The 54608-nt window shown below is 65.7% G+C and carries 58 protein-coding genes and 1 other RNA gene (2 of these 59 running past the window's edge); 29 read left to right on the forward strand and 30 right to left on the reverse strand.

Translation table 11 applies throughout. The features are described from left to right. On the reverse strand, positions 1 to 28 hold the 5' portion of the coding sequence (locus tag HTY61_RS19035) for a DUF1244 domain-containing protein (RefSeq protein ID WP_175278287.1). Its footprint begins 281 nt before the window's first position; only the first 28 of its 309 coding nucleotides appear in the window; its start codon is at positions 26 to 28; its stop codon lies off the left edge, out of view. A gap of 217 nt (positions 29 to 245) precedes the next feature. On the opposite strand from HTY61_RS19035, the gene HTY61_RS19040 reads away from it, so the two are divergent. Together HTY61_RS19040 and pyk are read left to right on the forward strand one after the other, a co-directional pair. Then, the gene (locus tag HTY61_RS19040; protein WP_175278288.1) at positions 246 to 725 is read left to right on the forward strand and encodes a DUF1036 domain-containing protein; all 480 of its coding nucleotides are present in this window, start codon (positions 246 to 248) and stop codon (positions 723 to 725) included. Continuing rightward, positions 722 to 2158 carry a pyruvate kinase gene (gene pyk / locus HTY61_RS19045; RefSeq protein WP_175278289.1) on the forward strand — a complete coding sequence of 479 codons (1437 nt, stop codon included), beginning with the start codon at positions 722 to 724 and terminating at the stop codon, positions 2156 to 2158. The genes HTY61_RS19040 and pyk overlap by 4 nt, the downstream gene beginning before the upstream one ends. Here the strand turns inward: pyk and HTY61_RS19050 are convergent. The 6 genes from HTY61_RS19050 to HTY61_RS19075 form a co-directional block, all read right to left on the reverse strand. After that, on the reverse strand, positions 2147 to 3208 hold the full coding sequence (locus tag HTY61_RS19050; RefSeq protein WP_175278290.1) for an alpha/beta fold hydrolase: 1062 nt from the start codon (positions 3206 to 3208) through the stop codon (positions 2147 to 2149). The two genes, pyk and HTY61_RS19050, sit on opposite strands and share 12 nt — an antisense overlap. A gap of 26 nt (positions 3209 to 3234) precedes the next feature. After that, positions 3235 to 3867, reverse strand: a complete 633-nt coding sequence (locus tag HTY61_RS19055) for a tetratricopeptide repeat protein (RefSeq protein WP_246273079.1) — start codon at positions 3865 to 3867, stop codon at positions 3235 to 3237. 101 nt (positions 3868 to 3968) lie between these two features. After that, positions 3969 to 4094, reverse strand: coding sequence for a type B 50S ribosomal protein L36 (gene ykgO, locus HTY61_RS19060; protein ID WP_175278292.1), 126 nt, complete (start codon positions 4092 to 4094; stop codon positions 3969 to 3971). Between the two features lie 98 nt (positions 4095 to 4192). Beyond that, on the reverse strand, positions 4193 to 5272 hold the full coding sequence (locus HTY61_RS19065; RefSeq protein ID WP_175278293.1) for a 5-(carboxyamino)imidazole ribonucleotide synthase: 1080 nt from the start codon (positions 5270 to 5272) through the stop codon (positions 4193 to 4195). Between the two features lie 2 nt (positions 5273 to 5274). After that, positions 5275 to 5763: a 5-(carboxyamino)imidazole ribonucleotide mutase gene (purE, locus tag HTY61_RS19070; RefSeq protein ID WP_175278294.1), complete on the reverse strand. Its 489-nt coding sequence runs from the start codon at positions 5761 to 5763 to the stop codon at positions 5275 to 5277. A gap of 25 nt (positions 5764 to 5788) precedes the next feature. Further along, positions 5789 to 5992: a YdcH family protein gene (locus HTY61_RS19075; protein ID WP_175278295.1), complete on the reverse strand. Its 204-nt coding sequence runs from the start codon at positions 5990 to 5992 to the stop codon at positions 5789 to 5791. Between the two features lie 177 nt (positions 5993 to 6169). Between HTY61_RS19075 and HTY61_RS19080 the strand changes: the two genes are divergently transcribed. Continuing rightward, positions 6170 to 6346: a YdcH family protein gene (locus HTY61_RS19080; RefSeq protein ID WP_175278296.1), complete on the forward strand. Its 177-nt coding sequence runs from the start codon at positions 6170 to 6172 to the stop codon at positions 6344 to 6346. 31 nt (positions 6347 to 6377) lie between these two features. Here the strand turns inward: HTY61_RS19080 and HTY61_RS19085 are convergent, their stop codons facing one another. Then, entirely contained in the window at positions 6378 to 6644 is a 267-nt protein-coding gene (locus HTY61_RS19085; RefSeq protein ID WP_175278297.1) for an ArsR/SmtB family transcription factor, read from the reverse strand. Between the two features lie 31 nt (positions 6645 to 6675). Next, positions 6676 to 7446, reverse strand: a complete 771-nt coding sequence (locus tag HTY61_RS19090) for a sulfite exporter TauE/SafE family protein (protein ID WP_175278298.1) — start codon at positions 7444 to 7446, stop codon at positions 6676 to 6678. Positions 7447 to 7582: 136 nt separating this feature from the next. Here HTY61_RS19090 and HTY61_RS19095 point away from each other — a divergent pair, with 136 nt between their 5' ends. The 6 genes from HTY61_RS19095 (at position 7583) to HTY61_RS19120 (ending at position 12908) form a co-directional block, all read left to right on the forward strand. Then, a complete protein-coding gene (locus tag HTY61_RS19095; protein WP_175278299.1) occupies positions 7583 to 8239 on the forward strand; it encodes a thiamine phosphate synthase in 657 nt (218 codons plus the stop codon). Continuing rightward, a complete protein-coding gene (locus tag HTY61_RS19100) occupies positions 8236 to 9219 on the forward strand; it encodes a tetratricopeptide repeat protein (RefSeq protein WP_197945334.1) in 984 nt (327 codons plus the stop codon). Before HTY61_RS19095 ends, HTY61_RS19100 begins: the two co-directional genes overlap by 4 nt. A gap of 113 nt (positions 9220 to 9332) precedes the next feature. Next, positions 9333 to 9896: an elongation factor P gene (efp, locus tag HTY61_RS19105; RefSeq protein ID WP_175278300.1), complete on the forward strand. Its 564-nt coding sequence runs from the start codon at positions 9333 to 9335 to the stop codon at positions 9894 to 9896. A 45-nt stretch (positions 9897 to 9941) separates the two neighbouring features. After that, on the forward strand, positions 9942 to 10742 hold the full coding sequence (locus HTY61_RS19110; protein ID WP_175278301.1) for an inositol monophosphatase family protein: 801 nt from the start codon (positions 9942 to 9944) through the stop codon (positions 10740 to 10742). Between the two features lie 109 nt (positions 10743 to 10851). Then, positions 10852 to 11877, forward strand: coding sequence for a MotA/TolQ/ExbB proton channel family protein (locus HTY61_RS19115; protein WP_175278641.1), 1026 nt, complete (start codon positions 10852 to 10854; stop codon positions 11875 to 11877). A 2-nt stretch (positions 11878 to 11879) separates the two neighbouring features. Then, positions 11880 to 12908 carry a peptidoglycan -binding protein gene (locus tag HTY61_RS19120; RefSeq protein WP_175278302.1) on the forward strand — a complete coding sequence of 343 codons (1029 nt, stop codon included), beginning with the start codon at positions 11880 to 11882 and terminating at the stop codon, positions 12906 to 12908. A gap of 9 nt (positions 12909 to 12917) precedes the next feature. Here the strand turns inward: HTY61_RS19120 and HTY61_RS19125 are convergent, their stop codons facing one another. Continuing rightward, complete coding sequence (locus HTY61_RS19125; RefSeq protein WP_175278303.1) at positions 12918 to 14729, reverse strand: ABC transporter transmembrane domain-containing protein; 1812 nt, start codon at positions 14727 to 14729, stop codon at positions 12918 to 12920. A gap of 199 nt (positions 14730 to 14928) precedes the next feature. Here HTY61_RS19125 and rpmE point away from each other — a divergent pair, with 199 nt between their 5' ends. Next, positions 14929 to 15150 (forward strand): 50S ribosomal protein L31, encoded by a 222-nt coding sequence (rpmE, locus tag HTY61_RS19130; RefSeq protein ID WP_175278304.1) that lies wholly within the window; start codon positions 14929 to 14931, stop codon positions 15148 to 15150. Between the two features lie 92 nt (positions 15151 to 15242). Here rpmE and rcdA read toward each other — a convergent pair whose 3' ends face one another. Both rcdA and HTY61_RS19140 read right to left on the reverse strand, forming a co-directional pair. Then, complete coding sequence (gene rcdA, locus HTY61_RS19135; RefSeq protein ID WP_175278305.1) at positions 15243 to 15773, reverse strand: protease adaptor protein RcdA; 531 nt, start codon at positions 15771 to 15773, stop codon at positions 15243 to 15245. A 380-nt stretch (positions 15774 to 16153) separates the two neighbouring features. Then, the gene (locus HTY61_RS19140) at positions 16154 to 16336 is read right to left on the reverse strand and encodes a DUF1192 domain-containing protein (protein WP_175278306.1); all 183 of its coding nucleotides are present in this window, start codon (positions 16334 to 16336) and stop codon (positions 16154 to 16156) included. Between the two features lie 89 nt (positions 16337 to 16425). On the opposite strand from HTY61_RS19140, the gene HTY61_RS19145 reads away from it, so the two are divergent. Next, positions 16426 to 17415 (forward strand): NAD(P)H-quinone oxidoreductase, encoded by a 990-nt coding sequence (locus HTY61_RS19145; RefSeq protein WP_246272857.1) that lies wholly within the window; start codon positions 16426 to 16428, stop codon positions 17413 to 17415. A 13-nt stretch (positions 17416 to 17428) separates the two neighbouring features. Here the strand turns inward: HTY61_RS19145 and HTY61_RS19150 are convergent, their stop codons facing one another. Together HTY61_RS19150 and HTY61_RS19155 are read right to left on the reverse strand one after the other, a co-directional pair. Beyond that, entirely contained in the window at positions 17429 to 17932 is a 504-nt protein-coding gene (locus tag HTY61_RS19150) for a MarR family transcriptional regulator (protein ID WP_175278307.1), read from the reverse strand. A 148-nt stretch (positions 17933 to 18080) separates the two neighbouring features. Beyond that, a complete protein-coding gene (locus HTY61_RS19155; protein WP_175278308.1) occupies positions 18081 to 19262 on the reverse strand; it encodes a hypothetical protein in 1182 nt (393 codons plus the stop codon). Between the two features lie 206 nt (positions 19263 to 19468). Between HTY61_RS19155 and HTY61_RS19160 the strand changes: the two genes are divergently transcribed. Then, a complete protein-coding gene (locus HTY61_RS19160) occupies positions 19469 to 20812 on the forward strand; it encodes a hypothetical protein (protein ID WP_197945335.1) in 1344 nt (447 codons plus the stop codon). Positions 20813 to 20899: 87 nt separating this feature from the next. Here HTY61_RS19160 and HTY61_RS19165 read toward each other — a convergent pair whose 3' ends face one another. Further along, the gene (locus tag HTY61_RS19165; protein WP_175278310.1) at positions 20900 to 21463 is read right to left on the reverse strand and encodes a carboxymuconolactone decarboxylase family protein; all 564 of its coding nucleotides are present in this window, start codon (positions 21461 to 21463) and stop codon (positions 20900 to 20902) included. 158 nt (positions 21464 to 21621) lie between these two features. Between HTY61_RS19165 and HTY61_RS19170 the strand changes: the two genes are divergently transcribed. The 3 genes from HTY61_RS19170 (at position 21622) to HTY61_RS19180 (ending at position 24599) form a co-directional block, all read left to right on the forward strand. Then, positions 21622 to 22239: a TetR/AcrR family transcriptional regulator gene (locus tag HTY61_RS19170; protein ID WP_175278311.1), complete on the forward strand. Its 618-nt coding sequence runs from the start codon at positions 21622 to 21624 to the stop codon at positions 22237 to 22239. A 353-nt stretch (positions 22240 to 22592) separates the two neighbouring features. Next, positions 22593 to 23753 carry a DUF2778 domain-containing protein gene (locus tag HTY61_RS19175; RefSeq protein ID WP_246272858.1) on the forward strand — a complete coding sequence of 387 codons (1161 nt, stop codon included), beginning with the start codon at positions 22593 to 22595 and terminating at the stop codon, positions 23751 to 23753. Positions 23754 to 23822: 69 nt separating this feature from the next. After that, the gene (locus tag HTY61_RS19180; RefSeq protein ID WP_175278313.1) at positions 23823 to 24599 is read left to right on the forward strand and encodes a CPBP family intramembrane glutamic endopeptidase; all 777 of its coding nucleotides are present in this window, start codon (positions 23823 to 23825) and stop codon (positions 24597 to 24599) included. An 88-nt stretch (positions 24600 to 24687) separates the two neighbouring features. On the opposite strand, the gene HTY61_RS19185 is transcribed toward HTY61_RS19180, so the two are convergent. After that, complete coding sequence (locus tag HTY61_RS19185) at positions 24688 to 26880, reverse strand: esterase-like activity of phytase family protein (RefSeq protein WP_246272859.1); 2193 nt, start codon at positions 26878 to 26880, stop codon at positions 24688 to 24690. Positions 26881 to 27206: 326 nt separating this feature from the next. Here HTY61_RS19185 and HTY61_RS19190 point away from each other — a divergent pair, with 326 nt between their 5' ends. Both HTY61_RS19190 and HTY61_RS19195 read left to right on the forward strand, forming a co-directional pair. Next, a complete protein-coding gene (locus HTY61_RS19190; RefSeq protein WP_175278314.1) occupies positions 27207 to 29156 on the forward strand; it encodes a putative bifunctional diguanylate cyclase/phosphodiesterase in 1950 nt (649 codons plus the stop codon). A gap of 126 nt (positions 29157 to 29282) precedes the next feature. Next, on the forward strand, positions 29283 to 30017 hold the full coding sequence (locus HTY61_RS19195) for a DUF1013 domain-containing protein (protein WP_175278315.1): 735 nt from the start codon (positions 29283 to 29285) through the stop codon (positions 30015 to 30017). Positions 30018 to 30110: 93 nt separating this feature from the next. Here the strand turns inward: HTY61_RS19195 and HTY61_RS19200 are convergent, their stop codons facing one another. Then, positions 30111 to 30704, reverse strand: a complete 594-nt coding sequence (locus HTY61_RS19200) for a cysteine hydrolase family protein (protein ID WP_175278316.1) — start codon at positions 30702 to 30704, stop codon at positions 30111 to 30113. A 100-nt stretch (positions 30705 to 30804) separates the two neighbouring features. Between HTY61_RS19200 and HTY61_RS19205 the strand changes: the two genes are divergently transcribed. Further along, positions 30805 to 31653, forward strand: coding sequence for a LysR family transcriptional regulator (locus HTY61_RS19205; protein ID WP_175278317.1), 849 nt, complete (start codon positions 30805 to 30807; stop codon positions 31651 to 31653). Between the two features lie 48 nt (positions 31654 to 31701). Here the strand turns inward: HTY61_RS19205 and HTY61_RS19210 are convergent, their stop codons facing one another. The 4 genes from HTY61_RS19210 to HTY61_RS19225 all read right to left on the reverse strand — a co-directional run bounded on the left by HTY61_RS19210 (position 31702) and on the right by HTY61_RS19225 (position 35694). Further along, positions 31702 to 32406: a helix-turn-helix transcriptional regulator gene (locus HTY61_RS19210; protein ID WP_175278318.1), complete on the reverse strand. Its 705-nt coding sequence runs from the start codon at positions 32404 to 32406 to the stop codon at positions 31702 to 31704. Positions 32407 to 32410: 4 nt separating this feature from the next. Beyond that, complete coding sequence (locus HTY61_RS19215) at positions 32411 to 32788, reverse strand: VOC family protein (protein WP_175278319.1); 378 nt, start codon at positions 32786 to 32788, stop codon at positions 32411 to 32413. 94 nt (positions 32789 to 32882) lie between these two features. Next, the gene (locus HTY61_RS19220; protein WP_175278320.1) at positions 32883 to 33674 is read right to left on the reverse strand and encodes an SDR family NAD(P)-dependent oxidoreductase; all 792 of its coding nucleotides are present in this window, start codon (positions 33672 to 33674) and stop codon (positions 32883 to 32885) included. A 91-nt stretch (positions 33675 to 33765) separates the two neighbouring features. Then, the gene (locus HTY61_RS19225) at positions 33766 to 35694 is read right to left on the reverse strand and encodes a propionyl-CoA synthetase (protein ID WP_197945336.1); all 1929 of its coding nucleotides are present in this window, start codon (positions 35692 to 35694) and stop codon (positions 33766 to 33768) included. A gap of 199 nt (positions 35695 to 35893) precedes the next feature. Here HTY61_RS19225 and HTY61_RS19230 point away from each other — a divergent pair, with 199 nt between their 5' ends. Continuing rightward, complete coding sequence (locus HTY61_RS19230) at positions 35894 to 36049, forward strand: hypothetical protein (protein WP_175278321.1); 156 nt, start codon at positions 35894 to 35896, stop codon at positions 36047 to 36049. Here HTY61_RS19230 and HTY61_RS19235 read toward each other — a convergent pair. The 4 genes from HTY61_RS19235 to HTY61_RS19250 form a co-directional block, all read right to left on the reverse strand. Continuing rightward, the gene (locus tag HTY61_RS19235) at positions 36002 to 36775 is read right to left on the reverse strand and encodes an SGNH/GDSL hydrolase family protein (protein ID WP_175278322.1); all 774 of its coding nucleotides are present in this window, start codon (positions 36773 to 36775) and stop codon (positions 36002 to 36004) included. The genes HTY61_RS19230 and HTY61_RS19235 overlap by 48 nt on opposite strands. Before the next feature lie 126 nt (positions 36776 to 36901). Beyond that, on the reverse strand, positions 36902 to 37795 hold the full coding sequence (locus HTY61_RS19240) for a fructose bisphosphate aldolase (protein ID WP_175278323.1): 894 nt from the start codon (positions 37793 to 37795) through the stop codon (positions 36902 to 36904). Positions 37796 to 38000: 205 nt separating this feature from the next. Next, on the reverse strand, positions 38001 to 39200 hold the full coding sequence (locus tag HTY61_RS19245; protein ID WP_175278324.1) for a phosphoglycerate kinase: 1200 nt from the start codon (positions 39198 to 39200) through the stop codon (positions 38001 to 38003). 53 nt (positions 39201 to 39253) lie between these two features. Further along, positions 39254 to 41107, reverse strand: coding sequence for a potassium/proton antiporter (locus HTY61_RS19250; protein WP_246272860.1), 1854 nt, complete (start codon positions 41105 to 41107; stop codon positions 39254 to 39256). Between the two features lie 489 nt (positions 41108 to 41596). Between HTY61_RS19250 and HTY61_RS19255 the strand changes: the two genes are divergently transcribed. After that, entirely contained in the window at positions 41597 to 43567 is a 1971-nt protein-coding gene (locus HTY61_RS19255) for a putative bifunctional diguanylate cyclase/phosphodiesterase (RefSeq protein ID WP_175278325.1), read from the forward strand. Positions 43568 to 43633: 66 nt separating this feature from the next. On the opposite strand, the gene gap is transcribed toward HTY61_RS19255, so the two are convergent. Together gap and tkt are read right to left on the reverse strand one after the other, a co-directional pair. After that, positions 43634 to 44644, reverse strand: a complete 1011-nt coding sequence (gene gap / locus HTY61_RS19260; RefSeq protein ID WP_175278326.1) for a type I glyceraldehyde-3-phosphate dehydrogenase — start codon at positions 44642 to 44644, stop codon at positions 43634 to 43636. A gap of 29 nt (positions 44645 to 44673) precedes the next feature. After that, positions 44674 to 46677 (reverse strand): transketolase, encoded by a 2004-nt coding sequence (tkt, locus tag HTY61_RS19265; RefSeq protein WP_175278327.1) that lies wholly within the window; start codon positions 46675 to 46677, stop codon positions 44674 to 44676. A 289-nt stretch (positions 46678 to 46966) separates the two neighbouring features. On the opposite strand from tkt, the gene HTY61_RS19270 reads away from it, so the two are divergent. The 5 genes from HTY61_RS19270 to HTY61_RS19290 all read left to right on the forward strand — a co-directional run bounded on the left by HTY61_RS19270 (position 46967) and on the right by HTY61_RS19290 (position 49270). Beyond that, positions 46967 to 47239: a DUF4164 domain-containing protein gene (locus HTY61_RS19270; RefSeq protein ID WP_175278328.1), complete on the forward strand. Its 273-nt coding sequence runs from the start codon at positions 46967 to 46969 to the stop codon at positions 47237 to 47239. A gap of 24 nt (positions 47240 to 47263) precedes the next feature. Continuing rightward, positions 47264 to 47617 (forward strand): cell division protein ZapA, encoded by a 354-nt coding sequence (locus HTY61_RS19275; protein ID WP_175278329.1) that lies wholly within the window; start codon positions 47264 to 47266, stop codon positions 47615 to 47617. A 53-nt stretch (positions 47618 to 47670) separates the two neighbouring features. Continuing rightward, a non-coding RNA gene (gene ssrS, locus HTY61_RS19280) (6S RNA) lies at positions 47671 to 47826 on the forward strand. 25 nt (positions 47827 to 47851) lie between these two features. Beyond that, positions 47852 to 48439: a 5-formyltetrahydrofolate cyclo-ligase gene (locus tag HTY61_RS19285; protein WP_175278330.1), complete on the forward strand. Its 588-nt coding sequence runs from the start codon at positions 47852 to 47854 to the stop codon at positions 48437 to 48439. 9 nt (positions 48440 to 48448) lie between these two features. Continuing rightward, on the forward strand, positions 48449 to 49270 hold the full coding sequence (locus HTY61_RS19290) for a TIGR00282 family metallophosphoesterase (RefSeq protein ID WP_175278331.1): 822 nt from the start codon (positions 48449 to 48451) through the stop codon (positions 49268 to 49270). A gap of 54 nt (positions 49271 to 49324) precedes the next feature. Here HTY61_RS19290 and HTY61_RS19295 read toward each other — a convergent pair whose 3' ends face one another. Beyond that, on the reverse strand, positions 49325 to 49714 hold the full coding sequence (locus HTY61_RS19295; protein ID WP_175278332.1) for a hypothetical protein: 390 nt from the start codon (positions 49712 to 49714) through the stop codon (positions 49325 to 49327). Positions 49715 to 49995: 281 nt separating this feature from the next. Here HTY61_RS19295 and HTY61_RS19300 point away from each other — a divergent pair, with 281 nt between their 5' ends. Continuing rightward, on the forward strand, positions 49996 to 50721 hold the full coding sequence (locus tag HTY61_RS19300) for an SDR family NAD(P)-dependent oxidoreductase (protein WP_175278333.1): 726 nt from the start codon (positions 49996 to 49998) through the stop codon (positions 50719 to 50721). A gap of 113 nt (positions 50722 to 50834) precedes the next feature. After that, positions 50835 to 51773, forward strand: a complete 939-nt coding sequence (locus tag HTY61_RS19305) for a LysR family transcriptional regulator (RefSeq protein WP_175278334.1) — start codon at positions 50835 to 50837, stop codon at positions 51771 to 51773. On the opposite strand, the gene HTY61_RS19310 is transcribed toward HTY61_RS19305, so the two are convergent. Next, the gene (locus HTY61_RS19310) at positions 51739 to 52581 is read right to left on the reverse strand and encodes an MBL fold metallo-hydrolase (RefSeq protein ID WP_175278335.1); all 843 of its coding nucleotides are present in this window, start codon (positions 52579 to 52581) and stop codon (positions 51739 to 51741) included. The genes HTY61_RS19305 and HTY61_RS19310 overlap by 35 nt on opposite strands. A gap of 163 nt (positions 52582 to 52744) precedes the next feature. Between HTY61_RS19310 and HTY61_RS19315 the strand changes: the two genes are divergently transcribed. Beyond that, positions 52745 to 53497: a YebC/PmpR family DNA-binding transcriptional regulator gene (locus tag HTY61_RS19315; RefSeq protein ID WP_175278336.1), complete on the forward strand. Its 753-nt coding sequence runs from the start codon at positions 52745 to 52747 to the stop codon at positions 53495 to 53497. 24 nt (positions 53498 to 53521) lie between these two features. Here HTY61_RS19315 and HTY61_RS19320 read toward each other — a convergent pair whose 3' ends face one another. Then, positions 53522 to 54286 carry a sulfite exporter TauE/SafE family protein gene (locus tag HTY61_RS19320; protein ID WP_246272861.1) on the reverse strand — a complete coding sequence of 255 codons (765 nt, stop codon included), beginning with the start codon at positions 54284 to 54286 and terminating at the stop codon, positions 53522 to 53524. Positions 54287 to 54413: 127 nt separating this feature from the next. Between HTY61_RS19320 and ruvC the strand changes: the two genes are divergently transcribed. Then, a protein-coding gene (ruvC, locus tag HTY61_RS19325) for a crossover junction endodeoxyribonuclease RuvC (protein ID WP_175278337.1) crosses the window boundary here: on the forward strand, positions 54414 to 54608 show its 5' end (the start). 318 nt of this gene lie beyond the right edge of the window; only the first 195 of its 513 coding nucleotides appear in the window; the start codon lies at positions 54414 to 54416; the stop codon falls past the right edge of the window.

Consider the following 54608-nt stretch of genomic DNA (forward strand, 5'->3'; position numbering starts at 1 on the left):
CCTGCTTTTGCTGCGGAATGTCGGTCATGGGGATACCTCCTTGTCGGGTGGTGTCATGCATATCGGCGATGGTCGCGCATTCGCAAGGGAACCGGCTTGCGGTCGCGGAAAAGGGCGCCGAATTCCACCTTTGCATTGACATAAAGTGATGCCATGCGACAAACGTCGAAAGAATCAGCTAAGGGTACTGCGTCATTCACATGTCATCCGGTATGCCGACAAAACGTTTCGATAAATCGATTAGCATGCGTTTATTCGGACTGCTTGCGGCCTCGATCGGATCGGTAATCGTCCTGGCGCCGGCCGCAAGAGCCGATTTCCGCGTATGCAACGCGACCGACGACCTCGTCGGCGTGGCGATCGGTTACCGCGCGCGCGCGGGCTGGATAACGGAAGGATGGTGGGCCATCGAAAGCTCGACATGCAAGACCCTGATCGAGGGGCCGCTGGAGTCGCGCTACTACTATCTGTATGCCGAGGACGGCGTGCGCGGCGGGCGATGGGACGGCCCGATCAGCATGTGCATCGCCGAGCTCCAGTTCAAGATTACCGGTGTCAATGACTGCTACGCGCGCGGTTTCCAGAAAGCCGGCTTTCGCGAATATGACACCGGCAACCAGACCAACTGGATGATCCAGCTTGTCGACGAATCGGAACCTGCCGCCGGTACGGAAACGCCGGTGCCGGCCACACCACTCATAACACAGCAAGGAGAAGGCCAGTGAAGCGTGGCCGCAAAGTAAAAATTCTCGCCACTCTCGGGCCCTCTTCATCGACGGAGGAAATGATCGGCAAGCTGTACGAAGCCGGTGCCGACGTCTTCCGCATCAACATGAGCCATGCGAGCCACGACCTGATGCGCGACCTCGTGAAGCGCATCCGTGCAGTCGAAAAGGGCGTCGGTCGCCCGATCGGTATTCTTGCCGACCTGCAGGGGCCGAAGCTTCGGGTGGGCGCGTTCGCCGAAGACGCGGTGACGCTCGAACCGGGGCAAACCTTCACGCTGGACGATCGCGACGAGCCGGGCGATGCCTCGCGGGTCCATCTGCCGCATCCGGAGATCCTGGAAGCGGTGCAGCCGGGCCACCGGCTTCTGATCGACGACGGGCGGCTGCAATTGGTCGCCGAGGAATCGGACGGGCACAAGATCGTCTGCAAGGTCGTCTCCGGTACGAAGATATCCTCGCGCAAGGGCGTCAGCCTGCCGGACACGACGCTCGGCGTCGGCGCGCTTACGGAAAAGGATCGTTCCGACCTGGAGGCGGTGCTGAAGGAGGAGATCGACTGGGTTGCCCTCTCCTTCATCCAGCGTCCCGAGGACCTGGCCGAGGTTCGCAAGATCGCGCGCGGGCGCGTCGGCCTCCTGTCGAAAATCGAGAAGCCGCAGGCGGTCGAGCGCCTGAGCGAGATCATCGAGCTTTCGGACGCCATCATGGTGGCGCGCGGCGATCTCGGCGTCGAGATGCCGCTTGAATCGGTCCCCGGCATCCAGAAACAGATCATCCGTGCCGCTCGCAAGGCGGGCAAGCCGGTGGTCGTCGCCACGCAGATGCTGGAATCGATGATCTCGGCACCGGTGCCGACACGCGCCGAGGTCTCCGACGTGGCGACTGCCGTGTTCGAAGGTGCGGACGCCGTGATGCTTTCGGCGGAATCGGCGGCCGGCGACTACCCGGTCGAGGCGGTTGAAACCATGTCCCGCGTAGCCGAGAAGGTAGAGCGCGACAGCCTGTTCTCCGGCATTCTCAATGCGCAGCGGCCCGAAGCGGAAGCCACCGGCTCGGATGCCATTTCCGCGGCGGCACGCCAGATCGCGCATACGCTGAAGCTGTCGGCCATCGTCTGCTACACGTCTTCCGGCACCACCGGGCTGCGAGCGTCGCGCGAGCGGCCGGACACGCCGGTGATTGCGCTGTCGCCGGTTATCGAGACCGCACGCCGTCTGGCCCTCGTGTGGGGCCTGCACTGCGTGGTCACGGAAGATGCCGTCGATCTCGACGACATGGTGGATCGCGCCTGCCGGATCGCGTACCGGGAACAGTTCGCCAAGCCGGGCGACCGCATCATCATTACTGCGGGCGTGCCGCTGGGAACGCCGGGCGCCACCAACATGCTGCGCATCGCCTATATCGGATCCGACGGCCTCTCAGGCATCTGACGGGACCGCTTCGCGGTTGCCGAGACTGCGGTGGACCGGTCCGTACCGGTCTTCCGCGATCCGCTCTTCCAGCTGTCGGGCCAGCGCCTGGAGATCGCGAGGCTTCCCGGCCAGCTTTTCGAGCGCAGCGACCGCGAGGTCGGTCGCCACATAGTCGGGCTTGTGGCCGAGGTTCCTCACCCATACGAGCTCCGCATTTTCCAGATCGCGGGCCAGCCCCATGGAATGGACCCGTGGAAGCACGATCGTGTCTCCGTCGCCGGTGATGATGACGGCAGGCGCCTTGATCCGCGGGTAGCGGGGTGCCGTGCGGGCGACATATTCGCTCAGCCGGGCCACGTCGATGGCGTTGGCCCGGAAATGCCATGGGCGAAGCACCATCGCGACGCCTGTCCGTCGCACGAAATCCCTGGCCGGGGGATTGGGCGAGAACACCGCCCTGGTGCCGGGCCACAGGCGCAGCAGGCCGAGCGGCACGACCAAGGTTTCGGAGAAAAGTCGGCCTATGATCGGCCGCGGTGTCAGGTCGTAGTACCAGTCGACACCCCCGGGCCAGGGATGGCTCACGGGAGCCATGAAAAGAATGCCGGCAGTCTTCCCGGGATGGTTGAGCGCGAAGGAGGCTGCTATCGCGCCGCCGAAGGAATGGCCGGCAATGATTGCCTTCCCTATCCCGAGTTCGTCGAGCAACGCGGCAATGGTGTCGGCCTGTCCGTCCGGCAGCTCGTTGTACTCCGGGCCGCGGGCGGACCAGCCGTGGCCCGGCCGGTCGACGAAGAGAAGGTCGGCACGACCCGCGAGCCGGTCGCGGAAGGCGAGCATCTGGTCGAGAAGATTGCCGCTGGCACCGTGCAGGAAGACCACCGGCGGCAGGTCGGCGGTGCCTTCGGCCCGTTCCAGAACATAGTGCAGTCGCGTTCCGTTGACGGTGGCAAAACGGCCGACCGGCGGATGGCGCCGCTCGATCACCAGGACGAAGATGCGGGTGAAAAGCACCAGGGCGGCGAGAAGGGCGAGGAGGACCAGAAACGCCGTGACGACGATTTGCATTCGCGATTTCCGATTGCGTCAGGTCATCAGGCGGGATCGGCTGCCAACTCGTCGGAAAGGCGGATCACCGCTTCCTGGGCCGATTGCATGGCTGGATAGACATCGAGCGCGCGCTCCCATGCCTTCAGCGCCGCCTCCTTGCGGCCTGTACGTTCCAGGATCGTCGCCATGCCTGCCAATGCCCCGAAGTGGCGCGGCTCGAGCTCCAGCGCCTTGCGAATGTCGGTCATCGACTTGGCGAAATTGTCCATGGCGTAGTGCACGGTGGCGCGGCGGTTCCAGCCCTCGGCGAAATCGGGCGCGCGGATCACCACCTGGTCGAGGAAATCGAGCGCGACGTTGTACTTCTTCTCCTCGAAGGCATCGTTTGCCCAGGTCATGAAAAGGTCGATCGTCGCGCTGCCGGAGCGATACCATTCGTTCCAGATGCTTTCGGCTATGGCCGCAGCGTGGCGGCGGTCGCGCGCCTTTTTCAGTTCGCCGAAAAGCTCGTCGATGCGCGCCGTTCCCTTGTCGGAAGCAAGCGGAACATCTTCATAGACCGGCGGCGGCGCGACGAGATTCTCCTCGGGAACGGGAAGGGGGGCGCCGGGTTCGGGATCGCCGAATTCCTGCGCATGCGCGATCGGCATGGCCAGCGAGAGGGCGGTGATTGTCACCAAGCGCAAAAACGTCTGCATGCGAACAAGGTATTGTTCGCACAGCAAACGTCAAATGCAAAATTCGTTGAGGCTGCGACCGGACGGTCGCACAAGCGGGATCAGCCCTGGCGCGCCTTGTAGCGCGGGTTCTGCTTGTTGATGATGTAAACGCGACCCTTGCGGCGAACGAGCCGGTTGTTGCGGTCACGGGTCTTCAGCGCCTTGAGCGAGTTCTTGATCTTCATTGTATCGCCTATGGTGCCCTTCGCGGGCTCAAACAAAAACGCGCCGGATGGCGCGCAAAACCTGTGCCGCGGTGGATAACCGCAATGGCGGGCTATTGTCAACCGACGCGGCGGACAATGCGCGTGAAATGCCCCATCTTGCGGCCCGGGCGGCTCTCGGCCTTTCCGTAGTCGTGCACCAGTATGTCGGGATCGGCGGCGAGGTCGGGAACGCGGGCGATGTCGTTTCCGATCAGGTTGTGCATCACGCAGTCGGAATGGCGCGTGCCGGAAGAGAGCGGCCACCCGGCAATGGCGCGGATATGCTGCTCGAACTGCGAGACCGTGCAGGCGGCTTCGGTCCAGTGCCCGGAATTGTGCACGCGCGGGGCAAACTCGTTCGCGCGCAGGCTGCCGTCCTCCATGACGAAGAATTCCAGCCCGAGCGTGCCGACATAGGCGAGGGCGCCGGCAAGCATCCCCGCAAGGTCCTTCGCCCGGCTCTCGATCCCCGCGTCGACGCCGGAAGGCAGCGTCGACGTGGCGAGTATGCCGTTCTCGTGCACGTTCCTGGCCGGGTCGAAACAGACGGTCGTCCCGTCCCCGGACCGGGTCGCGATCACGGATATCTCGGCCGAGAAGGGGGCGAACTCTTCCAGGATCGCGGGAGCATGGCAGATTTCCTGCAGTGCCTCCGCGGGCGAGGGATCGGTCGCATCGCCCCGGAAACGGACCTGGCCCTTTCCGTCGTAGCCGAGGCGGCGCGTCTTCAGGATGCCGCGGCCGCCGAAGCCGCGAAGCGCTTCCGCGAGATCGTCCGCGCCGCCAATGTCGCGGAAGGCGACGGTCGGAATGCCGTGGTCGTTGAGGAACGTCTTCTCGACAAGCCTGTCCTGGGCCACTTCAAGCGCCCGGGACGAGGGACGGAGGGCGACAGTGCTCTCCAGCCAGCGCGCCGCCTCGAGGTCGATGTTCTCGAACTCGTATGTGACGACGTCGCAGCGCCCGGACAGGTCGGCAAGCGCGGCCTTGTCGTCATAGGCGGCGACGATCTGCGCATTGCAAAGCTGCGCGGCCGGGCAATCGGCCTGCGGCTCCAGAACCACCGTCCGGAAGCCGAGCCGCGACGCGGCAATCGCGAGCATGCGGCCGAGCTGGCCTCCGCCGATGATGCCGATGGTTGCTCCCCGTTGCAGCATGGTCAGTCTTCGTCCGACGGCTGCTCGGCGACAGAGGCGGTGCGGGCCGCGCGCCAGGAGTCGAGGCGGGCGGCCAGCGCGTCGTCGGACAGCGCGAGGATGGCCGTCGCCATCAGCGCGGCATTGGCCGCGCCGGCCTCGCCGATGGCAAGCGTGCCGACGGGAATGCCGGCCGGCATCTGGACTATGGAGAGAAGCGAATCCTTGCCCGAAAGCGCCTTCGAGCGGACGGGCACGCCGAGAACCGGAAGCGGCGTCAGCGCGGCGACCATGCCCGGCAGATGCGCCGCGCCGCCTGCGCCGGCGATGACGACCTTGTAGCCATCCGCTTTCGCCGACCTGGCGAATTCGTACATGCGATCGGGCGTGCGGTGCGCCGAGACGATCAGCGCCCTGTAGCCGACGTCCAGCTCGTCGAGGATATCGGCGGCGTGACGCATGGTCGGCCAGTCCGACTGGCTTCCCATGATGATGGCGACGTCTGCGGGCATTGGCTTGTTCCGGTTCCGGTGGCGTTCAGGCGATGATGTCGGGGATGATCTGGTCTTCGATCTGCTGCAACCTGTCCTTGATGGCCAGCTTCTTCTTCTTCATGCGCTGTATCTGCATCATGTTGCAGCCAACCTGCGCCATGGCACGGATCGCGGCATCGTAATCCTCGTGCTCCTGCCTCAGGCGCGCGGCCGCCAAACGCAACTCCGCCTGATCCTGTTCAGACATGCCCTGTCCTTCTGGTTACCTGCTGGTCGGGGAGGCCATGCAAGGGTTTCGATTGCAGCCTTCTTTGCAACAAATCTTCACGCATTTCCACAGGGGCCCGTTCGACACAAAGCGGTTTTCATGTCACGATTTCAAGTCCGGCACGATTGGCCGGCCAACATGCAAGGAGACATGCCCATGTCGATCGAAGCTCACCTCGAGTCCCTCTTGCGCAAACACGGTGTCCTGGAATCGGAAATTTCCGATATCCTTTCCCGGCCCGCGCCCGATCAGGCGGAACTGACGCAATTGAAGCGGGAGAAACTGCGGGTGAAGGAAGAGATCGAACGCATAAAGGCCGAAACCCGGCACTAGGCGGGAACGGCATTTCAAGCCGGCCGGCGCATCAGGCGCCGGTCCAGAACTGGTCCAGCCACAAATGAAGTGGCGAGAAAGCCGCTTCTTCGAGCATGTAGATGCGCCGCGTGCCCTCGGATCGGGCAGAAACCATGCCCGCATCGAGAAGTATCTTCATGTGCTGCGAAACCGCCGGACGCGAGATGGGCAGACTTTCCGCCAACTCGCCCACCGTGCGAGGCGACCGTCGCAATTCCTCGAGGATGTAGCGACGATGCGGATCCGCGATGGCAAAAAATGAGTCCGAGGTGCTCATTTCTTACGGGTAAGATCACTCTTACGTCACGTCAAGATGCAATTCCCGGCAATCCGTCGTAGACGAGTTTCAGCCCGACGACGAAGACCATTGCATACATGAACGGATAGAAGATCTGCTTGTTCATGCGCCTGACGATCCATGCGCCGGCGATGGTGGCGACCGGCGCGACGGGCATGAGCACCAGGGACGTGGCCAGATTTTCGACGTCGAACTGGCCGAGGGCCATGTAGGGCAGAAGCTTGACCGCGTTCATGACGGCGAAGAAGACGACCGAGGTGCCGGTATACAGCTTCGGATCCTGCCGGAGTGGCAAGGTGTAGACCTGGTAGGGCGGGCCCCCCGCATGGGATACGAAACTGGTGAAGCCGGCCAGAACGCCCCAGAAGCCGCCCTTGGCAATATTGTGGGGTTTCGGCTCCGGCGGCAGGGAGCGCAGGCGAAGCCGGATGTAGTCGGCCACGAAAAGGAGCGCGACGAGGCCGACAACGAAACGCACCTGCGGGACGGTGACCCAGGATGCCGTGAACCATCCGATCGCGATGCCGAGAATGCCGGCGGGTAGCATGATCTTCAGTGTCTTCGGGTCGTAGCTGCCCCGCCAGGTCCACAGGCCGACGATGTCCATGACGATCAGGATCGGCAGCATGATCGCGGCGGCCCTGACCGGAGAGATTACCAGCGCCATCAGCGGCACGCCGATCAGTGCCATGGCGCCGCCCAGCCCGCCTTTCGACAGGCCGACGAAGATGACCGCGGGAATCGCGGCCACGTAGAAAAGGGGATCGGTAACAAATGGCATTGCGGCTTCGCTTTCCGCGCCACTTTCAACGCGGAAGCGGCGAAGTCAATGGATTCGGCGCACGGGCGTCGACAAGTGCCGCAAAACGGTCGCTTTTCCGGTTGAAGGCGATGCGCGGGAGACATAGAAGTCCGCCATGACGAACTCGATCACAGAACGCTGCAGGCTTGTCCTGATCGCGCCCGAGGGGGCAACGGGGCCGGATTTCGAAAAGGCACTCGAGGCGGCGCTTGCCGCCGGTGATGTCGCCTCGGCGATATTCCCTGCCTACGGAATGGACGAGGCCAGCTATCAGCGGCACCTGGAAAGCTGCGTGCCGATCGCGCAGGGATTCGGCGTGGCGGCCATCGTGGTGGACGACACCCGCGCCTTCGGCCGCACCGGAGCCGACGGGCTGCATGTAGACGGCGGTCCGGAGGATGTCGGCAACGCGGTCGAAAAGGCCGACGGCCGCTACATCGTCGGGGCAGGGCGCGCGGAGACCCGGCATCGCGCGCTGGAACTCGGCGAGCAGCGCCCGGACTACCTGTTCTTCGGCCGGTTCGGCCAGGATACACGGCCCGAGCCGCATCGCCGCAACCTGGCGATGGCGGAATGGTGGGCCGCCATGGTGGAAATCCCGTGCATCGTGATGGGCGGCGCCTCGCTTGATACCTTGGAACGGGCGGCTTCGACGGGGGCCGAATTCGTCGCGCTGTCGCGTGCGGTGTTCGGCGAAGGCATCGACCCGGCCGCGGCGATCGCCGAGGCCAACGGGATGCTGGAAAACCACAAGCTGGCCGCGGACGCATGAGAGGCGACGGCAAGCAGACCTGGGTGACGGCCGGACGCGCCATGCTGGCCGGGCTGTTGCTGGTCGCCTGGCCGGCCGGTGTCGCGCAGGCCACGGAAAACAGCGAAGAGCCCCCGAACGCGCACAGCGTGGCGCCCTCGCGCTTCGGCGAGCCGCCTGCGGACGAGGCCTTCGGGGCATTCCAGCGTGGCCTCTATCTCACCGCGCGCAATCTCGCTTTGCCACGCGCCGAGGCCGGCGACCCGGCCGCGCAGACGCTGCTGGCCGAAATCTACGCGCGCGGTCTCGGCGTTCCGCGTGATCCCGAAGAGGCAGCCAAGTGGTACATGAAGGCGGCCGACCAGGGCGTGCCGGAGGCGCAGATGCAGTATGCCCTCATCCTGCTGAAAGGCGAACCGGACGAGGAACAGAAGGCAAGGGCCACTGCAATGATGAAAGCGGCCGCCGACGCGGGCAATGCCCATGCCGAGTTCAACTACGCGCAGTTGCTGATCAATGAGCGGCCTTCCGGCGACAGCATGAAGCTTGCCTACGAGTATTTTATGCGTGCCGCGAAAAAGGGCATCCCGGATGCGCAGTATGCGGTCAGCCAGTTTCTCCACAACGGGACCGGCGGCATTGCAGCGGACTCGGCACAGGCGCGCGAATGGCTGATCAAGGCCGCCCGGCAGAATTTCGACACGGCGCAATTCGAACTCGGCCAGTGGTACCTGCACGGGATCGGCGGCGAGCGGGACCTCGACAGGGCTTTTTCCTGGACGCTGCGGGCGGCACGCGCGGGCAATATCGCCGCGCAGGCGGCCGTTGCCAAACTCTACTGGGGCGCGCTCGGGACGGAGCCCGACGAGGCCGAGGCCGCCGCATGGTACGTGGTGGCCCGTCGGGCCGGGCTGCGCGACCGCGCACTCGACGATTTCTGGGAGGGGCTGACCGAGGAGGAGCAGCGCGCGGCCATCGACAGGGCGAACCAACTGCGCTGACTTTGCCGCGAAAACACGGGCCACATTCAGCGAAGCGCTTGAAAGATCGGCGCAAGTATGGTCTTGAACCGCGAAATTGCAGGCCCTCGCGGGCACAAGATCGGTGATACCTCATGAAAATAAACGGTAACGAAATCAAGCCGGGCAACGTGATCGAGCACAATGGCGGTCTCTGGGTCGCGGTGAAATGCAATGCGGTCAAGCCGGGCAAGGGCGGCGCATTCAACCAGGTCGAGCTGAAGAACCTGATCGACGGAACCAAGCTGAACGAGCGTTTCCGTTCCTCCGAGACGGTGGAGCGGGTCCGCCTCGAGCAGAAGGACTTCCAGTACCTGTACGAACAGGACGACGCCCTGGTGTTCATGGACACGGAGACCTACGAGCAGCTTGAACTGCAGAAGGACTTCGTCGGCGACCGTGCCGCCTTCCTGCAGGATGGCATGATGGTCACGGTCGAGATGCACGAGGAAAAGCCGATCGGCGTCACGCTGCCCGACCAGGTCGTGCTCCAGATCGCCGAGGCCGATCCCGTCGTGAAGGGCCAGACCGCGGCTTCCTCCTACAAGCCGGCCGTGCTCGAGAACGGGGTGCGCATCATGGTGCCGCCCTTCATCGAATCCGGCGAGAAGGTTCTCGTCGACACCAACGAAATCGCCTATATCCGCCGCGCGGACTGACGTCCGCGCAACAAGGCAACCGCAGCAAGCTCGGGACAGACAGCCATGGCGCGCAGCGCATTGATGAACGTGATGGTGCAGGCCGTGATGAAGGCCGGTCGCGGATTGGCGCGCGACTTTGGCGAGGTTCAGAACCTGCAGGTCTCGGTCAAGGGACCGGGCGACTTCGTCAGCCAGGCGGACCTGCGCGCCGAGCAGGTCCTGCGCGCCGAGCTCGAAAGGGCGCGCCCGGGCTATGGCTTCCTGCTGGAAGAGGGCGGCGAGATCGCGGGTGACGATGCCCAGCACAGGTGGATCATCGATCCGCTCGACGGAACGACCAACTTCCTTCACGGCGTGCCCCATTTCGCGATCTCGGTCGCGCTGGAGCGCCAGGGCCAGCTGGTGGCGGCGGTGATCTTCAACCCCGCGACGGACGAGCTCTACACCGCGGAAAAGGGAGCCGGCGCATTTCTCAACGACCGCCGCCTGCGGGTGGCCGGCCGCAAGGTGCTGTCCGACTGCATCGTCGGGTGCGGCGTGCCGCACCTGGGGCGCGGCGATCATGGCCGTTTCCTCGTCCAGCTGCGCAACGTGATGACCGAGACCGTCGGCATCCGCCGGGGTGGCGCGGCCGCGCTGGATCTCGCCTATGTCGCCGCCGGACGGCTGGACGGCTACTGGGAGGAATGGATCTCGCCCTGGGACATGGCGGCGGGCATTCTGCTCGTTCGCGAGGCGGGCGGCTTCGTGACCGATCTTTCCGGCGGAAGCGACATGTTCGGTCGCGGCGATATCATTGCCGGCAACGAGGCCATCCACCGGGCACTGATGGCCACGGTCAACAAACCGCTTGTGAAAAGCTGAATGGCTTCCGCATCGTAACGGAAGTTCGCACTTTTATTTCTGCCACTATTTTCGCTAAGGTCGCGCCATCCATGGGGATGCTGGCGACCGAGGGAATGGCGGAATGACAATGGGCGAGACCGAGCAGACAAGCGCGCCTGTCCAGACGCACGGCAGGTTCGATCCGTATCGCCTGTCAAACCCGCAAGTGTTTCTGCTGTCGATGATCATCTTCCTGGTGATCGTCGGTTTCGTGGCAGCCATCCTGTACCGGCAGGTTTCCGCCGCATTCGTGACGAATCCCGGACTGAACGGTCTCATTCTCGGCGTTCTCGCCGTCGGCATCGTGCTCGTCTTCCAACAGGTGATCGGACTGTTTCGCGAGGTGCGCTGGGTCAACAGCTTCCGCTCCGGCAACACGGTGACGCGGCGCGATCCGGTGCTGCTGGCGCCGATGCGCGCGCTACTGTCGCGCCGCCAGGCGGAAACGCTGACGACGATGGCAACCCGTTCGATCCTGGACTCGATCGCCACCCGTCTGGACGAATCGCGCGACACGTCGCGCTACCTGATCGGGCTGCTGGTCTTTCTGGGCCTTCTGGGTACTTTCTGGGGACTGTTGCAGACGATCGGCTCGATCGGCTCGACCATCCAGTCGCTCGATCCCGGAACAGGCGACACGAACGATATCCTCGATGCGCTGAAGGCGGGGCTGAGCGCGCCCCTCGAGGGCATGGGCACGGCGTTCTCGTCGTCGCTGTTCGGCCTGTCCGGGTCGCTGGTGCTCGGCTTCCTCGACCTCCAGGCGGGGCGGGCACAGAACCGCTTCTACACCGAACTGGAAAACTGGCTTTCTTCCGTGACCGATCCCAATTCCGGCCTGGAGCATCCGGCTGCCGGGGGCGATGGCGGCCAGGACATGAAGTCCGTCGCGGAGGCGCTGATGACGATGCAGGGGACCAGCGGTGGCAGCCAGCGGGCGACGGCCGCGATGGCCAGTCTCGCCGAGGGCATCCAGGGGCTGGTTCGCAACATGCGCTCCGAACAGCAGATGATGCGCGACTGGGTCGAATCGCAGGCCGCCGAGCAGAAGGAGATCCGCGAGACGCTCGACCGGCTCGCGGCCGCGATAGAGAAGACGGAAAGGGAGAAGTAGCGGTGGCGCTAGCCCGCAACCGCCGCCACGACCGGCGCGTCGATTACTGGCCGGGATTCGTCGACGCATTGTCGACCCTGCTGCTGGCGATCATGTTTCTCTTGTCCGTGTTCGTGCTGGCGCAGTTTCTGCTGAGCCAGGAAATCTCCGGCAAGGATGCCGTTCTCAACCGGCTCAACTCCCAGATCAACGAACTGACGCAGTTGCTGGCGCTCGAACAATCGAACCGGCAGGATGCGGAAGACCAGTTGCTGGCGCTGCAGGCTTCGCTGGAGTCGGCCGAGGCGGAAAGGTCGCGTCTGGAAAGCCTGCTGGCCGCGGGCAGCGGCGCGAGCGCGGCAGCCGAGGCGCGCATAGGCGAACTGTCCGAGTCGCTCGATGCCGAGCGGCAGATCAGCCAGCGCGCGCTCAACCAGGTCGAGCTGCTCAACCGGCAGATATCGGCCCTGCGCCAACAGATCGCGGCGCTCGAGGACGCTCTGGATGCCTCGGAGGAGCGCGACCGCGAATCCAACGCCAAGATCGCCGATCTCGGTCGGCGCCTCAACGTGGCGCTTGCGCAGCGGGTGCAGGAACTGAACCGCTATCGCTCCGACTTCTTCGGCCGGTTGCGCGAGATCCTGTCGGACCGCGAGAACATACGCATTGTCGGCGACCGCTTCGTCTTCCAGTCGGAAGTGCTGTTTCCGTCCGGCTCCGCCGATCTCAACGATGCCGGCAAGGTCGAGATGGCCAAGCTGGCGGCGGCGATCATCGACCTTCAGAAGGAAATTCCGGAGGAGATCAACTGGGTGCTGCGGGTCGACGGCCATACGGACAACGTGCCGATATCGGGCGGGCGTTTCGCCGACAACTGGGAGCTGTCGAGCGCCCGCGCGACCTCGGTGGTCAAATTCCTGATCGAGGAGGGCGTTCCGCCGCAGCGGCTGGTGGCCGCCGGCTTCGGCGAGTACCAGCCGCTTGATCCCGCCGATACCGACGAGGCGCGCGCCCGCAACAGGCGCATCGAACTCAAGCTGACCGAGCGCTAGGCAGTTCTATTATTCGGCGGCGCCGGCCAGGGCCCTGGCGCCGTCGTCGAACTGGAGTTTCGCCAGCCGCGAATAGATGCCGTCCTTTTTCTTCGAAAGGGAGGCGTGGGTGCCTTCCTCCACGATGCGTCCGTTCTGCATGACGAGTATGCGGTCGGCCTTGAGGATGGTGGCGAGGCGGTGGGCTATGACAATGGTGGTGCGGCCCTGCATCAGCTTTTCCAGGGCCTTCTGGACCAGCTTCTCGCTCTCGGCATCGAGCGCCGACGTCGCCTCGTCCAGCAGCAGGACCGGCGCGTCGCGCAGTATGGCGCGGGCTATGGCGATGCGCTGGCGCTGACCGCCGGAAAGCGTCAGGCCGCGTTCGCCGACTTCCGTGTCGTAGCCCTGCGGCAATGCCTCGATGAACTCGTGCGCCTGGGCGGCCTTCGCCGCCTCGACGACCGCCTCGCGGGTGGCGCCGGGACGGGCGAAGGCAATGTTGTCGGCCGCGGTGCCGGAAAAGATCGCCACGTCCTGCGGCACGATGGCGAAGCGGGAACGGGCCTCGTCGAGCGCGGCCTCGCGCAGGTCGACCCCGTCGAGGCGGACGGTGCCGGCGGTCGGGTCGTACTGGCGCAGCAGCAGCGCGAAGACCGTGCTCTTGCCGGCGCCGGACGGCCCGACGACCGCGACGGTCTCGCCCGGCCGGATGGAGAATTCCAGGCCGCTCACCGCGCTCTCGCCGGGGCGCGTCGGATAGGCGAAGGAAACCTCCTCGAAGGCGACCGCGCCGGCGGCCGGCCGCGGCAGGGATACCGGTTTGGCCGGCGAGACGATGAGCGGATCCTCGTCGAGCAGTTCCGACAGACGTTCCGCCGCGCCGGCGGCCTGCTGCAGTTCTCCCCAGACCTCCGACAGGGCGCCGAGCGCGCCGGCGGCAAAGACCGCATAGAGAAGGAACTGGCCGAGCGTGCCGGCGGACATCGTGCCGGAGAGAACGTTCTGGGCACCGATCCAAAGCACGGCGACAACGCTCGAGAACACGAGGAAGATGGCGAAGGCGGTCAGCAACGCGCGCGTTTTCGCGGAGGTGCGGGCGGCATCGAAGGCGGTCTCGACCGCGCGCGAGAAACGCGATGTCGCCAGCGCCTCGTTGGTGAATGCCTGGAATGCGCGGACCGAGCCGATCGCCTCGGATGCGTAGGCGGTGGCGTCGGCCAGCGTGTCCTGGGCCCTGCGGGAACGGGCGCGCACGCGGCGGCCGAAGGCGACGATCGGAAGCACGATGACGGGGATCGCGGCGATGACGACGCCGGACAGGGACGGACTCGTGATCACCATCATGGTCAGCGCGCCGATGCACAGTATGAGATTGCGCAGCGCGACCGAGGCGGTGGCGCCGACGACCGACTTGATCTGCGTCGTGTCGGCGGTCAGGCGCGACACGATCTCGCCGGACATGGCGCGGTCGAAGAAGGACGCCGACAGGGTCATGACATGGGAAAAGACATCGCGGCGCAGATCGGATACGACGCGCTCGCCGAGCGTGATGACGAAGTAGTAGCGCGCGCCGCTGGCGACGGCGAGAAGGGCGGCCAGAACGACGAGCATGGCGAAGTAGTTGTCGATCAGCTGTCCGTCGGCATCGGAGAAGCCGTGGTCGATCATCCGCCGCACGGCTGTGGGCAGGGAAAGCGTCGTGGCGGCGGCGAGGACGAGCGAGATCGCGGCGCCGATCACCAGGCCCTTGTAGCGAACAACATAGGGCACCAGGCGCGCCAGCGGGCGCAGGGCCTGGCGCTTGCGGTCGCCGGTTTCGCCTTGCGGCGTGTCAGTCATCCGGATTCTTTCCCTCATCTGGCCGGACCGGGGCCGGTCCGATTGTGTCGAGCCCCGGTCTTGAGCTTCGGTCGTGGGTGATGTATAGGCTCCGCATCTTTTTGGGAAGCCGTGGCCAAATGGCGCACGGCTTTCATGATTTCAGACAGGCGGGCCGACGGTGCAGGTGCCGGGCCATCCGCAAGGCAGGACAGACAAGATGAAGGCTGACATCCATCCCGAATACCACATGATCAAGGTGGTGATGACCGACGGCACGGAATACATGACGCGTTCGACCTGGGGTTCCGAGGGCGAGACGCTCAATCTGGACATCGATTCCAAGTCGCACCCGGCATGGACGGGCGGCCAGCAGAACCTGGTCGATCGCGGCGGCCGCGTCTCCAAGTTCAAGAAGCGCTACGAGGGCCTCGGCGTCTGATCGCCGACCCGACGGAATCAAAAAAGCCCGGACGAAACGTCCGGGCTTTTTTTTGTTGCCGATCGTGCGGTCGCCGGCGAGCGGCGCGGCGGTCAGCGCGCGGCGAAGGCCGTGCGCAGCAGCTCGATCTGGGAACCGACGGGATTGTCGTTGCGGACCGGCGCGCGATCCGTCTCCTGCGGCTCGCCGAAAAGGTCCTGGTCGAGCCGGCAGACATAGGCCTGCAGGCGGAGCGAGCGGTTCACGAGCAGGCGGAAAGCCTCGGGCAGCTCGTTCCAGCCGGCGGCGGTCAGCTTGGCGGAGGAGGTGTCGAGGCGGATCTTCTTCTTCTCCACCATCATCTGCTCGCGGTTCATCTCGCCGGAGTTGAGCGCGCGCTGCAGCAGCAGCCAGGATGCGATCTGCATGAGGCGCGTCGTCAGGCGCATGGACTCGGCGGCATAGAGCGTGGCGGCGACGCGGCCCAGCTTCTTGGCCTCCGCGCGGCCTTCGCCATCGAGATAGGCGGCGGTCTCCTCGACCAGGCCCATGCCCTCGGCATAGAGCTTCCTGAAGGCGGAGGACGATGCCTTGCGCTCGATGAAATTGATGGTGTTGTTTGATCTGGAGATCAACTCTGACATACCCGCTACCCTGACCCCGTACTATTCGCCGCTAATTTTCTTGCTTCGGGTGTATGCGCTGTGGCTCCCCGGCACACTCGCATATTGCCGGTGTGCACAGTTCAGCGCAAGGACATGCTTAATGCAAGGTTAACGTCGCAGGGGCTCTGTTCCGAAACGGGGCACCGGCCCGCCTGCCGCCGGTGCGGGGAACGCCGGACAAAAAAAAGAGCCGCAAGGAGCAGCTCTCAGGAGTTTAAACAGGGAGGCGTCAAACAAAGCAACGGTGTCACTTCGAATGAGTCCGGAAAATCCGAACGTCCACAGTAAACACCTGTAAAGCTTAACAACGGGTTAACGGAATTGCGAAATCCTGCCATATGCTCCCTTTCGGGACGGCGTCAGCGCCGGAAGAACGCCTCGGCCGCGTTGCGGCTGGCCGACTTCGAGTCGATGGCCCGCTCGATCCGGGCGATCTCTTCCCTGAGCATCGCGACCGTCTCGCGCAGCTCGTCCTCCGACAGAAGGTCAAGGTCCTGACCGATCTCGAAGGCCTTCCTCCTTTTCGGCAGATCTTCATTCATCGTGTTCTCCCGCGCAGTTGCCGCTCCGCCGGAGCGAGCCTACATTCCGGCGCGCGACAAGAAAAGACGAAGGATCGGCGGAACCACCCATGAGCATGATGAAGGCAATCGAGATTTCCGAACCCGGCGGACCGCGCGCGCTGCGATTGACGGAGCGGCCGGTGCCGGAGCCGGGCGAGGGCGAGATCCTCGTGCGCGTCAAATGCGCCGGGGTGAACCGGCCCGACGTGCTGCAGCGCATGGGGGCATACCCTCCGCCGAAGGGTGCCTCCGACATTCCGGGGCTGGAGATATCCGGAACGGTGGAAGCGACCGGTCCGGGCGCATCGCGATTCGCCAGGGGCGATGCCGTCTGCGCGCTGGTGGCCGGGGGCGGCTATGCCGAGTTCGCCACCGTGCACGAGACGAACGCGCTGCCGGTTCCCTCCGGCTTCACCTTCGCGGAGGCGGCGGCGATCCCCGAAACCCATTTCACGGTCTGGCACAACGTGTTCCAGCGCGGCGGGCTGAAGCCGGGCGAGACGCTGCTCGTCCACGGCGGCACGTCGGGCATCGGCACGACCGCGATCCAGCTGGCCAAGGCGTTCGGCTCGACGGTGCTGACCACGGCGGGCAGCGCGGAGAAATGCGCCGCCTGCACGAAGCTCGGCGCCGACCGGGCAATCAACTACCGCGAGGAGGACTTCGTCGAGGCGGTGAAGGAGGCGACCGACGGCAGGGGCGCCGACGTGATCCTCGACATGGTCGGCGGGGACTACATCACCCGCAACTACAGGGCGGCGGCAATGGACGGGCGGATCGTGCAGATCGCCTTTCTCGGCGGGCGCAAGGCGGAAGCCGATTTCTCGCTGCTGATGACCAAGCGGCTGGTCCACACGGGCTCGACGCTGCGCGCGCGCGACACGGAATTCAAGGCGGGACTGGCGGCCGAGCTGCGCGAAAAGGCCTGGCCGCTCTTTGCCGAGCGCAGGATCGCGCCGGTGATGGACATGATCTTTCCGCTACGCGAGGCCTGGCGGGCGCACGAGCGCATGGAGGCGGGCAGCCATATCGGAAAGATCGTGCTCGACGTCGGCTAGGCGGCGGGACCGCTCAGCGGTCCATGCCGGCCGCGATCTCGCGCTCGATCTCCTCGATCAGCCGCGCCGGGTGGATCGACGCAACATGGGCGGCGTGGCGGGCGATGACTTCGATCTCGGCGGGATCGAAGTTCCGCTTCAGATCGTCCATCAGGACGCGACGGGCGCGGACGATGGCCATGACGTCCGGATTGCCGAATTCCGCGTGGACCGTGATCCGGTCCGGATCGGCGGGATCGCGCTCGCGGCGGGCATAGCCGCGGCGCACGAGCCGGGAAACCAGGGCGCGCGCCTCGCCGACCGACAGGCGAAGGTTCTCCGCGATCTCGCCGGGGGCGCTGCCCTGCGGACGCGCCGCCAGCAACTCGAGGCAGGAACGGTCCACGACCCCGATCCCGTAACGGTTTCCAACGAATTCGAGAGCCTTGTCGATCCAGTGGCCGAAATCGCGAAGCGCGGTTTCGATATCGACTGCGGAACGCTCGGCGAGAGCGTTGTCGCGGGGCATGCGCAACATGGCCTTATCCCAGACGTCTGCATTCCCCCTCCCTGACCTTTTAGCGGGATTGTCGCAGGAATAAACCCGCAATCTCTTGGGGGCGCGCGCAACCGACCCCGCGCCTCCGGCCGGAAGGCGGGTTGCACGCCGCTTCCCCCGTTTTTCCTCACGGCGGCCCTTCCCGTTCCGCCCAGACCGCGACGCGGTGGCATTCCTTCAGAACCTCGTCGATGGCGTGGCGGTTCCGCTTCCGGTGCCCCGGCGGCGGGCCGGGGCGCATCGCCGTGTAGATAACCTTCCGGCTGTCCGGCGGGCGATGGCGGACGCGCGCCTCGTGACGGGCAAGGCGGCGCGCCTCGCGGTCGATGTTGTCCAGCGCCATGCGCGCCGAGACAAGGCGGCGCAGCAGGGTCGCGGCAGGAACGGCATCGCCCGGCAGGCGCAGGCCGGGTTCCGGCAATGGCGGGTGGCGCATGTAGACCGGAAACGGGTTGTCGCCCAGCAGGCGGATGCGCGGGCGCGTGCGCGCGTAGCGGCGGCGCGGCCGGGTGAAATCGAAGCGCTTGCGCGGATCAATGAGCGGAAAGGCCGGGATGGGGCCGAGCGGCACCGGACCGTCGGGCTCTTCCTCTTGTTTCGGTTCCGGCTCGGGATCGGGAAGGTAGCGGATATTCGCCAGCCCCAGGTTCACCGGCACGCGGACGAGCTGCGGGGCGGACGCGGCTGGTTTTTCCGGCGGCGCGGGCGGCTCGGGGCGGATGGTGACGGTGACGGGGGCGGCGGCTCCCGCCCGTTCGGAACCTGCCGAATTGCCGGACCGCCGGCCTGCCGCTGACGCGGCGACCGGCTCCTCACCCCCCTCAAGGGGGGAGAGTGGCGTGCAAGTCTCCGGCTGCCGCGCAGGATGCGGACATCGCGAGCCCCCCTCTTGTGATTTCCAGGGACTTGCTTGCTTTGCCGCGCAAGCCCCGGAAATCACTTTCTCCCCCGCAGGGGGGGAGATAGGGCGCGCTTCTCCGGCATCGCGCCCCTTCTTCGGCTTCAATGCCGGGGCATGGCGGACCTGCACCTCGATGTTGCGCGCGGCAATGACGATCAGGCGACGCACGGCGGCCTCGGCGGAGCGCAGGATGCGGCGGACGTGGAGAACGGCGTAGCGCGGCAGGGTGGCCGGGAGGACCGACGGAAGGGCGAACGAGCCGGCGTCGGCCTCGGGGGTTGCAAGGGGACCGGACGCGGGTTCGGCAGCCGTCTCGAAATCCAGCCCGGCGAGCACGAACAACTCCCGCAATATGCGCAGCAGGTCCCTGCGGTTCCTCTCTATCGCCAGTGCCCAGTCGAACTGCATCGTCCGTCTCCCAAGCCGCACCATGCGGCACCGGGAGAAGGATAAGGGAGGCGGGAGCGCGGTGGATAAATCTACCGCGCGTGCAGGACGAATATTCCCTGGGAAGCATCACTCGACCATAGAAACTTCTCCAATCTTTCCGACCGGTGAAAATCGGGTAAGCTTGCCTCGTCAAGAATCGGGGGAAGTCGATGAGGCCGGAATACTTGAAGCAGGGCGAACCCGCCCGTCTTTTTCCAGTGTTATCTACCACGTCGAAAGAGGGGCGCACGACTTCGATATTGCTAGCCTGCATGGGCAGGATAGAAGAATTTCGAAGAGACCTGCTGGCGACTGTCGGTGTAAGGGTGGGCAAGCGCACCACCATAGAGTGCTACACGGAAGTCGTCTTCGCCGGTCAGGACCCGGACATGAAAGACCGGCCTGACGGACTCATTGTCCTGTCGACCGGCAGCAAGATCTGGCGCGCGCTCGTGGAAGCGAAAGTCGGGACATCACAACTGGATGCAGGCCAGATAGAGAAGTACAGGCAGATCGCGCGGGATCACAAGGTCGATTGCGTCATCACAATCTCGAACCAGTTCGCGACCCGCCCGGAACACCATCCGCTGGAAGAGGTCAGGAAAAGCAGATCAAGAATTCCAGTGTTTCACTGGTCGTGGATGTCGATCCTGACCTTGGCCGATCTTCTAATCAACACGGATGGCGTCGCGGATGCGGATCAGGCACGCCTGCTTGAAGAATTGCGCCGGTTCCTGACTCACGAGAGCGCGGGCGTGAAAGGTTTCGACCGGATGCCGCCCGAATGGAGCGAGTTGAATAAGCTCGTTTCTGCCGGCGGACGAATCCCGGCAAAATCGGAAGATGCACTGGCGGTGCTTGGCGCATGGCATCAGGAAACGAAAGACTTGTCGCTTATCCTGAGTCGCCAGACCGAAACGCCGGTGTCGGAACGGTTGCCCCGCAGACATCGCAGCGATCCGACCGCCAGAATAAAGGACGGTCTCACAGAATTGCGGGACCATCACCGGCTGACAACAACCCTCGACATTCCGAACGCGGCGGCTCCGCTGGAAATCGTGGCAGACATAACGAGACGCACCATTGATGTCGGCATGACGCTGCGCGCTCCGGAAGACCGCAAGTCCTCGAAAGCCCGCGTGAACTGGTTGCTGAGACAGATCAAGGGCACTCCCCCGGCGGATCTCCAAATCAGGCTCCATTGGCCCGGACGAAGCGAAGCGACGCAGTTTTCCTTTGAAGACCTCTCTGCTGACAACTCGATTGTCGAGAAAGGCAAGGAAACGCTCCAGGTAACGAGCTTTCACATTTTCATCGCCCGCAGGCTCGGCGCACGGTTCACTCAGCAGGTCAATTTCATCTCCGACCTGGAAGAGGTCGTACCGGAGTTCTATCGGGAAGTAGGGCAGAACCTCTCAGCGTGGCGCATGAGTGCACCCCGCATCAAGGAAGACCGGGAACAGGCGGAGGACGTAACCACCGAGGCGCTATATGACGAGAGCGAAGATGAGGCTCAGTCCAACGCATGATTGACGAAGGCCGAATAATGCGACCTTCGTCCTAGGTGTGTGACCTTTGTTCTCTTTCCCTTGGCGGGAGAAGGAGGAACGTCGACGTCAGGCGGCCTTGTCGGCGGGGGACCAGGCGAATTTCTGCATGACCGCGTCGACCGGCGTGTTCGCCAGGTGGTTGGTGTAGTTCGACATGACCTTCTGGCTGTAGCCGAGGATCACCTCGAGGACCTGGCGCTTCGTATAGCCGGCGTCGAGAAAGGCCTGGACGTCGGCATCCGACAGGTTGCCGTGCTGGCGGATCAGCTTGAGCGTGAAGGTGCGCAGGGCCTCCAGGCGCGGGGTCGGCAGGGGCGTGCCGTTGCGCAGCGCCTCGGTGATCGCGTCGTCGACGCCCATCGCCTTGGCGATGCCGGTATGGGCGGGAACGCAGTAGTGGCACTCGTTCTCGACATTGACCGTCTGCCAGACGACGGTCTTCTCGTCATTGTCGAAGCTGGATTCCAGGAACAGTCGGTGCAACTGCTGGTAGCCTTCCAGCAGGCCGGGCGCCTCGGCCATGACGGCGTGCAGGCCCGGGACGCGGCCGAAGGCGGCCTTGGACTTCGCCAGAAGCGGCTTGCTTTCCTCGGGGGCGGTGTTCTCGTCGTGGATGGTGAATTCGGTCATCTCGGTTTCCTTTCCTGCGGCCATCGGGCGGCCGGTGACCGGAGACATAATCCGTTTGAGTGATCACTCAAACCATAAACTTGAGCAATCACTCAAATGTGAACCGGATGTTCCGGCAAGGCGGGACAAGCGGGGCAAGAGCCATTATTGTGGCGCGCATGAAACGGGCACGACCATATGACCGCGACCGGGCGCTGGAGGCGGCGCTCGACCTGTTCTGGCGCAAGGGCTACCACGCGACCTCGCTGAAGGACCTGGAGGCCGCGCTGGCGATGAAGCCGGGCAGCATCTATGCCGCCTTCAAGAGCAAGGAGGCGCTCTATCTCGCCGTGCTCGACCGCTATTTCGAGCGCGGTCGCGGCGGGTTGCGCGAGCAACTGGCGCGGACGGATTCGCCGCTCGAGGCGCTGGCCGAGCACCTGCGCTCCTTCGCTCGGGTGAAGGAGGGCGGTACCGATGGACGGGCCTGCATGCTCGTCAAGACGCTTCTCGACATGCCGCCGGACGAGGCGGCGATCGCCGCACGGTCGCGGCGCTACCTGGACGAGATGAAGGCGGAGATCGCAGCCGCTTTCGAGAAGGCGAAGGACAGGGGCGAATTGCCGCCGGAGGCCGATGCAGCACGGCTGGCGCGGCGCTTCCAGGCCTATCTCGCCGCGCTCAGGATCGAGGTGCATCGCGGCACCGCCCCCGACGAGCTGGCCGCGCTGGCCGAGGACATGGCGGCGGAAGTGGAGGGGCTTCGCGCCCGGCAGGCGAGCCCGTCCGGTGCCTGAACCGGGGCCGGCCGGGTTTACCATGTTCCTTTGCGACACTTCCGTTCAACCGCCCGAAAAGGCTAGAATTGCCGCAGGGATGGCGAAGGGCCTGCCGTGGCGAAGCGGCGGCGGGAGAGTTGATCTGCCGCAATGCGGCGCGCGCGCAGGCTTTGTTAACCATCCGCTGACAGTCTGGGAAAGACGGGGACCGTTCGGGACCGAAGGGAGCCATGCCCGGGATGGGGCAGGGTTCCCGGCCGAAACGGGTTGGCGCATGCCCCGATCGCGCGGAAACGGAACGCCGCGCCGCGCATTCGCCAATTGCCGACCGGCAGGACCGGGAACGGGAACCGCATTCGGGGACACGTGATTTGACAGTTCAGACAGGCCAGCCGGCAAAGCAAGGCAGGCGCGCCCTCTCGGAAAGACGCAGATGGCCGGCACTCGCCGCCCTGGCGCTGGCGACGGCAATTGCCGCGGCGTCGCTCGTCGCGGACGGTGCCGCGCAGCTTTCGGCCGGTCTCGGCGTCGCGGTCGCATCGGCGGACACGCTGCGGCTGGCCGATGCCGTGGCAGACGGACCGCGCCGGGACATCGCGACCGGGCGAAGCGATCGCGTTGCCCGCGTCGCGCCCAGGGACATCCGCGCAACGGCCGGTCCGGAGGCGGCGAAGCCGGCCGCACCCGACCCCCGGCGGCTCGCCGCGCTGCGCGGCACGAGGGATCCCGTGCCGTCCGTCGGCGCCCATGCCTGGATACCCGGCCTTTCGGAGACCGGGTCGACGGCGGAAGTGGAACGGCGGATCGCTCTGGCCTCGGTCTCCGCCCTGCCGGAGCCGGTCCTGCCGGACCTGACGGAAGGCGAAGCTGCGGCGGAAGCGGGCATTCCCGTGCCGGAGCAGAGACCGCGCATCGCCGCCGCACCTTCACCGGTCACGGCGAATGTCGCGGCAGCGCCCGAAAGGCCCCGGACGGAGGGCGGTGCACGCAAGTCCGGCGGCACCGCGCTCGCCTATGCCGATCCCGAGAAGGAGGTCGAGGAGGAGACGCGCGGCGGGATCTTCGGACGGCTGTTCGGACGGCGCAACGAGTCGCTGCTGCCCGGACGCGGCAGCAAGGTGGCCGTCTACGACATCAGCGCGAAGACGGTCTACATGCCGAACGGCGAGAAGCTGGAGGCGCATTCCGGCCTCGGCAAGATGAAGGACAATCCCCGCTACGTGCATGTGAAGAACAAGGGGCCGACGCCGCCGAACCTCTACAAGCTCAGGATGCGCGAAAGCCGTTTCCACGGCGTCGAGGCGATTCGCCTGCTGCCGGCGGACGGCAAGAAGAAATACAACCGCGACGGGCTGCTGGCCCACACCTACATGTATGTGCGCGGCGGCGGGAAGGACAAGTCGCAGTCGAACGGCTGCGTGGTCTTCAAGGACTATGACAAGTTCCTCGCCGCCTTCAAGCGCGGCGAGGTGAAACACATGATCGTGGTGCCGAACCTCAAGGAAGTACCGACCTACATGGCGGCGCTCTAGGGGCGGCATTCCCGGCCCGTTTCGCTCCGCGCCGGTGCCGTCCGACCGTGCTGCCGCGGGACGAGAGCGATGAAAAGCGTCATTTCCTTCATTCTCCTGACATTCGCGATCTCGTGGTCGGCCTGGGGCGCGGCCATCGCGACGGGCAGCGACGCGGCCGGCTGGCGGATCGCGGGCACATTCGGCCCGACGGTGGCGGCGCTGATCCTGTGCGGCCGGGCCGGGCGCGCGGAGACAGGGCGGCTGCTGTCCGGTTTCCTGCGGCTGCGCGCGCCGGCGCACATCTACGCGTTCGCGCTTTTCTCGACGGCCGCGGTGGGCTTCGCGGCGCTGGCGATCGACGGGCTTCTCGGCGGCTCGCCCGACATCGCCCTTTCCGCGCGGCCGGCCATGATTCCGGTCATGTTCGCCTGGGTTCTCCTGTTCAGCGTCGCCGGCGAGGAAACGGGGTGGCGCGGCTACCTGCTGGCGCGGCTGCTGGAACGGACGGGACCGGTGCGGGCCGGCCTCGCCGTGGGATTCGCCTGGGGGGCGTGGCACCTGCCCCTTTGGCTGCTGCCGGGGAATTTCCACGCCGCGATTCCGCCGGCGCCGTTTCTCGTCCAGATACTCGCAATGTCGATCCTCCATACCTGGCTGTGGAGCAGGAGCGGCGACAGCCTGTTCATCGCGCATCTGTTCCATGCCGCGTCGAACACGACGCTCGGCATCCTGCCGCTATTGCCCGGCGAGGGGGCGGACAGTCCGCGGCCGCTCGCGATCGCCGCGGGGCTGGCAGCGATCCTCGCCTGCATCGTCGCGCTCCGGCTGGCCCGCGGGACGGGAACAACGGGCCGGGCCGCGTGACCGGCACCGGGCCGGCTTCCGGCCCGCGAAAGGAAAAGGCCGGGGCGCAATGGCCCCGGCCCGCGAACACGCCCTGGGAGGAAGGCGGTTACATGGTGTCCATGGCGCCGAGGCGCAGGAACAGCGTCTCGCCGTTGGAATCGTCGATGCCGTCATTGTCGGTGACCGCGAAGGCGTTGCCGGCGGCGTCGATGGCGAAGCCCTCGACCTTGTCGACGACATAGCCGCCCGTGGCCTTCAGGTCGGGGATGAAGTCGTGGACCTCTTCCTTTGAGACCAGCGGCAGATCGCCGCCGAGCGGGGCCGGCTTCAGTTCGGACACCGACACGCGGAACAGCTTCTTCAGCTTCGCCGCCTCGCCGATCCGGTTGTCGCGCTCGACGATGTAGACGTGATCACCGTGAAGGGTGATCTCCGACAGGCCGACCCAGCCCTCGCCCTTCGGTTCCAGCGGGTAGGCAACCGCGCCCCATTCCTTCGTCTTCGTGTCGTAGGCGACGAGCTTGACCTGGCCGGCCGGATCGTCGGCCCACTCGCGCTGGATGGCGACCCACAGCGTGTCGCCGATCATGGTGACGCCTTCCGAGCCGAAGCGCTTCTCGACGGCGAGCAGCTCCGGCGGGAAGGGCACGTAGTCCGCGATCTCGCCATCGGCATCGACGTGGTACAATGCGTGCGGGATCAGCCTGTCCGTGCGGCCCTCGGAAGCAAGCCAGAAGCCGCCCTCGCCGTCGGCGGCGATGCCCTCGAGGTCGAGCAGCTGCGCAGCCTGTCCCTCGCGGGTGACGCGGGTGGCCTTCACGATCCTCGCCGGCGTCTCGTTGGCGTCGATGGTGAAGATCGTCGGCTGCATGGCGTAGAAGGAGTCGTTGACCGCATAGAGGATGCCCGGCTTCTCCCGGTCGGCGGCGAGGCCCGAAAGCGCGCCCCAGCCGATCGGACGGCCGTTTTCCATGCCGGAGACGATCATCGGGTACCGCGCCGGACCCTCGCCATAGGCATAGATCGTGACGTGGCTGCGCACGCCGCCGTCCGGGCCGAGATCGGCCTCGTTGGCGACGGCCAGCAGGTTGCGGCCCGGAATGGCGACCGCGCCCTCCGGCGCCAGCGCCGTCGGCAGGAGCTGCACGAATTCCGGCTCGGCGCCGGTGTCCCGATAGACGCCGATCACGGAACCGCGCTCGGACAGCAGGAAGATGTAGGTGTCGTCGCCAAAGGTGCCGACTTCCATGCCCTCCGGCTCGGCGCCCTTGTTGCCCGACCGGCTTTCCGGATAGTGGCCGGCCATGGCGACCTCGTATTCGAAGGAAAGGCCGCTCTCGTAGAGGACCTCGCCGGACTTCGAGAAGATGGTGAAGCCGCGCGAGCCGCCCTCGTAGTCGCCCTCGTTGGCGATCACCAGGCGATCATTGTCGAGCCACTGGACGGCGTCCGGCTCGCGGCGGACGCCCGACAGTGTGCCGTCGAAGGTGAGGGCGCCTTCCTCGGCCGTGTCGACGCTTTCGAGATCGACCGTGCCGGCGGAGAAGTGGGAGAGCACCGCGCCGGTCGCCGCCGAGACGATGGCGATGTGGTTGTTCTCCTGCAGGGTGACGGCGATTTCGCCGGCGTCGTTGAAGTCGACGAATTCGGGCTCCGGATCCTCCGGCGCGATCCCGGCCAGGCCGGTGAGATCGGCAGAGATTTTCGAGTCGCAATCGACCGCGCCGCCGGAAACCTTCAAAATGTCGAGCGTGCCGGCGGGCATCTGCGGGATGACGCCGTCATCGAGATCCTCGTCGCGCTCGTTCTCGATGGCGATGGCGAGAAAGGCGCCGTCCTTCGAGATGGCAACGGAATCCGGCTGGCCGGACAGGGCGCATTCGCCGACGACCGCGCCGCTGGCAATGTCGACGGTCTTCAGGACGCCCGACGGGTTGGTGTAGCTTTCCGAGGTGTTGACGCCGACGAAGGCGTTGCCGTCCTTGACGATGACTGAGGTCGGCTCGCCCTCCAGCGGGATGAAGCCGCCGGGCGCCGGGTTGGCGGGATCGGAAATGTCAACGATGCCGATGCCGCCGAGCGGGCTGTCCGAATAGACCAGCTTCATGCCGTCCCCGGTGGCATGGATGATCTCCGAGGAGGTCTCGGTCGCGGGGTCGGCGCCTTCCGGGAGATTGGTGTTTACCGGGAAGGACGCGATCCGGTTGAAGACATGCCCGCCGTCGGCCTGCGCGGCGGTCGCGGCGAACAGCGCCGCCAGCGCCGTGCCCGCAGACATCAGTCGATATTTCCTGGTCATGCGTCATTACTCCCAATGTCGTGATGTGCCGGCCCCGTGGCCGGCGGAAAGGACACCGGCCTTGTTCGCGAGACACGTGACGGCGCCATGACAGTTCCGCGAAGAGATCGTGACATGCCGCGCCGGGGGAACAGGTCGGCGCCGGCCTTGTCGCCCGGGGAACGAATGCGCCGCCCGGAAAAGGAGCCTTTTAACGGAATCTGAAGTTTCCTTCCCCATGGTGGAGGGTCGGGACTGCCGACGCCGAAAGACGCCGGACGCGCTCGCCGCGCCGATATTCAGGCCGCAGGAACCGGTTCAAAGGGGGCGCGAAGGAGAGTCGGATCGTGCTGGGCGAAGACAAGGTTGCGAAGACAGTCGCGCCGGCCGCGGTCGAGGCGGTGGATCGCCGCGACACGGAGATACAAAGGCGGCTTGCGGAAGCCTACCAGCCGATGCTGCGCGCCATGGTCGTTCCGGCCACCGTCTACTTCGCCATCGTGGCAATTGCCTACCTGATCATCGAGGAACCGGCGGGCAAGGTGCTGCTCGGCACCGTTTCGACGATCATCAGCCTCGCATGTTTCGCCATATCGTGCGAATGCGCCCGCAAGTCGCTGGACCACGGGGAGATCGAGCGCAGGGCCGCCGGACTCCTGCTCATGACCCTTGTCAGCCTCGTCATGCACCACACGCTGCATCTCGAGCCGACAAAGCTCATCTTCTTCGCGCTGGCGATCATGATCGTGTCGGTGGTGGCGATCAGCGCGCGGCTGGTTATCGGCGCGGTCGTGCTGGCGGGCGGCGCCATGATGGCCTTCGCGGTCAAGGCCGGCGGCGACAATCCCATCCATTTCGGTTTCATACTGCTGGCCGCGGCATTCGTCGCCTTCACGGTCTCGGGCCTGACCCGCAAGGCGATCCTGAAGGCCATCGGCGCGAGCATTACCGCCGACGATCTGCGCGAGGCGGCGGAGAAACGCGCCGAACAGGACATACTGACCGGGCTGCCGAACCGGCGGAAGCATTTCGCGGACCTCGAGAAGCGCCTGAAGGCACGGAAGGGCGCGACGCCCCGCTTCGCTGTCGGCATCGTCGATATCGACGGGTTCAAGACCGTCAACGACCGGTTCGGCCACGGCGTGGGCGACCTGCTGCTGGTGGAGGTAAGCGCCCGGCTGCGCGAGGCCTGCGCGGGCACGGGACAGCTTGCCCGTCTCGGCGGGGACGAGTTCGCGCTGATCATCGAAGACCCAAAGGAAGAGGACGGCCTGAAAAGCCTCGGATGCCGGATCCGCGAGGCGATCGGGCAGCCATTCACGATCATGGGCCTGCCGCTGAAGATCTCCGCGTCGGCCGGTTTCGCGATGGAGGAGATCGCGATCGTGTCGGCCTCGGAAATGATGGAGCGCGCCGACTACGCGCTGTTTCACGCCAAGGAACACGGGTCCGGCGTCGAGATATATACCGCGGAACTGCAGACGCATCGCCGCGAGATGAACGCGATCGAACACAATCTTCGCCATGGCGACCTGGAAAAGGAAATCCGCGTCGTCTACCAGCCGCAGATCGACATCAGGACCGGCGAGACCGTCGGTTTCGAGGCGCTGGCCCGCTGGGAAAGCCGCGAACTGGGCCGGGTGCGCCCGGACACGTTCATCGCCGTGGCCGAGCGGATCGGCGCGATGGGCCGCCTGACGCCCCTGTGTCTGCGCAAGGCGCTGGAGGGCGCGCGCGACTGGCCGCCCGGGCTGAAGCTGTCCTTCAACCTGTCCGTGCGGGACATCGAGACGCCCGCCTCCGTCGAGACGATCCGCAGGATCGTCATGGACAGCGGATTCGCGCCGGAAAGGCTGGTGTTCGAAGTGACCGAGACGCTGATCATGTCGGAATACGAACAGGCGCAGCGCTCGCTGAAGACGCTGACCGATCTCGGCGCGCGGGTCGCGCTGGACGATTTCGGCGTCGGCTATGCCAACTTCTCCCATATCGACCAGCTGAACATCGACACGATCAAGATCGACCGGTCCTTCGTCTCGCGGCTCGGCGACAACACCAACTCGCGCAAGATCGTCAACACGATGATCGACATGTGCGCCAGCCTCGGCGTTGACTGCGTCGTGGAGGGGGTGGAAACGGCGGAGGAACTGCAGGTGCTCCGGAGCATGGGCGCCTGCTACGTGCAGGGCTACCATTTCAGCCGTCCGATCGAGGCGGTCGATATCCCCGGATACCTGATGGGCGAGATGGCCCGGCGCGTGAAAAAGCCGTCCCGCGCGGTCTCCCGCGCAAGCTGAGGACAGGGCCTCCTATCCGGTTGCACCGGCCGGCCCGACGCTGTATAGAACGGCCATTCTCCGGAAATCAGTGGTTCGATACCACGCCCGCGGTACCGGCCCGGGCGAACAGGAAAGGTATTTCCAATGGCCAATACGCTTCTGATGCCCAAGGCAACCGCTGTCTGGCTGGTCGACAACACCGCGCTGTCCTTCGACCAGATCGCAGAGTTCTGCAAGCTGCATCCGCTGGAAGTGAAGGCGATCGCCGACGGCGAGTCGGCACAGGGCATCAAGGGTCTCGACCCGATCAATACCGGCCAGCTGACGCGCGAGGAGATCGCCAAGGGCGAATCCGATCCCGAATACCGGCTCAAGCTCGCGCAGTCGAAATACGTGGTGCCGGAGCGGCGCAAGAAGGGACCGCGCTACACGCCGGTCTCCAAGCGCCAGGACCGCCCGAACGCGATCCTGTGGCTGGTGCGCAACCATCCCGAGCTGAAGGACGCGCAGATCTCGCGCCTCGTCGGCACGACCAAGAACACGATCGAGCAGATCCGCAACCGCACGCACTGGAACTCGGCCAACCTGCAGCCGGTCGATCCGGTGGCGCTGGGCCTCTGCTCGCAGATAGACCTCGACTTCGAGGTGCAGAAGGCGGCGAAGAACCGTCCGCCGGAGCCGGTCGAGCAGGGCGACAGCCTGCTGCCCGCCTCCATGACCGAGAACCTGCCGGTCGACGACATCCTCTCCACCCCGGTCCGGCCGAAGGAGGAGGAAGAGGAACTCGACGCCGACGCGGTCTTCGCGCGGCTCTCCTCGCTGAAGGGCTCGCAGAGCGAGGAAACGGAAGAGGGACAGGAAGGCGGCGAGGAGCAGTAGGCCCCGCCACGATCCGATGGAAAGCGGAAGGCCCGCCGAAAGGCGGGCCTTTTGCGTTCGGTGCCAAGGATGAGCTGCGGCGGGCAGCCGGCGCTAGATGATGTCGGTGGTGCGCGCGACGATGGCGAAACGGTCGGCCAGCTCGGCGAGCGCGACGCGGTGGACCGTGCCCGCGTCGATGACGTCACCGGAGCCGTCCGGAAGATCGCGCGTGGCGCATGCATCGGAAGCGATCGTTGACATGTAGCCGAGATCGAGCGCCGCGCGCACCGTCGCGCTGACGCACATGTGCGTCATGAAACCGGCGACGATCAGCTTGCGCCGCCCGGTCTTCGCGAGCGCAGGCCCGAGCCCCGTATCGGCGAAGGAATTGGGCCGGGCCTTCTCGATAACGGTCTCGCCGGGAAGCGGCCCGATGCCGTCGATGAAGGCGCCGCGCCAGGCGTCGCGATCGAACGGGCCGTCCTTGCCGCCGCAGTGGGCTACGTGGAAGACCGGCGTCCGCGACGCGCGGGCGCGGGCAAGAAGGCGCTCCGACGCCTCAATCGCCGGCGCGACACCCGGCAGCGCCAGCGGGCCTTCGAGATACTCGTTCTGACAGTCGATCAGCACGAGGCAGGCCTCGTCCAACCGGGCGGGGGCGAGGTCGGCACCGGCCATCTCGAGCAGGGTTTTCGGGTGGTTCATTGGCCTTGTCTCCATTTCCTTCGCCCGGATAGCACCGGCTGCATGTTGCAATCACGCAGGGATTTTGCAGTATATGCCTGCAATTTTGCAGGATATGCGGATGCAACCGGCGAGCGCCATGGACTGGGACGACCTGCGGATCGCGGCCGCCGTGGCCCGCGCGGGAACCTTTTCCGGCGCCGCCGCGGAGCTGGGCCTCGACGCGACCACGGTGGCGCGGCGTATCGCCCGTCTCGAGGCCGCGCTGGCCTTCCCGCTGTTCCGGGCCGCCGACGGCAGGCGCCGGCCCACCGCGCAGGGTGCGGAGATCCTTGCCCATGTCGAGGCGATGTCCGCTCACGCGGCCGCGATCCGCGCGGTGCAGCCGGCGGGAGAGGGCGTTGCCGGGCATGTGCGCGTGTCGGCGACGGCGAATATCTGCGACCGCGTCCTGGCGCCGCATGTCGCCGCGCTGCTGAAGGCGCATCCGGGCCTGTCGCTGTCGATCCTCGCCAGCGATGCCAATGCCAGCTTCTCGCGATACGAGGCGGACATGGCCGTGAGGATGGCAAGGCCGCAGAAGGGCGGCTTCGCGATCCGCAGGCTCGCCGCCCTGCCGCTGGTGCTGTGGGAGCCGGAAGCGCCATCCGGCGACACGATTGTGTGCGCCTATCCCGAAAGCCTGGACGGAACGCCGGAAATGGCCGAACTCGCCCGGCTGGGCCTGGCGGACCGGGCCCGCTTCCGGTCGAACAGCGTCGGCGCGATCCGCGCGGTGCTCGCCTCGGGCGGTGCCGCCGCCGTGCTGCCGGACCCGGGCGGATCCGAGGCGTTGCCGTTGCGGCGCACGCCGCTGCAGGGATATCGCGAGGCGTGGCTGCTCATCCAGCCGCATCTGAGGAAGGATCCCGCGGCACGCTGCGTTGCCGGATGGATCGCGGACTGTTTCGCGCGGATTGGTGTCGCCTAGCCGTCGTGGTCGAGCGAGAAACGGCAGCTCGCTGACCGGCTTCAGCCGTTAGCGCCCGTCGGGGGATATCTCCCCGCATTCCTCCATCCGGCGGTAGAAATCGCGGATCGTCTTGCCGGGCTCGGGGCGGAAGGTCTCGGGCAGGGGCTCGATGGCGCGGACGCGGTCGACGCGGAACATGCGGAAGTCCTCGCGAAGCAGGCACCAGCCGACGAACAGCCAGCGGTTGCCCCAGAACCAGAGGCCGAGCGGGCGGATGGAGCGGCTGGTCGTCCTGTCCTCGCCATCGACATAGTCGAAGCGGATGAGGTTCCTCGATTCGGCGGCGCGCTCGACGACATCGAGCTTGGCGCGGTCCTCGTCGCTCATCAGGAAGGTCGGGGCGTGGATCTCGGTGGAGCGCAGGCGGGCACGCTCGGAATCGGGGAGGACAGCCGCGATCTTGATCAGCGCCTCCTCGGCGGCGCGGGCCAGCGTCGCCCCGCCCCAGGCCTTGACCAGGCGGGCGCCGGCGACCAGCGACACGATCTCGTCGCGCGAGAACATCAGCGGCGGCAGGTCGAAGCCCTCCCGCATGATGTAGCCGACGCCCGCCTCTCCGTCGATCGGCACGCCCGTCGACTGGAGGTCGGCAATGTCACGGTAGATCGTGCGCTCCGACACTTCCAGCCGCTCGGCGAGCATCCTCGCCGTGACGAGACGGCCGCCGCGCAGATGCTGGACGATCTGGAACAGACGGTCGGCTCGCCGCATCGGATCAGGCCGCGAAGGAGAAGAGGCCGATGGAATTGCCGTCCGGATCGGCGGCGTAGAAGAAGTGCCCGGCCGGTATGTCGATCACCGGCGAGACGACCTCGCCACCGGCTGCCTTCACCCGCGCCATCGCGTCATCGAGCGAGCCATCGACGGCAAGATGGATCGTGTTGCCGCTGCCCCTCGCGGCGGGCGTGCCGGGGTAGAGATGCCCCGAAACGCCCGTGTCGGCCATGGAGGAAAACATGACCATCGGATTGGGGCCCTCGTCATTGCGGGTCATCTCGATGGAGAGCGCTTCTTCGTAGAAGCGCTGCGCGGCGTCGAGATCGGTGACCGGGATCTCGAACCAGACGGCGGTATTCTTCAGTTGTTCGGACATGGCTGTTTCCTTTCGGGTGAAGCGGATGACAGCCAAAATCTCGCACACCCCTCCTGACACCATCCTGTCAGGAGGCGTGGCAGAAGGAAAGCCGTCACTCCTCCTCGGGCACGGCGACGGTGTAGTTGAGCGCAAGGCGGCCGCCGTCGGCATAGATCGTCTGCCCGGTGACGTAGCCGGCCTCGTCGGAGGCGAGGAAGGCGACGACCGAGGCCATCTCCGCCGGTTCGCCGATGCGCAGCAGCGGCGTGCGGGAAAGAATGCGGTTCTTCGCGGCGGGGTCGTCGTTCACCGAGGCCAGCATCTCGGTCATGATCGACCCGGGGCCGACTGCGTTGACGCGGATGCCATATGGCGCCAGCGACAGGGCCATCACCTTCGTCAGCTGGTTCACGCCGCCCTTGGACACGCAGTAGGGCACCTGGTTGGGAATGGCGACCGTGCCGTTGATGGAGCCCATGTTGACGATGGCGCCGGCGGGACCGCCGTTCTTCACCTTGTCGACCATGATCCGCGCCGCCGCCTGGCCGCACAGGAACTGGCCCTTCAGGTTCACCCGCATGACGCGGTCGAAATCCTCTTCCGTGATGTCGAGGAAATCGGCGCCGTGAACGATTCCGGCATTGTTGACGAGAATGTCGATGTCGCCGAAGACGTCGAGCGTCGAGGCCATCAGGTTGTGGACGGAAAGCCGGTCGCCGACATCGGCGGCGATGAAGCGGATATCGCCAAGCGAGGAGAGCTCCTTCTCGGCCGCCGCGCCCTTCCTCTCGTCTATGTCGGCCAGCGCGACGCGCACGCCGTCCTGCAGAAGCCGCTTGACGATCGCGTAGCCGATGCCCTGCGCGCCGCCGGTGACGATCGCGATCTTGCCGTTCAATGCCATTTGTATCTCCCTCGGATTGGTCCGGGAGAGTGCTAGGCCCGGCGGCGGGCGGGCGTCAAGCGGTCGTGTCGCGCCCGCCGTTCCCGGACGCTCAGATGAAGCCCTGGCCCACCTTGCGGCGCCTCAGCACCTCGCCGATCTCGTCGAGGATCGCCGGGTCGTCGATGGTCGCCGGCATCTTCCATTCCTGGCCGTCGGCGATCTTCTGCATGGTGCCGCGCAGGATCTTGCCGGACCGGGTCTTGGGCAGGCGCTTGACCGCGAGCGCGATCTTGAAGGCGGCCACGGGGCCGATCTCGTCGCGCACCAGCTTCACGACCTCCTTCTCGATCTCCTCGACGGGACGGTCGACACCGGAATTGAGGACCAGGAAGCCCGCCGGCAACTGGCCCTTCAGGCTGTCGGCGATGCCGATGACGGCGCACTCGGCGACATCCGGATGGGCCGCGATGACCTCCTCCATCGCCCCGGTGGACAGGCGGTGTCCGGCGACATTGATGATGTCGTCGGTGCGCGACATGATGAAGAGGTAGCCGTCCTCGTCCATGTAGCCGGCATCCGCCGTCTTGTAGTAGCCGGGGAACTCGTCGAGATAGGCCGAGCGGAAGCGCTCGTCGGCATTCCACAGCGTCGGCAGGCAGGAGGGCGGCAGCGGCAGCTTGACGACGATGTTGCCGAGCGTGCCCGCCGGCACCGGGTGACCCTCGTCGTCGAGGATCTGCACGTCATAGCCGGGCATGGCGACCGTCGGCGAGCCGATCTTGATCGGCAGTGCGCCGAGGCCGACGGGATTGCCGGCGATCGCCCAGCCGGTCTCGGTCTGCCACCAGTGGTCGATCACCGGGACGCCGAGCTTCTGCTGCGCCCACTTGACCGTGTCGGGGTCCGCGCGCTCGCCGGCAAGGAACAGGGAGCGCAGGCTCGACAGGTCGTATCTCGGGATGAAATCGCCCGCAGGGTCCTCCTTCTTGATGGCGCGGAAGGCGGTCGGCGCGGTGAACAGCGCGGCGACCTTGTGCTCCTCGATGACGCGCCAGAAGGTTCCGGCATCGGGCGTTCCGACCGGCTTGCCCTCGAACAGGATCGTCGTCGCGCCGTACACCAGCGGGCCGTAGACGATGTAGGAATGGCCGACCACCCAGCCGACATCGGAGGCGGCCCAGAAGACCTCGCCCGGCTTCACGCCGTAGAGCGCGTCCATCGACCAGTTGAGCGCGACCATGTGGCCGCCGTTGTCGCGTACCACGCCCTTGGGCTGGCCGGTCGTGCCGGAGGTGTAGAGGATGTAGAGCGGGTCGGTGGCGGCGACGGGAACGCAGGGCACCTCGGTACCCGCTTCCATGTGCGCCCAGACGGCCGCAGCGTAGTCGACGTCGCGGCCGGGCTCGAGCTCGTAGGGGTGTTCCTCGCGTTCCAGCACCACGCATTTGGCGGGCTTGTTCTCCGCCATCTCGATGGCCGCGTCTAGCATCGGCTTGTAGGGCACCTGGCGGTTCGGCTCGATGCCGCAGGAGGCGGCGATCACCACCTTCGGGTGACAGTCGTCGATGCGGGTCGCGAGCTCGTGGGCGGCGAAGCCGCCGAAGACCACGGAATGGACCGCGCCGAGACGGGCGGTGGCGAGCATCGCGAAGGCGGCCTCCGGTATCATCGGCATGTAGATCAGGACGCGATCACCCTTCTCCACGCCCTGGTCGCGCAGCACCGCGGCCAGCGCCTCGACCTCGCGCTTGAGCTCGGCATAGGTGATCGTGCGCTTCTTTCCCGTGATCGGGCTGTCATAGATGATCGCCGGCTGGTCGCCGCGGCCGTTCGCGACATGCCGGTCGACCGAGTTGTGACAGGTGTTGCACTCGGCACCGGCGAACCAGCGGCCGTAGACGCCGGCTGCGGGGTCGAACACCCTGTCCCACGGCCGGAACCAGTCGATCCCCCGCGCCTGCTCGGCCCAGAAGCCCTCGGGATCGGTTTTCCACTCGGAATAAACCGCGTGATAGCGCGATGCTTCGCCGTTGGTCATGGCGCGACATTTCCTCCACTCGATATCGTTTCCGACCGGTCTCTCCTCCCCGGTTCGGCTGCGCCCGCGCATGCGCTTGCGCTGCAATGCGCGGCCGCCGGGTTCAAACGTGCCAGAGCGGATGCTATTCGTCCATTTGACTTACGGCCAATCGCGACAAAACCGCGCACACACCGGCGAATGCCGGACGGGAGTTCACGTGATCAAACTGCTATCGCTGTTCGTGGTGCTGGCCATGATCGTGCAGATCATCAAGCCGATCGGCCTGCCGGGGCTGAGGCGGCGCAGCGACTTCTGGAAACTGCCGCTAGCCGGCCTTGTGGTGATCATCGCGATCAGCGCGTTTCAGCTCTAGCACGTTGTCCGGATCGCGCTGTCCGAAAACGAAGTCGGCCAGGTGCTCGGCCCACGTGCGGTAGCCGTCCGGCCCGGCATGGAAGCCGTCGCGGGCAAAGCCCTGCGGGCCGCGGATCGGAACGGGTTCGGCAACAATCGCCCCGCGCTCCCTGCACAGGCGCTCGCCCATGGCGTTGATGAGTTCGGCGCGCATCTGCAGGATTCGGCCGAGCGCGCGCGGAAGGGCGGGTATCCTCGTCATGTCGGCGATCGGCGCCCAGATGATGCGGGCACGGGGAAAGCGCGTGCGCGCGGTGTAGAGCAGCGTTCCGAAATCGCGCTTGAAGCGGCGCACGGCATGGAAGTTCTTCATGTCGTTGGTGCCGACGGCGAGCACGACATGGGTGAAGTCGTGCCCCTCGACATGGGGCAGGACATGATCACGCAGGTCACCGGCGGTGGCGGAATTGGCGCCGGCGGCACGCCAGCGAACCGGGCGGCCGGTGCGCTCCGCCAGCACGCCGGCGAGGTTGAAGGCGAGCGTGTCTTCCAGCGCGGTCATGCCGACACCGGCAACGGAGGAATCGCCAGCAACCAGCAGGCGGATCTCCTCGCCCTTGCCGGGGAAATGTCCCTCCGGGGGAACGTCAGCCGGAAGCAGGCGCTCGATCCGAAGGCGCAGGGCGATGCCTTGCCAGACATAGACGGGAAAAGCGACCCAGGTGAACAACGCCTTCGAGAACATGACCGACTCCGTCCCGGCAAACAGACAATCCGCGGCGCGGGGCGCCACGGATTCCATATAGAGCCCCACCAGGTCTCAACAATATGACAATGGCGTGAACGGCGGCCGGCAAGGCCGCGGCCCGCGTCAGCCGGCGCGCGATGCCTCGTAGATGCTGTCGATCGCGCCGGCGAGAACCGCATTGAACTCGTCGTCGCCCTGGTCGGCGGACAGGCCCTCGGTGAGCGCGCGAGAGAAGGAGGCGATCACGCCCGTGTTCTGCGCCAGTTTCTCGTTCGCCTCGTCGCGGGTGTACCCGCCGGACAGCGCGACCACGCGCATGACCCGGGGATCGTCGACGAGCGGCTTGTAGAGATTCGCCTTGGTCGGCAGGGTGAGCTTCAGCATGATCCGCTGGCCGGCGGGAATGTCGTCGAGATGCTTCGTGATCTCGGCGAGGAGCATGTCCTCCGCCTCGGCCTTGTCCGCGATCGAGATCGTCACTTCCGGCTCGAGGATCGGCACCAGGCCGTGGCCGAGGATCTGCCTGCCGACCTCGAACTGCTGGTCGACGATCGCCGCGATGCCCTTCGCGTCCGCCGCGTCGACGACCGAGCGCATCTTGGTGCCGAAAATGCCCTTGGCGACGGCACGCTCCAGCGTGGCGTCGAGGTTCGGCATCGGCTTCATCAGCTTCACGCCGTCGCTTGCCTCGGCAAGGCCCTTGTCGACCTTGAGGAAGGGAACCACGCGGCGCTGCTTCCACAGATACTCGGCCGTGGGCACGCCGTCGATGTCGCGGTCCATGGTCTGCTCGAACAGGATCGCGCCGATCACCTTGTCGCCGGTGAAGGCGGGGGACTTGATGATGCGCGTGCGCATCTGGTGGATCAGGTCGAACATTTCCTGCTCGGTCGTCCACGCGGTTTCCGGCACGCCGTAGAGCCTCAGCGCCTTCGGAGTCGAGCCGCCCGACTGGTCGAGGGCCGCGATAAAACCGTCCTTGCCTGCGATCTGCGCCGCCATGTCCGCCTGCGTCATCAGTGTCTCCCGAGATTCGTTGTGCCCGTCCGGCGCAGATGCGCCCGGGGCCGGATTTTCCCAATTGGTCAGGGACTTAGCAGAGGCGGTGTGCGGAAGAAATACGGCGGCGGCCCGCCTGAAACGATTAAAATTTCCTAAATCGTTTTAAAAATGTTGAAAACCGATGCCGCGCGAGCCTCGCCCGCGCGGCCGGTGTCGCGATTCAGGCGGTCAGCGCGGCGACGCCCGGCAGTTCCTTGCCTTCCATCCACTCCAGGAAGGCGCCGCCGGCTGTCGAGACATAGGTGAAGCTGTCCGCGACATCCGCATGGTTTAGGGCCGCCACCGTGTCGCCGCCGCCGGCGACCGAGACCAGCTTTCCTGCGGCCGTCTGCTCGCCGGCGAATTTCGCCGCGGCCACGGTGGCCTTGTCGAAGGGCTCGATCTCGAATGCGCCGAGCGGGCCGTTCCAGACCAGCGTCGCGGCCTTCCCGATCCAGGTGTTGACCAGCGTGACGGTGGCCGGGCCGACATCGAGGATCATGGCATCGGAGGGCACGGCGGAAACATCGACCGTCTCGTTCTCCGCACCGGCCTTGAACTCGCGCGCGACGACGGCATCGACGGGCAGGACGATGGCGCAGCCTGCGGACTCGGCCTCCTGCAGAATCGCATTGGCCGTATCGGCGAGATCGTGCTCGCACAGCGATTTCGCCACGTCGACGCCCTTCGCCGCGAGGAAGGTGTTGGCCATGCCGCCGCCGATCACCAGCGCATCGACCCTCCGGACGAGATTCTTCAGCAGGTCGATCTTGGTCGAGACCTTGGCACCGCCGACGATGGCGACGACCGGCCTCTCCGGATTGCCGAGACCCTTCTCCAGCGCCTCCAGCTCGGCCTGCATGGTGCGCCCGGCATAGGCAGGCAGAAGGCGGGCGATGCCCTCGGTCGAGGCGTGCGCGCGGTGGGCGGCGGAGAAGGCGTCGTTCACGTAGATGTCGCCATTGGCCGCAATGGCCTTGGCGAGATCCGGATCGTTCTTTTCCTCTCCGGCATGGAAGCGCGTGTTTTCCAGCAGGAGAATGTCGCCATCGGCCATTTCGCCGATTTCCGTCTTCGCTTCCTCGCCGATGCAGTCGGCGGCAAAATCGACGCGGTGGTCGAGTTCCTCCTCGAGCGCCGCGGCGACCGGGCGCAGCGACATCTCGGGTACGACCTTGCCCTTCGGGCGGCCGAAATGGGCCAGCAGGACGACCTTGGCGCCCTTGCCCGACAGTTCCGTGATCGTGGGCACGACGCGGCGGATGCGCGTGCGGTCGGTGACGACCCCGTCGGCCATCGGCACGTTCAGATCGACGCGCACCAAAGCACGCTTGCCGGCGATGTCGGCGGGTAGGTCGTCAAGGGTCTTGAATTTCGCCATGAAGGGACTCTCCTCGATTTCTGCGCCATGCCTACAGGCGACGGCAATCACGTTCAAGCCGTCGGGTCGGCACCTTTTTTCTCGTCCTTGTCCGTGCCGCTTTTCCTCCTTTCGCGCCAGGCGCGCAGCCGGCGCAGGGCATAGGCGAGAAGCTCGCGCAGGTTGAGGAAGGCCGGGATCGCCGGGCGGTTGGCGTCGGGTTCGAGCGAGAGGCCGGCGGCGATCACCCGGCCATCTTCGTCGATATCGCGGACGATCAGCTCGACCGGGCCGATGACGATGCGGTCGGCATAGTCGGCACGGCCGCCAAGCCGGTTGCGCATCAGCTCGTCTATGGTCAGAGAGGCTTCCGGTTCCTCGAGCGTGAAACCGTAGCTCGCGGCCAGTTCGGACGCCGGCCGCAACGGATCGACGGTGAAGACGCCGAAGAACTCCGCGTCGTCGCTCGTCACAGGATTGGGCTGGGCAAACAGCCGGTCGAGCAGTTGCGGATAGCGCGACGGAACGAAGAGATAGACATAGTCGTTGGGGCGCAGCCGGCCGGCATACTGGTAGCGCATGGACTTGCCGTCGCGGATGACGAGCGAGGGCCGCGCCCAGCGCGGCATGCGCTCGCCGGAAACGATCGGGCTGTTCTCGACGACGCGATAGACGAGAAGCTCGTGCGAGGCGGAACCGGGCAGTTCCAGTTCCAGCTTCTCGACCGCTCCCATGCGCGGCGGCACTACGAGACCGAGCCGCCTTGCCAGCGGGTTGATCGTCCAGCCCTGCACCAGCAGCGAGATCATGACGATGATGAACGCCGTGTTGAAGAACAGCATGCCGTTGCCGATCTGGCCGATGAACGGGACGATGGCGAGCAGGATCGATACCGCGCCGCGCAGGCCGACCCACGAGACGAAGGCGGTTTCCTCCGGCCTGAAGCGGAAGGGCGCGAGGCAGATCCATACCGCGAGCGGGCGGGCGACGAAGATAAGAAACAGGCCCAGGGCGATGGCGGGCAGCGCGATCGCGCCGAACTGCGACGGCGTGGCGAGCAGGCCGAGAACGAGGAACATCAGGATCTGCGCCAGCCAGGACATGCCGTCCTGGAACCGGCGGATCGACGGCGCGGCGCGGACCTGGCGGTTGCCGGCATAGAGACCGGCGACATAGGCGGCAAGGAAGCCGGAGCCGCCGACCGCGCCGGTCAGCGAAAAGACGAGCATGGCAAGCGCGATGACGAAGATCGGCGTCAGGCCGCGTTCCAGCTTGAGCCGGTTCGCGAGCCCCACGATTGCCATGCCGCCGAGGTAGCCCGCGCCGAGGCCGATGACGAGCTGCATCAGGAAGCGGACCAGCACCTGCATGCCGAACTCTTCGATACCGGTGCCGGAAGCGATGATCTCGACCAGCGTGATCGTCAGGAACACGGCCATGGGATCGTTGGAGCCGGATTCGATTTCCAGCGTGGAGCGAACCTTGTCGCGGATCGAGATGCCGCCGATGCGCAGCAGGAAGAAGACCGCGGCAGCGTCCGTCGAGCCGACGATCGCGCCCAGCAGCATGCTTTCCAGCCATGGCAGGCCGAGAACCAGGTGCGCGGCCGATCCGAAGAGAAGGGTCGTCAGCACGACGCCGGCCGTCGCAAGGGTCAGGGCGGGCGCGGCAGCGTTGCGGAAGGATTGCAGCGAGGTGCCGAAACCGGAATCGAACAGGATGACGGCAAGGGCGATGGAACCGACGAAATAGGCGACGGGCGCATTGTCGAAGTCGATGCCGAGGCCGTCGACGCCGGCGATCAGGCCGATGCCCAGGAATATCAGCAGCAGCGGGGTGCCGAAGCGGTAGGCGAGCAGGCTGGAAAAGGCCGCGGCGAGCACCAGGACGGTGCCGACCAGGATCGCCAGATACATGGATTCGATCATCGCCGCGTCACCTCGCGCGTTCGTGCGAGACCGCGCGGTACCGGTCCGGCGGCACGCGTCTCGGGCACAGGGGTGACTGCGATGAATCCGATGGCGGCATCCTCGCGATTCGGGTGAAAATGGAATGTCCTTCAACGATATAGGCGATTCCCGCGCGGATACAATTTACCGGCGGCCGAAAATATCGCCTCCCGGCCGGGCGCGGCTCGCCCGCCCGGGATCGCGCACGGGCGGGTCGGACCCGGGATTTATTCCGCCCGTCATGTGACGACTGCCACGATGATCGCGACAAGGGACGGCATGTGTTTCCTTCGGCACGATCGCCGCCGGCAAATCATTGTTCCGCAGCTTCACGATAAAATCGCATTTCGTTACGAATTTTCGCGTTTTATTCATTCGTAAACTCCGACCCGATATTTCTATTTCAAGTATCTTCCGTTCGGAGTTTGCCGGTTGATCCGAATTAAGTTGAAGGAAATCTTGCGAGGCGTGATCGAGCCGCCCAGCCCGGCCGATATGGGAAGCGTCATACGGATCACGCATTACGGGGCCGCAGCCACGGCGCTGAACGCGCTCGTATTCCTGCTGCTGCGCTGGGAGACACTCGGCGGTCGGCCGATCGCCGCATGGTTCGCGGCAACTCTGGTAATCTGTTTGTGGGCGGGCGTGAAATCCTGGCGTGCGCGGGACGTGAAGGTGGAACGCGTGTCGCGTCGGGCCGCCCGGCGATTGAGCCTGACGTCTTTCCTGCTTGCGCTGCCATGGGCGGTGCTCGCCATCGGCGTGTTGCCGCGGGGCAACGAATACGACCAGCTATTCGCCCTGATTGTCTGTGTCGGCATGTTCTCGGGCGCTGCCATGATGCTGCAGCGAACGCTCACGGCAATGCTGACCTACGTGATCACCGTGAATGCCGGTATCGCTGTCGGCTGCGCCCTCGCGGACTTCTCCGGCGCCTATGCGCTTGTCGTCTACGGTGTCATCAGTGCGTCATGCCTCGGATATTCCGCTTTCCTCGCGGGCCGCACCGCGCGCGAGCGCGACGGAATGGTCGCGCGACTGTCCGATGCCAACCGCGATCTCGAAAAGGCAAACAGGACCATCTCCTCGCTTGCCTATATCGACATGCTGACCGGGCTGCCGAACCGAAAGGCCTTCAGCGAGGCGATCGAGCGCGACATCGAGGAGGCCCGCCGCACGAACCAACGCTACTGCGTCCTGATGCTCGATCTCGACAATTTCAAGAACGTCAACGACAGCCTGGGCCACCACGTGGGCGACGAGTTGCTGACGCTGACCGGCCGGCGGATATCCGGTCGTCTCGACGGCAAGGACACGGTGGCGCGGCTCGGCGGTGACGAGTTTGCCGTGCTTGCGCCGATGGAGGACAAGCGCGAGCCGGAACGACTCGCTGCCGCGCTGATCGAGGCAGTCTCGCGTCCGGCGGATATCGGCGGGCGGCGCGTCATGCCCGGCACGTCGGTCGGCATCGCCATCCTGCCCGACCATGCGGCCTCCGCGTCGGAACTGCTGAGAAACGCCGATGCGGCCCTTCGCCAGGCGAAGGAGATGGGAAAGGGTCGGGTGGTGGCCTACGATGCCGCCCTCGGACTGGAAATGGACAAGGCGAATTTCGTCGCCGGCGAACTGAAGAAGGCGCTCGAGGACGGCGGGCTGGCGGTCCACTACCAGCCGAAATTCGACCTTCGGACGGGCGCCATTCACGGCGTCGAGGCGCTGGTGCGGTGGTCGCATCCGCAACTGGGGCAGGTGCCTCCCGACCATTTCCTGCGGATAGCGGCCGAGCACGGGATCATGCAGCGCCTGACGTCGTTCATCTACGAGCGGGTTGCCCAGGACATCCATGCCCTGCGCCATGCTGCCGTCGACATCGGAAAGGTTGCAGTGAACATCCACCCGGTCGACCTGATGGTGCCGGATCACCTCATCGACACGATCAGTTCGCTGGCGGAACGCTACGCGGTCGGGCCCGACGACCTGATCCTGGAGATCACCGAGGGCTGCTTTGCCGGGCGAGGGACGGAAGCCACGTCCGCCATACTCGGCGAGATCTCGCGCATGGGCTACGAGTTGTCGCTCGACGACTTCGGCACGGGATATGCGGCCCTGACCCACCTGCGCACCCTGCCGGTCAGCGAGATCAAGATCGACAAGAGCTTCGTCGGTTCCATGTCCAGTTCGAAAAGCGCCCGCGCCATCGTGTCCGCGATCGTCGCGATTGCCAAGGGCATGGAGCTGCGTGCCGTCGCCGAGGGCATCGAGACGCCCGAGCAGCTGGACGTGATACGCGAACTCGGCGCCGGCTACGCACAGGGCTACCTGTGGTCACCTGCCATTCCGGTGGACGAACTGGCGGCATTGGCATGCGGACAGGGGACCGAGAGCGGTGCCGAGCTCGCGGCGGCCACCTCGAAGCTCCGGCTTGCCCGGCGCCGCTGAGACGGTCCACGACGAAAAAAGCCGCCCCGAAAGGGCGGCTTTTCGATTCGGCATGGGGCGGAAGCGTCAGATGAGCTTGCCCATGGCGACGGCGGTGTCGCCCATGCGGTTGGAGAAGCCCCACTCGTTGTCGTACCAGGACAGGATCCGGCACATGGTGCCTTCCATGACCTTGGTCTGGTCGGTGTGGAAGACCGAGGAGTGGCTGTCGTGGTTGAAGTCGGAGGAAACGAGCTTCTCGTCGGTATAGCCCAGAATGCCCTTCAGCTCGCCATTGGCGGCGGTGCGGATGGCGTCGTTGATCTCCTCGACCGAAGTGTCGCGCGATGCGATGAAGGTCAGGTCGACAACCGAGACATTCGGCGTCGGCACGCGGATGGCGACGCCGTCCAGCTTGCCGTTCAGCTCCGGCAGCACGAGGCCGACGGCCTTGGCCGCGCCGGTCGAGGTCGGGATCATGGAGAGCGCCGCGGCGCGGGCGCGATAGAGATCCTTGTGCATCGTGTCCAGCGTCGGCTGGTCGCCGGTGTAGGAGTGGATCGTCGTCATGAAGCCCTTCTCGATGCCGATGGCATTGTTGAGCACATAGGCGACGGGCGCGAGGCAGTTGGTGGTGCAGGAGGCGTTGGAGACGACGACGTCGTCGGCGGTCAGGCTGTCATGGTTGACGCCGAAGACGACGGTCTTGTCGGCGCCCGATGCCGGGGCCGATACCAGAACGCGCTTGGCGCCGGCCTCAAGGTGCATGGCGGCCTTGTCCCTGGCCGTGAAGATGCCGGTGCACTCCATGACGATGTCGACGCCGAGATCGCCCCACGGCAGGTTCTTCGGATCGCGCTCCGCGAAGACCTTGAAGCTGTCGCCGCCCTCGATACGGATCGTGTCGCCGTCCACCTCGACGGATTTCGGGAACTTCCCGTGCACCGAGTCGTGGCGCATGAGGTGCGCGTTGGTCTCGACCGGGCCGAGATCGTTGATCGCGACAATGTCGATGTCCTTGCGGCCGGATTCGTAGACGGCGCGGACGACGTTGCGGCCGATGCGGCCAAATCCGTTGATGGCTACCTTGAGGGTCATGGAAATTCCTCCGTTGCGATGGGGCGAAACTAGTTGTCTTCCGACGCGGCGTGAATGCGGGATTCCGCCGCAGAGACGACCGCTTCCGGCGTGATGCCGAAATGGGCGTAGAGCTGCTTGTAGGGGCCGGACGCGCCGAAAGAGTCCATGCCGATGAAGATGCCGTCGGAACCGATGATCGCGTCCCAGCCTTGGCGGATGCCGGCCTCGACGGCGATCCTGACCGGCGCGGTGCCGATCATCGCCTTGCGGTAGTCCTCGGACTGCATGGCGAACAGGTCGATGCTCGGCACCGAGACAACGCGGGTCGGGTGGCCATTGGCCTCAAGTGCCGCTTTCGCGTCCATCGCGATTTCCACTTCCGACCCGGAGGCGAAGATGGACACGACGGCGTCGTCGCCGGCCGGCGACAGCTCGTAGGCACCGTAGGCGCTGCGGTTGTCGGCGGAATGCTCGGTGCGGACGGCCGGAAGGCCCTGGCGCGTGAGCGCCAGCGTCGTCGGCGTCTTGAGGCTTTTCAGCGCGATTTCCCAGCACTCGGCGGTCTCGACGGCATCGGCCGGGCGCAGGACCACGTGGTTGGGGATGGCACGCAGGGCGGCCAGGTGCTCGACCGGCTGGTGCGTCGGGCCGTCCTCGCCGAGCCCGATGGAATCGTGCGTCATCACGAAGATGGTGCGAATGCCCATCAAGGATGCCAGGCGCATGGACGGGCGGGCATAGTCGGAGAACACCAGGAAGGTGCCGCCATAGGGAATCAGGCCGCCGTGCAGGGTGATGCCGTTCATGGCCGCGGCCATGCCGTGTTCGCGGATGCCGTAGTGGATGTAGCGGCCGGAGAAGTCATCCGGCGTAATCGGCGCGGTCTGGCTCGTCCGGGTGTTGTTGGAGCCGGTCAGGTCGGCGGAACCGCCGATTGTCTCGGGCACGACGCCATTGATGACTTCCAGTGCCATCTCGGACGCCTTGCGGGTCGCCACCTTGGGCTGATCGGCCACCAGCTTCTTGCGGTATTCTTCCATTGCGGCATCTAGGCTCGCCGGCAGGTCGCCGCGCATGCGGCGCTCGAACTCGCCGCGAACCGACTTGTCGGCCTCCGCGAGGCGGGCTTCCCATGCGACGCGCTGCTTGCCGGCGGTCAGGCCGACGAGACGCCAGTCGTCGAGAATCTCGGAGGGAATCTCGAAGGGCTCGCAATCCCAGCCGAGTGCCTTGCGCGCACCGGCAATCTCCTCGGCGCCGAGCGGCGATCCGTGTACCTTGGAAGTGCCGGCCTTGGTCGGCGCGCCGAACCCGATGGTGGTGCGGCAGGCGATCAGCGTCGGACGGTCCGACGAGCGGGCGCTCTCGATGGCCGCCGCAATGGCATCGGGATCATGGCCGTCGACGGCGAGCGTCTCCCAGCCGGAGGCCTCGAAGCGGGCCTGCTGATCCGTGGAATCGGAGACGGACACCTTGCCGTCGATGGAGATGCCGTTGTCGTCCCAGAGGACGATGAGCTTGGAGAGCTTGAGATGTCCGGCAAGGGTCAGCGCTTCCTGGCTGATGCCTTCCATCAGGCAGCCGTCGCCGGCCAGCACATAGGTGTAGTGGTCGACGAGGTCGCTTCCGAACTCGTCGGCGAGCTTCTTTTCCGCGATCGCCATGCCGACGGCATTGGCGAGGCCCTGGCCGAGCGGTCCGGTCGTGGTCTCGATGCCGGCGGCGTGACCATATTCCGGATGGCCGGCGGTCTTCGAGCCGAGCTGGCGGAAATTCCTGATCTCGTCGATCGTGATGTCCTCGTAGCCGAGGAGGTAGAGCAGCGAATAGAGCAGCATCGACCCGTGCCCGGCCGACAGAACGAAGCGGTCGCGATCCGGCCATTGCGGATTCATCGGGTCGAACTTCATGAAGCGCGAGAAAAGCACGGTGGCGATATCGGCCGCACCCATGGGCAGGCCGGGGTGGCCGGAATTGGCTGCCTCGACCGCATCCATGGACAGGAAGCGGATCGCATTGGCCATCCGGTCATGTTTTTCGCGAGAGATCATCGGTAATCCTGTTTGCGTTCGCCGGTCGCGGGAAGGCCGGCGCCGGCGGTCCGGGACGAAATCGCGCGACACATAGCAGGTCGCCGGGACGAGTCAACAAAGCGGGAATTCCGGGAAGCCCCGGCACGGCGGGCACGTTCGCCGTGTCGTATCTCAACTGTGGGTTAGCGCGGCAGGGATTTGAAATGCCGGCGGCAACCGGCTAAGTTGACGTTCTGCCTTATCGCTCCGGCCTAAGGCGTTCAATTGAAAGGTTTTCGCCTTTCCCCGGATTTTTGAGAGTGATGCCATGCCTTCACAGCAGACGCTTTCGGAAGTTCTGGACCGGCTCGAAAAGGCGGTGTCTTCCCTCGAGGACGTGGTCGACCGGCATCTCGAAGTGCGCGAGAATTACCGCGACGCGGAAGAGGAGGTCCAGCGCATGAACGCCGATCGCGCCAAGCTGGCAGGGGAACTCGATGCCTCGGAGGCGCGCGCAGGCCGCCTCGAAGACGTCAACAAGGAAGTGTCGCGCAGGCTCGTGACGGCAATGGAAACGATACGTGCCGTGCTCGACCGCTAGTCGTCAGGTGCAGGCGGAGGGAACATGGCCCAGGTTACCGTAACGATCGACGGCAAGATGTACCGCATGGCCTGCGATCCGGGCCAGGAGGAGCACCTGCAGGAACTGGCCGCGCGCTTCGACCAGTACGTCCGCCACCTCAAGGAGTCCTTCGGCGAGATCGGCGACCAGCGCATTACAGTGATGGCCGGCATCATGGTCATGGACGAACTGGCCGAGACGGAAAAGCGTATCAAGGGCCTTGAATCGGAAATCGAGTCGCTCAGGCGGACCCGCGACGAGGCGCTGGAACGTGCCGACAACATCGACGCGCAACTGATGGAGCGGCTTTCCTCCGTTGCCGAGAAGATCGAGGCCGTCTCGGGCAAAATGTCCTGAGGGAATGGCGATTCCCACTGGCGCGGCGTGCGCCGAAGGCCTATATCGCGGCTGACCGACTGCGCTTCGCGGCAGGAAACAATTCCCCGGGGCCTTACGCATCCTATGGGAGCTGTCACTGATTGGACCCGTGGGTTCTTTCACACGGCGCCCACCTACTTCGGTAGGTTCCCGGGATGCCGTTTTCCACCGGTTGCCGCGGTTGGTTATTCCCTTCTCACGGAGAGAATCGACTTGGTCGCCGGCCCTTCCGAAGAAAAGAGGCGCATCCGCGCCGAGACGCTGGCGCGGCGCGACGCGCTGCCGGTCGACATCCGTATCGAGAAGAGCCTGGCCATGGCCGATCATGGCGCCGCGATCGCTTTCGATCCCGGTACGGTGGTGTCGGGCTTCTGGCCGATCCGCTCCGAGGCCGACATCAGGCCCCTGATGTTCGCGATGCGCGAGAGGGGCGCACGGCTTTGTTTGCCGGTGGTGCTCGACCGCGAAACGATCGTGTTCCGCGAGCTGGTACGCGGCGCGGAGATGGTCGATACGGGTTTCGGCACGGCCGGACCCGGCGAGGAGGCCGAGATTCTCGATCCGCGACTGATGCTGGTGCCGCTTTCGGCCTTCGACGCCAGGGGCAACCGGATCGGATATGGCGCGGGACATTACGACCGGGCGATCGCGCGGCTCGCCGACAGGGGCATGAAGCCGCGGCTTGTCGGGGTGGCCTTCCGCTGCCAGGAGGTCGAAAGCGTGCCGGCGGAGCCGCATGACGTGCCGCTGGACGCGATTTTGACGGAAGACGGCTTGCGCAGCTTCGCCGGGCGGGCGTAGGAAGCCGGAATGAGACTTCTATTTCTTGGCGACATGGTCGGGCGGTCGGGCCGCACGGCCGTGTATGAACGGCTTCCCGGCCTCATCTCCGACTACCGGATCGATTTCACCATCGTGAACGGCGAGAACGCCGCCGGCGGCTTCGGCATCACGGAGGCGATCCTGACCGAAACGCTCGACGCAGGCGCCGACGTGGTGACCACCGGCAACCATGTCTGGGACCAGCGCGAGGCGCTGGTCTTCGCGGACAGGCACGAGCAGTTCCTGCGGCCGGCCAATTTCCCGAAGGGCACGCCGGGCCGCGGCATGGGCGTCTACGAGGCCAGGAACGGTGCGCGGGTGATGGTGTCGAACATCATGGGCCGGGTGTTCATGCATCCGGATCTCGACGATCCCTTCGCTTGTGCGGAAGAGCAGCTTTCGGCCGGCAGCCTTGGTGCCGATTTCGACGCCGTGGTGTTCGATTTCCATGCCGAGGCGACATCGGAAAAGATCTGTTTCGGCCATTTCGTCGACGGGCGGGCGAGCCTTGTCGTCGGTACGCACACGCATACGCCGACCGCCGATCACCAGATCCTGAACGGCGGCACGGGATATCTGACCGATGCCGGCATGTGCGGCAATTACGACTCTTCCCTCGGAATGGACAAGGAAGAGCCGCTCAACCGCTTCCTTTCGAAGATACCCAAGGGGCGATTCGAGGCGGCGAACGGTCCGGCGACGATCTGCGGCGTGGCCGTGGAAGTCTCAGACCGCACCGGCCTAGCCGAGAAGATCGCGCCGCTGCGCCTGGGGCCGCGGCTGACCGAAACGGTTCCCGACTGGTGGTAGAACGCCCCGGCCTGCAGGCCGGGGCGCAGCGGAATCGGCGAATGGCCGGTTGCTTCACGGAAGGGCATGGGTGGTGGCGATGCTGCTGGACGGGCGTCCGCGGCGGTAGCCCTTCTTCTGATCGCGGCTGACACAGCGATGCACGCCGCAGGTTTCCGTATCCGAAGCGATGACGGTTGCCGGGACGACCTTCTCGTCAGGCGAGCAATGGGCGCGCGACGCCACGTAACGGTCGTAGAGCATGTAGTTGTCGACCCGCGTCGAGGGATACTGGATCACCGCGGCGCCGAGGGCATGGAGCGTCTCCTTGACCGAGGCGCAGCTGTAAATGTCGGAGCGGAAGCGCTCGATCGCGCTTGCCGGCGAGACGACGGCGAAGAGCAGGAGCGTGGCGGAAGCAGCCCGCACGAGGTGACGGCCGCGGCTGTTGAATGCGTTCTTCATCGGTTTTTCCTTTCATCCGTTTCTGACCGGGGCTTGCCGCCCCTGCGGCGGCAACGCGCCGTTTCGATGGATGGAAGGATGCCGCATGACGCACGGTCATGTTGTGCCGACGGTCACACCCTGCGACCCGGCCCGCGCACGGGCAGGCGTGCCCGTCCGGCGTCCGCGTCGGGGCCGGCCATTCATGCCGGTCTTGCACGAGTGTCGTGACGGAACGCCGGTTTTTGCAGCGGGCAGGCGCCGATAGCTTCCCGGCATCACTTCAGCGAAAGGGTTGCCAGATGAAGATCACAGACAGCATCGTCCTCGTCACCGGCGCAAACAGGGGCGTAGGACGGGTTTTCGCCCGGACACTCATCCAGCGCGGCGCGAAGAAGGTCTATGTCACCGCGCGCGACGTGGAGAGCCTCGAAGTCACGGAAGGCGGCGCCTCGGAACGCCAGGTGCCGCTCAGGCTGGACGTCACCTCGGCGCAGGACATCGCCGCCGCGGTGCGCGCCGCGGGGGACGTGAACCTGCTCATCAACAATGCGGGCGTGCTGAGCGCCGGCGGCGCGCTGGACGTCGCGGAGGCGGCCCTGCGCCGCGACATGGCGGTGAATTTCGAGGGGCTTCTCAATGTCACGCGGACCTTCGCGCCGGTCATGGAAAGCAATGGCGGCGGCAAGGTCGTGAACATGCTGAGCCTGCTTTCCCTCGTCTCCGCGCCCGGATTTTCCGCCTACAACGCGTCGAAGGCGGCGGCGTGGTCGATCGCGATGTCGCTGCGCGCCTATCTGGAGCCGAAGGGCATCTCGGTCCTGAACGTGTTTCCGGCCGGTATCGACACGGACATGCTGGCCGGCGTCGACGGGCCGAAAGACGATCCGGAGGCGGTGGTCGCGGACGTGCTCGACGCTGTGGAAAGCGAGGCGGAGGACGTCTATCCCGCGTCCGCCGCGGACGTTCACGCATCCTGGCGCGACGATCCCAAGGCGGTGGAGAAAGCCTTTGCCGCCATGATGTAGGCGCTTGTCGGGCCGGCCGAACCGGCCTTGGGAACCGGGGACGGCCGGGGCGCCGGGCGTCCCGACCATGCGGGCGGCTGACAATGGTCGCCATTCATGCGAATATTCCATGAATGGACACGGATTCCCTGAATATTGTCGTGACCGTTGCACGGCTGGGGAGCTTCGCCAACGCGGCGCGGGCGCTGGACGCCGACCCGTCATCGGTTTCGCGAACGGTCGCCTCGGTGGAGGCCGCGCTCGGCCTGCGCCTGTTCCAGCGCACGACCCGCCGGCTCACGGTGACGGAAGAGGGTGAAGCCTATCTTCGCCGGATCGGACCGCTGCTGGAGGAATTCGATCTGGCGCGCGAGGAGGCGCGCCGCATACGCGACGAGCCATCGGGCACGCTGCGGTTCACCGCCTCGGTCGCATTCGCGCATGAGTGCGTCGTTCCCCACCTGGGTGAGTTCCGGGAACGTTATCCCGCCCTGGCGGTCGAGCTCCATCCGACGGACGCGAACCTGGACCTGATCGCCGCCGGCATGGACCTCGCGGTTCGCCTCGCCGCCGCGCCGCAGGGCGATCTCGTCAGCACGCGGCTTGCCCGCACGCGCTATCGCGTCGTGGCATCGCCGGATTACGTCGACTCGTACGGCCCGTTCACCGATCCGAGGCAACTGGAGAATTGCGACTGCCTGCGTTTCGCGCTTCCCGACTTCCGGACACGATGGCGTTTCAGGCGGGCGGGGGAAGAGACTGTCGAGGTGCCGGTTTCGGGAGGCGTTCTGATCTCCAACGCATTGGCGCTTCGCCGCGCTGCCCTGGACGGGCTCGGGCCGGCGCTGCTACCCGACTGGCTGATCCGGCGTCATCTCGACGAGGGCCGCCTGGTCGATCTGTTCCCGGACCGCGAATGTGCCGCCACGGATTTCGACACGGGTGCCTGGGCGCTCTATCCGAGCCGCTCGTTCCTGCCGCAGAAGGTGCGCGTCGCGATCGACTTCCTGCGCGAAAAGCTGCGCCCGGACAGCGGTGCTATCCCCGGAAATACAGATTGTCCGGCACCATGATGGTCGGGCGCCCGGGCAGGTCGCGAACGCTGATGGTCAGCGAGTTTCCGTCCAGGAATTCGATGGCGAAGTCCGGCTCCATGCGGGCGAGGAAACTGTCGAGGCGCGTGCCGCGCAGGTGCATCGGCAGGACGATGGAGGCACGCAGGCGGTTCGTGATCTCCGCCATGCCCTCGTGCGACAGGGTCAGGCCGCCATCGACCGGCACCATGACGATGTCGAGCCGGCCGATTTCCGCGTAATGCGTGTCGGTCAGCTCGTGGTGCAGGTGGCCGAGATGGCCGATGCACAGGCCGGCGATCTCGAAGATGAAGATCGAATTGGCGTCCGGGATCATGCCGCCGGTTTCCCAGGAGCGAATGTCGGTGGTCACGTTGCGGATATAGACATCGTCGACGACCACCCGGTGTTCCGCCGGTTCGGGACCGTCGGGATTCCAGCCCGGCAGGACGACCTCGATGCGGGCGTCGGGCGAAAGCGTGTAGTGGGAGGAATGGGCCCGGTTCATGGTGACGACGCGAGGCACGGGATCGGCGCCATGGAAACCGGAGAAATCCGTGGCGATCCTGACGCCGGCCGGCGTCTCGATGACATAGGTGGAATGTCCCTCGAACGTGATCGTCACCGCCTCGGGGGCATTCAGCGGGTTTTCGGATGCCGCCGCCGAGGCGAAGATCACGCCGGGCAGGGCCTGGGCAATCGCCCGGCACTGGCTGGGCGGCTCCTCCCGGTCCTGCGCGGCTGCCGGTGCGACGGAGCCCGCAATGGCTATGGCGACAAGCCCGGTCAGGGTGTGAAGGAAGCGCATGGTGGTCGTCCTCGCTCGTCCTGCCAGGGATTGTAGCGGAGGATCGCGCCGGGGCGAATCACGATTTCGAACCGCCGTGCATGCCCGCCCCGCTGGACGATGCCCGCGATCTCTCATATAAGCCGCGCGACTTTGAAATATCCGCAGGACGACAGAGGAACGAATGGCCGGTCATTCCAAATTCAAGAACATCATGCATCGCAAGGGTCGCCAGGATGCGGCCCGCTCCAAGCTGTTCTCGCGCCTTTCCAAGGAAATCACCGTCGCGGTGAAAATGGGCGGCGGAACGACCGATCCCGACATGAACCCGCGCCTGCGGCTGGCCATCCAGAACGCCAAGGGCCAGTCGATGCCGAAGGACAACATCCAGCGCGCGATCAACAAAGGGTCGGGCGGCGATGCCGACGACTACAAGGAGATGCGCTACGAGGGGTATGGCCCCGGCGGTGTCGCCATCATCGTCGAGGCGCTGACCGACAACCTCAACCGCTCGGCGTCCAACATCCGCGCCTGCTTCTCCAAGAACGGCGGCTCGCTCGGCGAGACCGGCTCCGTCTCCTTCATGTTCGACCGGGTCGGCGAGATCGTCTACAAGCCCGAGGCCGGCGACGCGGACACGATCATGGAGGCGGCCATCGAGGCCGGCGCCGATGACGTCGAGACCGACGAGGACGGCCACACCATCATTTGCGCCTTCGAGGATCTCGGCACGGTTTCGAAGACGCTGGAGGCCACCCTCGGCGAGCCGGAATCCGTCAACATCATCTGGAAGCCGCAGAACCGCACGCCCGTGGACGAAGCCAAGGCCGCCACGCTGATGAAGCTTCTGGAAGCCCTCGACGATGACGACGACGTGCAGAACGTCTATTCCAACGAGGACATCCCCGAGGAGGTGATGGCGAAGCTTTCCGCCTGATCCCCGGCTTTGGCGCCGCGGCAGTCAGGCCTGACCGCGCAGCCCGTCGAGCACGGGAAGCGTCATGATCGCGGCGGCAATGACGATCAACAGGGCGACGCGCTTGTAGGTCGATTCGCTGGCGAGGCCGAACAGGCGCGCGCCGACCAGCAGGGCGACGAGGTAGAGCGGCGCGCAGACCAGGCCGAGCATCAGGGACTCGCGGTTGACGATGCCCGCGACAACGAGGCCCGTGCCGGACAGCACCTGCGCCAGCGCGAAGTAGACGAGCAGGTTCGCCCGCACCAGCCCGGCGCCCGTCGACAGCGCCATCCAGTAGAGGATGACCGGCGGGCCGGAGACCCCGGCTGCGCCGCCGAGAAAGCCGGAAATGCCCCCGACGCCAATGCGCACGGCCAGGTTGCGCGGTCCGCGATAGACCCAGCCCGACCACAGTATCGCTGCGGCGACGAGGATGACCAAGGACATGAACCAGCGCAGCGTCACTGTGTCGCCGGTCTTGAGGAACCAGATGCCGAGCGGCAGGATCAGCCCGTAGCCGGCGGCAACCGGCAGCAGTTCGCGCAGCGAGACTTTCTTCAGGGCGCTGAGGATGAGCGGCAGCATCGGCAGGGAATCGATGACCAGCAGGATGACGATGGCCGCCTGCGGGCCGAAGGTCATCGCGCCCACCGGGCCTATGATCATGCCGGTGCCGAAGCCGGAAAAGCCGCGCACGATGCCGGCAACGGCAATCGCGAACAGCAGGACGAGGAGAGCCGCGTCGACGGGGATGCCCAGAATTGTCACGGATGGTACCCGGAAGAGTTGAAAAGCGGCTGCATCGCATAACCGCCCGGCATGGGCAAGATGTGACTTTTGTTTTCTTTTTGTTCACATCCTTCATGCGACAGGCTAACCTGAAGACGGAGGCCAGATGGGACAGGCGATTCGGATAATCGGGATCGACCCGGGATTGCGCCGGACGGGATGGGGCATTGTCGAGAGCCTCGGCAACAGCCTGCGTTTCGTCGGCTCGGGTACGGTCCGCTCGGACATCAAGGCGGACCTAGCATCGCGGCTGTGCCAGCTGCATGACGGGCTTGCCGAGATATTGCACGAGCACATGCCG

It is taken from the genome of Oricola thermophila, from assembly GCF_013358405.1.
Lineage (GTDB): Bacteria > Pseudomonadota > Alphaproteobacteria > Rhizobiales > Rhizobiaceae > Oricola > Oricola thermophila.

Excerpts from the sequence above, each read along its gene's own strand:
- HTY61_RS19115 (WP_175278641.1), top strand. The coding sequence starts at position 10,852 with ATGGGCGAGACCGAGCAGACAAGCGCGCCTGTCCAGACGCACGGCAGG.
- tkt (WP_175278327.1), bottom strand. The coding sequence starts at position 46,677 with ATGATCTCTCGCGAAAAACATGACCGGATGGCCAATGCGATCCGCTTC.
- HTY61_RS19085 (WP_175278297.1), bottom strand. The coding sequence starts at position 6,644 with ATGAGCACCTCGGACTCATTTTTTGCCATCGCGGATCCGCATCGTCGC.
- HTY61_RS19250 (WP_246272860.1), bottom strand. The coding sequence starts at position 41,107 with ATGATCGAATCCATGTATCTGGCGATCCTGGTCGGCACCGTCCTGGTG.
- HTY61_RS19245 (WP_175278324.1), bottom strand. The coding sequence starts at position 39,200 with ATGGCGAAATTCAAGACCCTTGACGACCTACCCGCCGACATCGCCGGC.
- HTY61_RS19305 (WP_175278334.1), top strand. The coding sequence starts at position 50,835 with ATGGACACGGATTCCCTGAATATTGTCGTGACCGTTGCACGGCTGGGG.
- HTY61_RS19075 (WP_175278295.1), bottom strand. The coding sequence starts at position 5,992 with ATGTCTGAACAGGATCAGGCGGAGTTGCGTTTGGCGGCCGCGCGCCTG.
- ykgO (WP_175278292.1), bottom strand. The coding sequence starts at position 4,094 with ATGAAGATCAAGAACTCGCTCAAGGCGCTGAAGACCCGTGACCGCAAC.
- HTY61_RS19240 (WP_175278323.1), bottom strand. The coding sequence starts at position 37,795 with ATGACGCAGGCGGACATGGCGGCGCAGATCGCAGGCAAGGACGGTTTT.
- HTY61_RS19155 (WP_175278308.1), bottom strand. The coding sequence starts at position 19,262 with ATGCAGTTCGACTGGGCACTGGCGATAGAGAGGAACCGCAGGGACCTG.
- HTY61_RS19140 (WP_175278306.1), bottom strand. The coding sequence starts at position 16,336 with ATGAATGAAGATCTGCCGAAAAGGAGGAAGGCCTTCGAGATCGGTCAG.
- HTY61_RS19100 (WP_197945334.1), top strand. The coding sequence starts at position 8,236 with ATGAGAGGCGACGGCAAGCAGACCTGGGTGACGGCCGGACGCGCCATG.
- HTY61_RS19080 (WP_175278296.1), top strand. The coding sequence starts at position 6,170 with ATGTCGATCGAAGCTCACCTCGAGTCCCTCTTGCGCAAACACGGTGTC.
- HTY61_RS19200 (WP_175278316.1), bottom strand. The coding sequence starts at position 30,704 with ATGAACCACCCGAAAACCCTGCTCGAGATGGCCGGTGCCGACCTCGCC.
- HTY61_RS19145 (WP_246272857.1), top strand. The coding sequence starts at position 16,426 with ATGAGCATGATGAAGGCAATCGAGATTTCCGAACCCGGCGGACCGCGC.
- HTY61_RS19315 (WP_175278336.1), top strand. The coding sequence starts at position 52,745 with ATGGCCGGTCATTCCAAATTCAAGAACATCATGCATCGCAAGGGTCGC.
- HTY61_RS19270 (WP_175278328.1), top strand. The coding sequence starts at position 46,967 with ATGCCTTCACAGCAGACGCTTTCGGAAGTTCTGGACCGGCTCGAAAAG.
- rpmE (WP_175278304.1), top strand. The coding sequence starts at position 14,929 with ATGAAGGCTGACATCCATCCCGAATACCACATGATCAAGGTGGTGATG.
- HTY61_RS19090 (WP_175278298.1), bottom strand. The coding sequence starts at position 7,446 with ATGCCATTTGTTACCGATCCCCTTTTCTACGTGGCCGCGATTCCCGCG.
- HTY61_RS19125 (WP_175278303.1), bottom strand. The coding sequence starts at position 14,729 with ATGACTGACACGCCGCAAGGCGAAACCGGCGACCGCAAGCGCCAGGCC.
- HTY61_RS19210 (WP_175278318.1), bottom strand. The coding sequence starts at position 32,406 with ATGCGGCGAGCCGACCGTCTGTTCCAGATCGTCCAGCATCTGCGCGGC.
- HTY61_RS19275 (WP_175278329.1), top strand. The coding sequence starts at position 47,264 with ATGGCCCAGGTTACCGTAACGATCGACGGCAAGATGTACCGCATGGCC.
- HTY61_RS19110 (WP_175278301.1), top strand. The coding sequence starts at position 9,942 with ATGGCGCGCAGCGCATTGATGAACGTGATGGTGCAGGCCGTGATGAAG.
- HTY61_RS19180 (WP_175278313.1), top strand. The coding sequence starts at position 23,823 with ATGAAAAGCGTCATTTCCTTCATTCTCCTGACATTCGCGATCTCGTGG.
- efp (WP_175278300.1), top strand. The coding sequence starts at position 9,333 with ATGAAAATAAACGGTAACGAAATCAAGCCGGGCAACGTGATCGAGCAC.
- HTY61_RS19300 (WP_175278333.1), top strand. The coding sequence starts at position 49,996 with ATGAAGATCACAGACAGCATCGTCCTCGTCACCGGCGCAAACAGGGGC.
- HTY61_RS19225 (WP_197945336.1), bottom strand. The coding sequence starts at position 35,694 with ATGACCAACGGCGAAGCATCGCGCTATCACGCGGTTTATTCCGAGTGG.
- HTY61_RS19195 (WP_175278315.1), top strand. The coding sequence starts at position 29,283 with ATGGCCAATACGCTTCTGATGCCCAAGGCAACCGCTGTCTGGCTGGTC.
- HTY61_RS19290 (WP_175278331.1), top strand. The coding sequence starts at position 48,449 with ATGAGACTTCTATTTCTTGGCGACATGGTCGGGCGGTCGGGCCGCACG.
- rcdA (WP_175278305.1), bottom strand. The coding sequence starts at position 15,773 with ATGTCAGAGTTGATCTCCAGATCAAACAACACCATCAATTTCATCGAG.
- gap (WP_175278326.1), bottom strand. The coding sequence starts at position 44,644 with ATGACCCTCAAGGTAGCCATCAACGGATTTGGCCGCATCGGCCGCAAC.
- HTY61_RS19310 (WP_175278335.1), bottom strand. The coding sequence starts at position 52,581 with ATGCGCTTCCTTCACACCCTGACCGGGCTTGTCGCCATAGCCATTGCG.
- HTY61_RS19040 (WP_175278288.1), top strand. The coding sequence starts at position 246 with ATGCGTTTATTCGGACTGCTTGCGGCCTCGATCGGATCGGTAATCGTC.
- HTY61_RS19215 (WP_175278319.1), bottom strand. The coding sequence starts at position 32,788 with ATGTCCGAACAACTGAAGAATACCGCCGTCTGGTTCGAGATCCCGGTC.
- HTY61_RS19165 (WP_175278310.1), bottom strand. The coding sequence starts at position 21,463 with ATGACCGAATTCACCATCCACGACGAGAACACCGCCCCCGAGGAAAGC.
- HTY61_RS19050 (WP_175278290.1), bottom strand. The coding sequence starts at position 3,208 with ATGCAAATCGTCGTCACGGCGTTTCTGGTCCTCCTCGCCCTTCTCGCC.
- HTY61_RS19170 (WP_175278311.1), top strand. The coding sequence starts at position 21,622 with ATGAAACGGGCACGACCATATGACCGCGACCGGGCGCTGGAGGCGGCG.
- HTY61_RS19295 (WP_175278332.1), bottom strand. The coding sequence starts at position 49,714 with ATGAAGAACGCATTCAACAGCCGCGGCCGTCACCTCGTGCGGGCTGCT.
- HTY61_RS19150 (WP_175278307.1), bottom strand. The coding sequence starts at position 17,932 with ATGTTGCGCATGCCCCGCGACAACGCTCTCGCCGAGCGTTCCGCAGTC.
- HTY61_RS19205 (WP_175278317.1), top strand. The coding sequence starts at position 30,805 with ATGCAACCGGCGAGCGCCATGGACTGGGACGACCTGCGGATCGCGGCC.
- purE (WP_175278294.1), bottom strand. The coding sequence starts at position 5,763 with ATGCCCGCAGACGTCGCCATCATCATGGGAAGCCAGTCGGACTGGCCG.
- HTY61_RS19185 (WP_246272859.1), bottom strand. The coding sequence starts at position 26,880 with ATGACCAGGAAATATCGACTGATGTCTGCGGGCACGGCGCTGGCGGCG.
- HTY61_RS19220 (WP_175278320.1), bottom strand. The coding sequence starts at position 33,674 with ATGGCATTGAACGGCAAGATCGCGATCGTCACCGGCGGCGCGCAGGGC.
- HTY61_RS19065 (WP_175278293.1), bottom strand. The coding sequence starts at position 5,272 with ATGCTGCAACGGGGAGCAACCATCGGCATCATCGGCGGAGGCCAGCTC.
- HTY61_RS19235 (WP_175278322.1), bottom strand. The coding sequence starts at position 36,775 with ATGTTCTCGAAGGCGTTGTTCACCTGGGTCGCTTTTCCCGTCTATGTC.
- HTY61_RS19095 (WP_175278299.1), top strand. The coding sequence starts at position 7,583 with ATGACGAACTCGATCACAGAACGCTGCAGGCTTGTCCTGATCGCGCCC.